The organism is Azospirillum rugosum (assembly GCF_017876155.1).
Lineage (GTDB): Bacteria > Pseudomonadota > Alphaproteobacteria > Azospirillales > Azospirillaceae > Azospirillum > Azospirillum rugosum.
In genome coordinates, this window is sequence record NZ_JAGINP010000011.1 from 112,712 (window position 1) to 168,989 (window position 56,278).

A 56,278-nucleotide genomic window follows, 5' to 3' on the forward strand; every position below is an offset into this window, starting at 1 on the left:
ACCAGGTCGGCAAGCCGGTCGAGAGCGCTCATTCAGGATCCCCGCGGGTTGAAACGAGTGGCGACGGACGACGGAACGCCCGCTGCGAAGATCGCGTGTCGGCCCTTCCCCGTCCAGCCCCGAACATTCGTATTTTCGCATCCGCCGCAAGGGCGCCGCGCGGAACGCCGGGGCACGGTGACAACACGCCGCAACCCGGGATGATCCGGAATGCCGGCGAGGCGCCGACGTAAGCCCCCTCTCCCTGCCCCGCAGGGAGAGGGAGGGGCCCACGAAGTGGGAGGGTGAGGGCTTGGTTTCTCGGGAAAACCTTGCCCTCACCCTCCCGTGCCATTGGCACGGGCCCCTCCCTCTCCCAGCTGGGCTGGGAGAGGGTCCGGCTACTCCGCCGCCGCTTCCTTCGGCGCCTCTCCCGACCCCTGCCCCGCCGGCCCAGCCACTGCCGCCCTTGCCGCTTCCGCCTTCGCTTGGGCCATCTGTTCCAGCCGCGCGCGGTAGGCGGCGACGGCGGAGGCCACCTCGGCCACCATGGAGTCGAGCGGGCGGCTGCGGTCCACGCCCTGCATCAGCTCGCGGGCGAGGCTGCGGGCGCGCTCCAGCTCCTCCGACGCGACGGCGCCCGATTCGGCCTGGGCGCGCAGCCGTTCGGCCAGCAGCTTCAGCGACTTGGCCGCGGACTCGGCGGGCGCGGGCTCGTGGCTGTCGTCCAGGCGGCGCAGCAGGTCGTCGAGGAAGCCGGGCACGCGGGCCAGATGCTCGATCGCCATTTTTTCCGGCGGGCAGGCGGACAGGCCGGGCACGGCGAACTCGATCAGGAAGGACACCTGCACGCTGGCGCGCATCAGCTTCTGCTCGTTGACGAAGCCGTTGGCCTCGGCCATCAGCTGGCGGGCGTTCAGGTGCGCCCAGCGGTTCGTCGCCTTCAGCCGCAGCGTGTTGGGCGCGTCGAGCAGCGGCACCTGCGCGCCGTCGCGGGGCGACTTGCGGCGGTCGGGGCCGGTGTAGTCGGCGGTCACCACGAACTTCTTGCGGTTCTCGATCAGCGTCGCCAGCCGGTCCTGCACCTGCTTGGGCGACACCGGCTTGACCAGCAGGTCGTCGGCGCCCGCGTTGGTGACGCGCGTCAGCAGCAGCGGGGTCGGCTGCCAGGTGGTGGCGACGATGCAGGCGTAGGGGTTGCGGGTGTCCGGCTCGTTGCGCAGGCTGCGGACCAGCCGCAGGGCGTCGGCCTCCTCCCCGTCGGCGTCGAGCAGGATCAGGTCCGGAGTCGCCTCGGCCAGCGCCCGCGCCGCGTCGCGGGCGGAGCTGTAGGTTTCCGCCCGCTTCAGCCCCAGGCGCGACAGCACCTCGCGCAGGACGCGCATGGTGTTGTGCTGGGTGTCGATGATCGCGGCGTCGACCAGGGAGAAGTCGTAGTCGGGCATGGACGGATCCGGAGGGACAGGCGCACCGGGCCCGACCCTAGCACAAGCCGGAAGCGCTGCCGATTGACCAGTGTCAACGTCCGCGCGATTCCACCTGGACGAAGACCAGGGCCGTCCGCCCGTCCACCGGGACGGACCGCCCGGCCAGCTGCATGCGCTCGTCCCCCGCCCCGTCCGGCACCCGGGTGTCGAGCACGCAGCGCCAGCCGCGGGCGTCCGGCACCTCGGGCAGGGTGACGGTGACGGTTTCGGTGTGGGCATTCAGCACGATCAGCAGGACGCCGTCGTCCTGCGGCGCGCCGTCCTCCCCGGTGTAGGTGCCGGCGTGGCCGTTCAGCAGCAGCACGATGCAGCGCGCGTGGGTGTTGCGCCAATGCTCGGCCGCCTTCTCCACGCCGTGCGGGGTGTACCAGACGATGTCCTTCAGCCCGTCGGCCGAGGTCTTCCGCCCGTGCAGGAACACCGGCCGGCGCAGCACCGCGTGCGCCTTGCGCAGCGCGATCAGCCGCTTGACGAAGGCGAGCATGGAATCGCCCGTGCTCCCAGTCCGCCGCGACCAGTCCAGCCAGGAGATCTCGTTGTCCTGGCAATAGGCGTTGTTGTTGCCCTTCTGGGTGTGGCCGATCTCGTCGCCGGCCAGCATCATCGGCGTGCCCTGCGACAGGAACAGCGTCGCCAGCAGGTTGCGCCGCTGCCGCGCCCGCTCCGCCCGGATGGCCGGGTCGTCGGTCTCGCCCTCCACCCCGTGGTTCCAGGAATGGTTGGCGGAATGGCCGTCGCGGTTGTCTTCGCCGTTGGCCCAGTTGTGCTTGTCGTTGTAGGCGACGACGTCGTACAGCGTGAAGCCGTCATGCGCCGTGACGAAGTTCACCGACGCCCAGGGCCGCCGCCCGCGCTTCTCGAACAGGTCGGACGAGCCGGCGACACGCCCGGCCAGCTCCGGCAGCATGCCCTCGTCGCCGCGCCAGTAGCGGCGCACCGTGTCGCGGTAGCGGTCGTTCCACTCCGCCCAGCCCGGCGGGAAGTTGCCGACCTGGTAGCCGCCGGGGCCGACGTCCCAGGGCTCCGCGATCATCTTCACGTCGGCCAGCACCGGGTCCTGCCGCACGGCGTCCAGGAAGCCCGAGCCGGGGTCGAACCCGTAGGGCTCCCGCGCCAGCACGGTGGCGAGGTCGAAGCGGAAGCCGTCGACATGCATCTCGGTCACCCAATAGCGCAAGGAATCCATGACCATCTGGAGGACGCGCGGGTGGCTGAGGTTGAGCGTGTTCCCGGTGCCGGTGTCGTTGATGTAGAAGCGCGGGTTGTCGGGCAGCAGCCGGTAGTAGCTGAGATTGTCGATGCCCTTGAAGGACAGCGTCGGGCCCAGGTGGTTGCCCTCGCCGGTGTGGTTGTAGACCACGTCCAGGATCACCTCGATCCCCGCCTCGTGCAGGCGGGCGACCATGGTCTTGAACTCCGACAAAACGCCGGTGGTCATGTAGCGCGGCTCGGGCGCGAAGAAGCCGACGGTGTTGTAGCCCCAGTAGTTGCGCAAGCCCTTCGACACCAGATGCCGCTCGTCCGCGAAGGCCTGGACCGGCAGGAACTCCACCGAAGTGATGCCCAGCGCCTTCAGGTAATCGATGACAGCGTGGGTGGACATGCCGGCGAAGGTGCCGCGCAGCGGGGTCGGCACCTCCGGGTGGCGCATGGTGAAGCCGCCGACGTGGGTTTCGTACAGGATGGTGTCGGACCAGGGCACCAGCGGGTGGCGGTCGTGCCCCCAGGTGAAGGCGCGGTCGACCACGCGCCCCTTCGGCATGGCGCGGGCGTTGTCGCGCCGGTCGAAGGACAGATCCTCGCGCGTCGAGCCGACGCGGTAGCCGTAATGGGCGTCCGACCACTTGAACGGCCCGAACAGCGCCTTGGCGTAGGGGTCGAGCAGCAGCTTGTTCGGGTTGAACCGGTGCCCCGCCGCCGGGTCGTAGGGCCCATAGACCCGGTAGCCGTACAGCAGCCCCGGCCGCGCGTCCGGCAGATAGCCGTGCCAGACCTCGTCCGTGTATTCCGGCAGGACGACCCGCTCGACCTCGCGCTGTCCGGTCTGGTCGAACAGGCACAGTTCCACCTTCTCCGCGTGGGCGGAGAACAGGGCGAAGTTGACGCCGAACCCGTCCCAGTTCGCCCCCAGCGGATAGGGCTTCCCGGGCCAGACGGCCGTGCGCGTGGCGGTGGTGGCGATGGACATCAGGCGGCGGCCCCGTATTTCAGGACCGTCATGGCCCGTCTCCCTCGATCAGCGTCAGTTCCAGTGCGACGACGGCCCGCAAAGGTGCGAGTTCGTGTTGAATGGTGTGCCACGTCAGAGCGTCGTCCACAGTGTCGTAATCATGCCGATAAATGTTTCCAGCGCCTGCGACGGCTCGCCAGTCGATATGGGCATGGCGCGCCTTGACGACGTCGGGAACGCGGCGGGAGGCTTCCGAAATGATTTCGAGTGCGCGAAGCACCGCGTAGCTGGTCTTCTGATCCGCCAGGAACTCGTCAAAGCTCATTCCTGCAATGAAGCCCACAATGGCATCAATGTTCTGCAGAATGTCTTCCAGCCGCCGGCGCGGCGATCTAGAAGGCATTCACCGCCTCCCCAACCACAGTTGCGCGCAAGACAGGCTTCAGGTTTTTCCGCAACACGACGTCGGTCCGCCGGTCAAAGAGATCACGGATGTCGAGCGTGACGCGCGTGTACTCGAACAACCCCATGGGATGTTGAGGATCGAGGTCAATCAGGATGTCGATGTCGCTATCGTCCCGCGCCTCGCCTCGTGCGACCGAACCGAACACCGCAGCATGAAGGACACCGCGACGGCGCAAGGCATCGCGATGGGTGCGCAGGACGCGCACCACCTCGTCCACAGAAGGGGGTTGGGTCCGTTTCTCCATCATCATCCACCCGGACGTCCAATCATCCGGGATCCAGTGAGCCGAAATCCGTTCCAATAAAGGGGCAGCGCGCGCCGCCCGTCAAGGGCGGCGCGGACGGATGCGACGCCCTACCCCGCCTTGCGCTCCAGCACCACCGTCCCCAGCGGCGGCAGGGTCACGTTGATGGAGTGCGGGCGGCCGTGCCAGGCGGTGTCCTCCGACTCCAGGCCGCCCTCGTTGCCCACACCGCTGCCGCCATACTCCGTCGCGTCGGTGTTCAGCACCTCGGCGTAGTGGCCGGGCAGCGCGACGCCGACGCGGTAGCCGTGGCGCGGGATGGGGGTGAAGTTGCAGACCACGACGACCTGGTGCTCCGGATCGTCGGTCTCCTTGCGCAGGAAGGCCAGGACGGAGTTGTCGCTGTCGTTGGCCTCGATCCACTCGAAGCCGGCCGGGTCGCAGTCGGTCTGGTGGAGCGGCTTCAGGTCGCGGTACATGCGGTTCAGGTCGCGCACCAGCGACTGGAGCCCCTGGTGCAGCGGCTCCTCCAGCAGGTGCCAGTCGAGGCTCCGCGCTTCGCTCCACTCCCGCCACTGGCCGAACTCGCCGCCCATGAACAGCAGCTTCTTGCCGGGGTGGGCGAACATGAAGCCGTAATAGGCGCGCAGGTTGGCGAACTTCTGCCAGTCGTCGCCCGGCATCTTGTTGATCAGCGAGCCCTTGCCGTGCACGACTTCATCGTGGCTGAGCGGCAGGACGAAGTTTTCCGAGAACTGGTAGATCAGGCCAAAGGTCAGCTGGTGGTGATGGTAGCGGCGGTGGATGGGATCCTTCGCCATATACTCCAGCGTGTCGTGCATCCAGCCCATGTTCCACTTGTAGCCGAAGCCCAGCCCGCCGAGATAGACGGGCCGCGACACGGCCGGCCAAGCGGTGGACTCCTCGGCCACCGTCATGATGCCCTGGTGGTGCCCATAGGTCAGCTCGTTCATCCGCTTCAGGAAAGCGATGGACTCCAGGTTCTCCCGCCCGCCGAACTGGTTGGGGATCCACTCCCCGGCCTTGCGGCTGTAGTCGAGGTAGAGCATGGAGGCCACGGCGTCCACGCGCAGCCCGTCCAGCCGGTAGTGGTCCAGCCAGAACAGCGCGTTGCCCAGCAGGAAGTTCTGCACCTCCGTCCGGCCGAAGTTGTAGATCAGCGTGTTCCAGTCCTGGTGGTAGCCCTGGCGCGGATCCGCGTGCTCGTACAGGTGCGTGCCGTCGAACCAGCCGAGACCATGCGGGTCGGTCGGGAAGTGCCCCGGCACCCAGTCCAGCAGCAGGCCGATTCCCGCCGCGTGGCAGGCGTCCACGAAATACTTGAAGTCCTCCGGCGTGCCGTGCCGGCTGGTCGGGGCGTAGAGCCCGATCGGCTGGTATCCCCAGGAGCCGTCGAAAGGATGCTCCGTGATCGGCAGCATCTCGATGTGGGTGAAGCCCAGGTCCTTCACGTAGGGGACCAGCCGGTCGGCCAACTCCCGGTAGGTCAGGAAGCGGTCGCCGTCCTCCGGCACGCGCGCCCAGGATCCCAGATGGACCTCGTAGATGGAGATGGGCGCCGTCCGCTCGGCGCAGTGGGCGCGGGTCTGCTGCCACGTCTGGTCTTGCCAGCCGTATTTGGGCAGCCCGTGCACGACCGACGCGGTCTGCGGCCGCATCTCCGCCTGGAAGGCGTAGGGGTCGGACTTCAGCGGCAGCAGGTCGCCGCCGGCCCCCTTGATCTCGAACTTGTAGCGCTGCCCTGCGGTGGCGCCGGGGACGAAGATCTCCCACACGCCCGCTTCCATGCGCTTGCGCATCGGCAGGCGGCGGCCGTCCCAGTCGCAGAAGTCGCCGACCACGCTGACCCGCCGCGCGTTGGGCGCCCACAGCGCGAAGGCCACGCCCGCCACCCCGTCGATCTCCCGCGGGTGGGCGCCCAGCCGCTCGTAGCTCTTCATGTGCGTGCCCTCGGCCAGCAGATGGATGTCCAGCTCGCCCAGCACGTTGCCGAAGCGGAAGGCATCCTCGAACTCCTGCGTCGCCAGCGGAAACTGCACGCGCAGGCGGTAGCGGAAGCGCTGCGTCCGGTCCGGCATGGTCGCGAGGAAGAAGCCCTCGTCGTGGACCCGGTCGGCCTCGGCGACCGGATCGCCGTTGGCGCTGTCGATCACCCAGACGCGCTCGGCGCCGGGGATGAAGGTCCGCACCTCCACCGGCTGCCCTTCCCCGTCCTGGTGCATGCCCAGGATCGCGAACGGATCGCCGTGGTCGGCGCGTACGATCGCCTCGATGCCGCCGCGCAGCGGCGACGCCTTCTGCGTTTCAGGCCGGATTCCCGTGCGGATGTCGTTCGGCATCGGTTGCCCTTCTTCCCCTGCCTTCGTTCTTGGGGTGTGAACATAACGCCACGCCGTTTGTCACACCATGAGCGGTATGTCCTAGGTCACGCGCCTGAACCTTTCAGTTCGTAGGTTGGGTGGAGGCGCAGCCGCAACCCAACACACCCCACGATGCCAGGGATGTTGGGTTGCGCTGCGCTCCACCCAACCTACGCTCCGGTGGCCTTACGCCGTCCCGTCGAGCAGGCCCAGCACGCCCTTGACCGGGATGCCGATCCAGCTCGGGCGGTGGGCGGCCTCGTAGGCGATCTCGTAGAGCGCCTTTTCCATCAGGAACAGGGCCAGCAGGCGCCGGCTCGCCGACTCGTCCGCGGGCCAGCTCGGGCAGCCGCCGATCGCGGCGCGGTAGGCGTCCAGGAAGGCCTGGGTGCTGCGCCGCTCCCAGTCCTGCGCGGCTTCCAGCGCGGCGCCGGTGCCCTCCAGCGCGGCCGCCTCGTCGATGCGGAACAGCGCCGCCCAGGCCGCGTAGTTGAAGGAGCGCAGCATGCCCGCCACGTCGCGCAAGGGGCTGTGCTTGGCCCGCCGCTCCTCCAGCGTCTTCGCGGGCTCGCCCTCGAAGTCGATGATGTACCAGTCGTTCTGGGCGCGCAGCACCTGCCCCAGGTGATAGTCGCCGTGGATGCGCGTCTTCAGCCCCTGCGGCGGCGTGTCGGCCAGTTCGGCCAGCCGGTCCATCACCTCGGCGCGGCGGGCGAGCAGCCCCTCCGCCTGCTCCCGCACCGCCGGGGCGAGTCGGTCGAGCGCGCCGGGCAGCGCGGCGAAGGCGGCGTCCGCCTGACGGCGGGCGGCGTCGGCCCAACCCTTCAGGTCGGCCGCGGTGATCGGCTCCGGATCGAAGGCCGGGTCGCCGGTGCGCTGCGCCAGCGCGCAATGCAGCTCCGCGGTGCGCTGGCCCAGCGTCGCGGTCATGGCAAGGTGGATGCCGAAGGGTTCGCTGCCCGCCGTCTCCTCGCCGCCATGGACGACGCCCAGGCGGATGTCGTCCAGGTCGCGCACCAGCGAATCGACCGTGCTGCTCCAGCCGTCGCCCTGGTTGCGGACGAAGCCCTGGACGACGACCAGCGCCGTCGGCGTCCCGTCCTCCGCCACATGCTCCACGGCCCCCAGCAGCGGCGGCGTGTTGGGATACTGCGCCACCTCGGTCAGGAAGCGCCCCATCTCCAGCTCCGGGTGCGAGCCGGGCGTCAGGCGGCGGAAGACCTTCAGCACCGCTTGGCTGTCCACCAGGACGGAGCTGTTGCTCTGTTCCACGCCCAGGCGCCGGATCTCCGCGTCCTCGCCCAGCGTCAGCTCGGCCATGCGGGCGGTCGGCGTGAAGCGCAGCGTGCCGGAGGAGGCCGGAAGCTCCCGCCCCTCACGAAGCGCGTCAATCAGGCTGCGCGTGAAGGCGTCGGTCTGCAGGGCGTCGAAGATGGCGCCGGTGCGCGGCCCCCGCCGCGCCTTGGCCAGCGTGTAGGGCAGCAGCGGCCAACCGAAATTCCCGGCGTTCTCCTCCCAGCTCATGGCCAGAGGCAGCAGGTAGGACTGCCGCCCCCCGCCGGCCAGATCCACGTCGGCCCAGGCCAGCATGAATCCGTCGCCCGGCCCGGGCAGGCGGGCAAACATGGGAACCTGCGCGCGCTCGATGCCGCGGTCCTTGGCGGCGAACCAGCGCTGCTGCGGCAGGAAGGCCTGGAGGATGTCGCGCGCCAGCTCCTCCCGCGCCTGCCCGCTGATCAGGCTGTGCCAGCCGTCGCGCACCACCACGGTCAGCAGGTCGGGAATCGGCTCCGGCACCGTCTCGTGCCAGGACGGCAGTTGCGCCTCCGCGGCCAGCGCAAACCAGTAGAATCCATAGGCCGGGATGGTCAGCAGGTACGGCAGGTCGCCGACCGGCGGGAACACCGTGCGCCCCAGCAGCTCCACCGGCACGCGGCCGCGGAACTGCTTCAGGTCAAGCTCCACCGCCTGGGCGGAGCGCGACAGGTTGGCGACGCACAGGACGATCTCCTCCCCCTCCTCCGTGGAGTGGCAGCGCAGGTAGGCCAGCACCTTGCGGTTGCCCGGATAGAGCAGGCGGAAGCTGCCGCGCCCGAAGGCCTTGTGCTGCTGGCGCACGGCGATCAGCCGCTTGATCCAGTTCAGGAAGGACGAGGGGTTGCGCTGCTGCGCCTCGACGTTCACCGCCTGGAAGCCGTAGATCGGGTCCTGGATGGCCGGCAGGAACAGCCGCGCCGGGTCGGCGCGGGAGAAGCCGCCGTTGCGGTCGGGCGACCATTGCATGGGCGTGCGCACGCCGTCGCGGTCGCCGAGATAGATGTTGTCACCCATGCCGATCTCGTCGCCGTAATACAGCACCGGCGTGCCCGGCATCGACATCAGCAGGCTGTTCAGCAGCTCGATCTTGCGGCGGTCGCTTTGCAGCAGCGGGGCGAGGCGCCGGCGGATGCCCAGGTTGATGCGCATGCGCCGGTCGGCGGCGTAGAAGTCCCAGAGATAGTCCCGCTCCTTGTCGGTCACCATCTCCAGCGTCAGCTCGTCGTGGTTGCGCAGGAACACGGCCCACTGGCACAGGTCCGGAATGTCCGGAGTCTGGCGCATGATGTCGGCGATGGGGTGCCGATCCTCCATGGCGACGGCCATGTAGATGCGCGGCATCAGCGGGAAGTGGAAGGCCATGTGGCATTCGTCCCCGCCCTTGTCCGGATCGCCGAAATAGGGCAGCACGTCCTCCGGCCACTGGTTGGCCTCGGCCAGCAGCATGCGGTCGCTGTATCCTTTGTCGATCTCCGCGCGGATCTGCTTCAGCACCTCGTGGGTCTCGGGCAGGTTCTCGTTGTTGGTGCCCTCGCGCTCCTTCAGGTAGGGCACGGCGTCGAGCCGCAGCCCGTCCACCCCCATGTCCAGCCAGAAGCGCATCACGTTCAGCACTTCCTGCAAAACCTTCGGGTTGTCGAAGTTCAGGTCCGGCTGGTGCGAATAGAAACGGTGCCAGAAATAGGCCTGCGCCTCCGGATCCCAGGTCCAGTTGGACTTCTCCGTGTCGCAGAAGATGATGCGTGTGCCCTGGTACTTCTGGTCGGTGTCCGACCAGACGTAGAAATTGCGGTGGTTCGATCCGGGCTTGGCCTGCCGGGCGCGCTGGAACCACGGGTGCTGGTCGGAGGTGTGGTTGATGACCAGCTCGGTGATCACGCGCAGGCCGCGGTCGTGGCATTCGCGCAGGAACCGCTTGAAGTCCTGCAAATTGCCGTAGGACGGGTTGACCGCCTTGTAGTCGGCGATGTCGTACCCGTCGTCGCGCAGCGGCGAGGGGTAGAAGGGCAGCAGCCAGAGCGTCGTGACGCCCAGGTCCTGGATGTAATCCAGCTTCTGCGTCAGTCCGGCGAAATCGCCGATGCCGTCGTTGTCGGCGTCGAAATACGCCTTCACGTGCAGCTGGTAGATGATCGCGTCCTTGTACCAGAGCGAATCCGAGCGATCGATCCGTCCGTTGTCCAAGCTCTTCATGCCGCTGCCGCCACTCCGGAATGGGAACCGGGAAAGGGGGAAACGCCCCCGTGCACCGACATAAACCCTTCAGGCCAAGGACCGTTCCGCGGCGAAGGCGATGTGCGTTGTTAAACCTCCGATTGGCGCGCCCGGCGGGGCTTCCTAGCCCTTCGCCTTCCGGCCCGGCCTGGGCAGGGTGCGGTAGGCGTTCTGGTCCTCTTCGATGAAGTGGGCGATCAGCCGGTGCTCGACCCAGTTCGACAGCTCGTTGGGCGTGCAGAAGACGACACCGAATTCGCCCTCCTGCCGCAGGTCGGCCAGTTCCGCCGCGATGGTCCGGTGCACGGCGCGGTGCTGTTCGGCCGATTTGCTCTTCGCCGATCCCCAGAAGCGCTCCTCCGCCTGGAAATGCTCCTGCGTGTATTTGACGAGCGCCGCGTAGGCGTTCTGGATGATGCGGTAGCCCTGCCCCGCGTTCACCGCGACGTGCAGGAGGTCCGACAACTCCAGAAGCGTGCGGTGCTGGGAATCGATGAACTCGTTCCCGACCGTGTATTCATCCTTCCACGGGAATCGAGTGGGCGTGTGCATGCTGGCCTTGCTGTCGGGTGGGCTGACGGGCTGACCACGAATGGGTCCCGGACGTTAGCACCCGCCAACCGTGAGACGGCATGGACAATTTGCCGCAAACACCGACAAAAGCCGGCAACTTCCGCGACTTTCGACACGTCCATTCCGGGAAGCCGCCGCTCACCCCGGCCCAACCCGCGCCCGCCGCACGGCGCGGACCTTCGGCCCGTACTGCCCCCGGCGCTGGGCGGCCAGCGTCAGCGCCTCGTGCGCGATCATGCGACGGAAGTCGCGGTCCACGCGGGCGAACATGCCGAAGGCCGTCTTCACCGCGTCGGGGGTCGGGTTGGCGGTCGCTTCCCGCAAGGCGTTGCGCAGCATGCGCAGTTCCAGCACGCCCTTGACGCAGATGCGCTCCACCGCTTCCGCGAGTATTCCGATCGAGCACAGCGACGCCTCGTCGTCGAGCCGAACCTGCACCATGCACCTGAGCGACTGAGCAAAAGGATAGGTCGACTCTTTTAACGTCGATTTGAGACAAATCGCATGTTTTTGCGCAACGCCTCCGCTTTTTCAAAACAGGGTTGCACGGGTGCATCACCGCCACCACTCAGCACCGTAGGTTGGGTGGAGCGCAGCGCAACCCAACAGCGTCGCCGTGCGCACCGTGTTGGGTTCCGCTGCGCGCCACCCAACCTACGGCCCTTGCCCCACCCCGCCGCATTAGGCTATAATTCCCACATCAACGGCCCATCTGCGCCTATGGCCCGCGCCAATGAAACATCATCGAAAAAACGTCGCACGATGTTTCATTCGTCGGGATCCAGGCCCTTCGCCATCAGGATCAGGTCGAGGGCCTGCTCGACCGGCTCGCCGTCCGGGGTCGTGAAGCGGACGGTTTCCCGGAACGGGCGTTCGGCCCGCCAGCCGCGCCGCTCGTAGAAGAGGCGGGCCGCGTCGTTGCCGCGCTCGACGCCCAGCTCGGCGCGCCGGTAGCCGCGCTCGCGCAGCAGGCGTTCGGCGGCGGCCATCAGGTGACCGCCGATGCCGGTGCCGTGCAGCGGGTGGAAGCTGCGCACCGCCCACAGGACGGCGGTCCGCTCCGCGCGCTTGGTGGCGAGGTCGACCCAGACCTGCCCGACCGGGAAGCCGCCGGACACCCCCAGCAGCATCAGCCCGTCGCCCCGCTGCTGGGCCGCGAAGGCCTCCTGGATCACGGCGCGGTGCGGGCTGTAGAGGCCCATCCATTCGAGCGCGGGCAGGTCCGCCCCGGTGCAGAGGCGGATGGTCATGGGAACGCTCAAGGTCACCCGGCCAAACACCGGGCCGATTTCCGCGGGCTCATCCATCGGGCAAGGCGGGCTCCATCAGGCCGACGCGGCGGTACAGCTCCGGCCGGTGCCGCGTCCAGTTCTCGATCACGCACTCGGTCGCCGGGCGGTCGTAGTAGGTCCAGGGCAGCGCGCGCGCGTTCAACCCCACGAAATGCGCGCCGACCCGCCCGAGTTCCGGCGTCTTCGGCCAGAAGGGCGAACAGATCGACACGTCCGCCGTGGACACCACATGGGCCGGTCGGCCGAGGTCGAGCGCCACGACCTGGAGCCCCTGCTCGTCCAGCTCCGACGCGAGGGGGACGGGATGCCGCTCCAGCACCGCTTGCAGCGCCGCACCCAGGTCGTAGCCCGGCGGCAGGCCGCGGATGCCGGCGTTGCGCGGCTCCTCCCGCGTGAAGGTGGTGAAGGCGCCGTGGGCGAGCGTCACGTCGCCGGCGATCAGGCAGCGCGGCTCCGCCTCCTCCAGCCAGGCGCGCATGGCCGCGGGCAGGTCCCAGAGGATGCAGTCGTTGTCGAGCGACAGCTCGTAGCGGTCGGGGAACAGGCGCAACGGGGCGAACTTCCAGGCCACCCCCTCCGCCATGGCACCGTCCAGGTGGTGGCTGAGGAAGTCCGGCAGCCCGCCCGCCGCCCGCCACGCCACGGCGTCCGGCACGGGCCCGGTGCGCTCCCGCGCCACCTCCGGGGTCATGCTGTTGACGACGACCGCGTAGCGCGCCTCCGGCCCGAACAGCCTCCAGGCGCCCCAGATCGACAGGCGCAGCGCCTCGAACCCGCGCGGGCTGACGTCGCCGATGGTCCAACGGACACCCAGCGGCCGGGTCATGCGCCGCCTCCGGCGGTGAAGCGGCGGGTCAGGCTCGGCTGGTCCACAGCGCCCCATTTGTACTTGTAGGCCTCGCGCCCGCGCAGGAAGTGGAACTCGGCGGCCCCCTCCGCCAGCGCCTCCGCGATGGCGTGCCCCACCGCGAGGACGCCGGGACCCTGCGCGGCAAGCTCCGGGTCGAAGCCGCCCAGGTAGTAGTAGGCGCGCCGCCCGTCGCCGAGACCGTAATGCACCGCGGCCAGACGCCCGCCGATGTGCAGCCGGTGCATGCGCAGCAGGCCGGCCTCGGCCAGCGCGGGCACGGCCGCGCGGTGGAAGGCCTGCACGGCCGGGTCGGCCAGCACGCCGGGCTCCCCCCGGCCGGCCCAGCGCGCGGCGTGCAGGCGGAACAGGTCCTCCAGCATGCCGCCGGCGGTGTGCGGGGTGGCGTTCTCCACGGCGACTCCGCCGGCCCGCTCCGCCCGGCGCCCGGTGTGCCGGAGGTTGCGCGCCTGCGCGGCGGGAAGCACCGCGGCCAAGTCGCGCTCCCCCGCTGTGCCCAGGGGCAGGAACGGGCAGACGTCCGTCGCCCCGCAGGTTTCACGCCAGCCCGGCGGGGGGCCGAAGCGGAGCAGCCGCGACCAGGGCGGCAGCGCGGGGAATTCCAGCACGCCGCAGCCGGTCAGGTCCGGGACGGCGCCGAGGACCTCGGCCAGCGGCACCTCCGGTTCCACCAGCGCGTCGAGCAGGTCGGTGATCCCGGCGCCGAGCGGCATCAGCCGGTCGCCCTCCCGGTAGAGCGGCAGCACGCCGACCAGCCGGACGCGGCGGTACAGGGCCAGCACCCACAGCTCGCCATGGGCGAAGGCTCGCCACCAGGGGATCAGCCACGCCGGATGCTGGAAGGGCGTGGCGTTCGGAACCCGGCGCCACAGCGCGGCCCAGGGAGCGGCCAGCGCTTCCAGCGCCGCGTCGCTGCGCGCGGCGACGATCCGGACACCGGACGCACCGCTGGCTTCGCCGCTTGCATCCGACCCGGGAATGGTCGCTGGGGTGTGGCGGAAGCTCAAACCAGAAGGCATCAGGCCGCTCCCGCGTTCGCCGTCCGGCGGGACAGCCGGGCGTAAAGGTCGAAATAGTCGTTGCTCATCCGCTCCGCCGAGAAGCGCGCCCGCGCGGCGGCGCGGCAGGCCTCCGGATCGAGGCGGCCGGCCGCGGCGATCGCGTCGGCCATGGCGGCCGCGTCCTCGACGATGAAGCCGGTGACGCCGGGCTCGACGATCTCCGGCAGGGCGCCGTTGCCGAAGGCGACCACCGGCGTTCCACTCGCCATCGCCTCCATGGCGACCAGCGAGCTGGTTTCCGGCGCCTCGCTCGGCACCAGCAGGCAGCGCGCCGCCGCGAGCAGGCGCCGCTTGCGCGCGCCGCCAACCGGGCCGAGGAAGCGGCTGCCGCCGGTCAGGCGCGGCTTCACCTCCTCCGCGAAGTAGCGCTCGTGCGCCTCGTAGGGGAACACCTGCCCGCCGACCAGAAGCGGCAGGCCGGCGCGGGCCGTCGTGTCCAGGGCGGTGTGAATGCCCTTCTCCGGGCAAATCCGGCTGAGCGCCAGGGCGAAGCGGCGCTTGGTCAGGCGCGTGGCGAAACGGTCCAGCGGGATGCCGTTGGGAATCGGCGGCAGAAGCCGCGCGCTCCGCGGGCAAGCCCGGTGCTGCGAGGCGGAGACGCAGACCAGATGCGTGTCGGGACGGTTGGGGGCGAAGACGTCGGGCGGGTACCAGCCCGGCGGCAGGTGCAGGGTCGCCAGCGCCGGCACGCCGGGCGGCGGCAGGCAGTCGGCGAAGTCGATGCCGTGCAAGTGCACGAGGTCGACGGGGTATCGCGCCAGCACCGCGCGGACGATCCGGCGCACCTGGGCATGGACGCCGGCCCGGATCGAGTCGTCGATGCGCCCGCCGACCGCATGGACCGGCAACAACGTGCCCGCCACCGTGGAGCCCTCGCAAGCCACGACCAGCGAGCGGTGGCCGGCGGCGGCCAGCGCGCGGTCCAACGTGGACAGCACCTGCTCCGCCCCGCCCACCGCGTCGGGGCCGACGGGCGCGAAGGGATAGGCGACGCTCAGGACGGTCAACGGCATCCGCCGCCCTCCCCGCCGGAGGCGGCCAAGCCGAGCGTCCGCAGGGCGTCGGCCGCCAGGGCGCGCCAGTGCTCCCCGCTGATGCCCCAGGAGAAGCGGTCGTAGTTCAGCGGTCCCTCGTGCGGCGGCCGCGTGAAGTCGTAGGCCGGCGCGGGGCGGAACCGCTCCACGTCGTCGCGGAAGGGGGCGAGCGTGCGGGCCTGACTGGCGTGCGCGTCGAGCATCCGGCGCTTCAGCGCGCGGTCTTCCGGGCCGAGCCGCACCGTGCAGACGGGCATGCCGGGCCGTGGAAGGAAGTCCTGGAAGACGATGCCTCCCCCACCGCCGTGATAGCCCGCCATCTCCACGATTCGGGGCGCGTCGCCGTCGAGCAGGGCGCAGGCGGCGTGCACGGCGAAGGCGGTGGCATCGTGGTCGGGGTGGCCGCCTTCATAGGCGTGGGTCAGCACCACGTCGGGCCGCTCGTCCTCGATCCGGTGCATCACCAGCCGGGTCAGCGCCGCCAAATGGTAGGAGGCGCCCTGGTCGGCGAAGCCCAGCCCGTCGAGCCGGTCCGGCGCGATGCCGGCCAGGTCCAGGGCCCGCTCCAGCTCCGCGCGGCGCAGCGCCGCGTAGGCCGCGGCCGTGGCGCAGCCGGCGGCCTCCGCATCGGGGCCCGTGCGGGGGGCGCCATCGGTCGTGTGCAGGATGCGGAGGCGATTGATGCGGCCGAGCTGGGCGCCGGCTCCTATGGTTTCGTCGTCGGGATGGGCCACGACCACCAGCGCCCGCTGGCTGTGGTCGAAGGGCAGTTGCTGGCGTGACGCGGGCGGCGCCCCATCGATGCAGGCGTCGATGCAGGGGAATGGCATTTCGGCTGTTCGCAGTTTCGGATGTGCGAATGCCAAACAGGGGCACCGGGGCCGGGTTCCGGAACTCTGGAGCGCTACACGAACGGTCAGACGCGACGCTTGCCCTTGGGGATATACCGATTGATCTCGCCGTTGCAGGATCGGCTGACCCGCTCGTATTCGGCCAGCGTGTCCACCTGGGCCTGGCGCCGCTCCCGCTCCTGGCCGAACTCCTGCAGCATGTGGCGGAGCAGGCTGTTGACCGGCTGGAGCAGAGCCCGCATCGCCTGGTCCTTGGACCGGGCGCGGACCGGCTTCATCCGGGCCGCCGCGGCTTCCAGCCGGCGGTTCAGCGTCGGCGCGTATTCGCGCAGCAGCTGCTCATCCACGGAGATGTGCTTCATCTCGTGGCTCAGCACCTCGCCGAAGATGCAGCTGTTCTGCGGCAGCTCGCGGGCCACGTAGATGGTCCGCTCCTCATAGCCGAACCCGGCGGTCAGGAGCTTCGGCGTGACGCAGAAGGTCCCGTCGCCCATGGGCTGGATCAGCGCCTCCAGGTTCGACCGCTCGCCGTGCTTGACCAACGCCAGGCCGAGGATGTGCCCGTTCGACGCCCCCGCCGGCCCCGGCGCCCGGCCGGGCATGCGGGCCAGCTGGTCGATGGAGCGGCCATAGTCCCGGCGCAGGGGCGACGTCAGGACGTCGACCTTGAGCTGCGGCGGACCGTACTGCGGGCACGCGCCCCCCTGCTGCGCCGCCGCCGGGGCGGCCGACAGGAGGCCTGCCCCGCCGAGGAGGACGAGGAAGGCCGGCAGCAGCAGCCGACGACGGAGGATGCCCGGGATCATTCCCGGAATGTCGGATCCGCCCCTGCGCACCGCAAGCCCCGCGGCAAGGGGTACCGCGAGCCCGTGCAGCCTCAGGCTCAGCAGCCGCCCGGCTTGCCCGGATAGAGGAAGCGCGCCTTCAGCGTGCCCTCGATCGCGCGCAACTCGCTCGCCACCTCGTTCTCGTCCACGTCGCCGTCCACGTCCACGACCACGTAGCCCAGCTCCGGGTCGGTCTGCAGGTACTGGGCGGCGATGTTCAGGTTGCGGCCGGAGAAGACCTCGTTGATCTTGCGCAGCACGCCCGGACGGTTCTCGTGCACGTGCAGGAAGCGGGTGCAGCCGGCGTGGACAGGCAGAGCCACCTGCGGGAAGTTCACCGCCCCCATGGTCGAGCCGTTGTCGGAATACTCGATCAGCTTCTGCGCCACCTCGGTGCCGATGTTGGCCTGCGCCTCCATGGTCGAGCCGCCGATGTGCGGGGTCAGGATCACGTTGTCCAGGCCGCGCAGCGCGCTCTCGAACACCTCGGCGTCGCTGCCCGGCTCCTTCGGGAACACGTCGATGGCGGCGCCGATCAGGTGACGCTCCTTCAGCGCGCCGGCCAGCGCCTCGATGTCGACCACTTGGCCGCGGGCGGCGTTGATCAGGTGGCTGCCCTTCTTCATGGCGCGCAGCTGCGCCGGGCCGATCATGTTGCGGGTCTGCGGGGTGTCGGGGACGTGCAGGGTCACCACGTCGGACACGGCCAGCAGCTCCTCCAGCGAGTGGCAGGGCTGCGCGTTGCCGAGCGCCAGCTTGTTCACCACGTCGAAGTAGCGGACCTTCATGCCCATCGACTCGGCCATGATCGACACCTGCGTGCCGATGTGGCCGTAGCCGACGATGCCCAGCGTCTTGCCGCGGATCTCGTAGGAGTCCTTGGCCGACTTCATCCAGCCGCCGGCGTGGACGAGGTTCGACTTCGGGAAGATGCCGCGCATCAGCATGATGATCTCGCCGATCACCAGCTCCGCCACCGAACGGGTGTTGGAGTACGGCGCGTTGAAGACGGGAATGCCGAGTCGGCGGGCGGCCTTCAGGTCCACCTGGTTGGTGCCGATGCAGAAGCAGCCGACGCAGATCAGCTTCGACGCGGCCTCCAGCACCTTGGCGGTCAGGTGGGTGCGCGACCGGATGCCCAGGATGTGCACGGACCCGATGCGCTCCAGCAGCTCCGCCTCGTCCAGGGCGCGCGGCAGGCGCTCGACGGACACATAGCCGCCGTGCTCAAGCTCGCTGATGGCGTTGTCGTGGACGCCTTCCAGCAGCAGGATGTTGATCTTGTCCTTGGAGAGCGAAAGCTTGGTCACGGCAGGCATCCGTCCATCTGGAGGCCCGCCCCGGCGGGCCGTCATAAGAGCGAGGGCGCAAATTAATACCAAGAGCCGACCTTGTCACGCAGGCGATGTTGCGCCGCGGGGCCTCCTTTCGCATGGCGGAACGGCGCGACGCGCGGGGCGCGTTCGCGGCGTGCGGAGGAATGAAACGCTGTGAAACGCTATGAAACATGAGTGATGACGATGTTTCATGGCTGTTCCCTCCCGGCGATCCAAGGACATTAATCCTACAGGATTCGGAGCCATGAGGCAACCGGGCGGGGTTGGGCGAGCGCTGCCGCGAAGCGATTGCCCTGGGGTGCGCCCGCATGTGGCTTGGCGCGGAACGCGGGGCGCGGTATCTCTCGACGCAGCGAGAATGAGGCCCGCGACCCGAAGAAAGGCCCCGGCATGACCGACGTCACCATCTACCACAACCCGCGCTGCACCAAGTCGCGCCAGACGCTGGAGCTTCTGCGCTCCAAGGGCATCGAGCCCACGGTCGTGGAGTATCTGAAGACCCCGCCGTCGGCCGCGGAGCTGACGGCCATCCTGGGCAAGCTGGGCAAGGGCCCGCGCGACATCCTGCGCGCCAAGGAAGCGGCCGAGGCCGGCATCGCCAAGGACCTGGACGGCGAAGCACTGGTCGCCGCCATGGTCGCCAACCCCAGCGCCATCGAGCGCCCCATCGTCGTCAAGGGCGATCAGGCCCGCGTCGGCCGCCCGCCGGAAAGCGTTCTGGAGATCCTGTAAGTGACCAAAAACTCCCTGGGCCTCACCGCCGCGGACGCCGCCGCCGAGCTGCGCACGATCCGCGACCTCATCCGCTACGGCGTCAGCCGCTTCAACGAGGCGGACATCGACTACGGCCACGGCACCAGCAACGCCTTCGACGAGGCGGTCTTCATGGTGCTGGAAGGGCTGAACCTGCCGATCGACCAGCTGGAGCCCTATCTGGACGCCCGACTGACCACGGCGGAGCGGCAGAAGGTCGCCGGGCTGCTGCACGCCCGCGTGGAGACGCGCAAGCCGGCCTCCTACCTGCTGAACAAGGCCTACATCCAGGGCATTCCCTTCTATGTGGACGAGCGGGTGATCGTGCCGCGCTCCTACATCGGGGAGATCCTGTTCTCCGGCCTGATCGGCGGCGACGATGGCGGCGATGACGACGTCGACGACTTCACGCTGGTGGAGGACCCGACGGCGGTGGAGCGGGTGCTGGACCTGTGCACCGGGTCCGGCTGTCTCGCCATCCTCGCCGCGCGCATCTTCCCGGAGGCGCAGGTGGACGCGGTGGACCTGTCCGCCGACGCGCTGGAGGTGGCCAAGCGCAACGTCGCCGACAGCGGCTACGAGGACCGCATCACCCTGCACCAGGGCGACCTGTTCGCGCCGCTGAAGAACCGCAAGTACGACGTCATCATCACCAACCCGCCCTATGTGGACGCGGACGCGATGGCCAACCTGCCGCCGGAGTTCCGGCACGAGCCGGCGATGGCGCTCGCGTCGGGCGAGGACGGGCTGGACATCGTCCGCCGCATCCTGAAGGAGGCGCCCAAGCACCTGACGCCGGAAGGCGGCCTGCTGTGCGAGTTCGGCACCGGCCGCGAGATCCTGGAGGCCGAATATCCCAACCTGGACTTCTTCTGGGTGGAAACGGCCAACAGCTTCGGCGAGGTCTTCTGGCTGACCCGCGACCAGCTGAAGGCCGGCGGGAAGTAACCGGGAAGGCCGGCGGCACACCGGCGGGACATCCCCCGCAGTGCCGCCGGCGCGCCCCAAGCGCCCCTTGGGCTAGAACGCCGGCCGGACGAAGGCCCGGCAGCAGGTCTTGGTCCCGTCGCGGCACGGCCAGAGCTGGGGGATGTGCTCCCAGATGGGGCCGAGCCGGTCCTGCATTTCGCTGATGGTGCCGGTGGCCCCCAGGCGGCCGGCGATGCAGGCCGTGTGGGCCAGCGTGGTGGCCAGCTGCGCCGCCTCGCCCGGGTTGGCCTTGAACAGGGACGGGCGGAAGGCGACGGCGGCGCGGGACACGATGCCGAACACCTGTTCCTTGCTGCTGGCCGCGGCGAGGTTCTGCCCGCCCGTTTCGGCCATCCGCCACGACACGTTCAGCAGGGACGCCAAAAGCTTTTCGATCTCGGCGGTGGCGCCGGTCTCCAGCGGCGTCCGGTCGGCGAAGGTCACGTCGAGGATGGCGAAGCTGCGCGGCAGCAGGACGCCGGCGACCGCCATGCCGACGGCCAGGCGCGCCTTTTCGATGCGCTTCACGAAGACGTTGTCCTTGCGCATCCTCACCACCCGGTTCAGATGCTGAATCTGCCGCTCGACCCCCTGGATGGTGGACAGGATGGTTGCGGTCAGGGCCACGAAGTCCGCGTCGTCCGTCGCCATCTTGCGCCAGCGGGCGACGTCTGCGACGAAATCGCGCGTCCCCTTCTCGATGCTCGACACGAGGAAGTCCATCACCGCGCCGAAGGGCGGCCGTCCCAGCTTCTCTGTCATTTCGTGCCGGATGACGGGCGGAGCGATCGTCAGGATGATCGCGCGGTCCTTCAGGTCCACGGACAGCTGGATCAGGAGGAAATGGGCGTAGTCCTTCGTGTCCTCCGACAAGGTGGTGAGGACGCGGTGCAGCGCGTCGATCTGCTGCTCGTCGATCTCCCAGGTCGGCTTTTCCCGGGCGGACTGAAAGAAGATCAGGTCGGTTTCGTCATCGCTCCGGTAGAAGACCGCCCGCTGCGCGTGGAAATACCAGCGCGCCATCGCAAAGCAGCCGGCCAGCGCGTCCAGGCCGGCGGCGACCTGGTCCAGGGATTGGCCGCTGGCCTTGGCCAGGGCCGGCTCCCAGTCCGGCCGCTTCGGCGAGCGGAGCAGACGGCTGACCGCTTCGGCGGCGTCGATGGTGATGAGGATGCGGCTTTCCGGCGTGGTGGCCTGCGCGTAGTCCTCCTTGAAGCGGTTCCACTGCGGCAGCTGCGCTTCGACGAGTCCTTCGGCGGCACGGATCAGCGGCCGCGCGATGTGCCAATGCGCGCCGGGGAAATGTTGGATTTTGTCGACGAAGAAATGCTCCGCATGGCGGCACAGCCGCCGCCACAGGGTGGGCGTCCGGGGAGCCTGTTCGCGGCGCAGCGCCGGCCGCAGCGTGGCGAGGAGCTGCTGCCGGTCCAGCCCTTCGCACAGGGCGTCCAGTTCCCCCCGCTCGACACTCCGCGCCAGCGTTACGACCGATCGGCCGTCCATTTCGCCGAAGAGCTTGTCGAGCTTGTCGAGATGGTCGCGGGTGAAGGCGAAGGTCCGCTCCCGCGCGGACGATGGTCCGTCCGACGCCAACGCACTGCTCTTGCCGCGACCGTGCGGAAGCCGAAGGATTTTCAGGAGCGTTTTCTTCATCAATAAAAACCATGACAAAAGGCGATTTCGATTGTCCCCGTCCGCCTATATTCTTTATTCCCGATTGCTGAGGTTATTTCTTTGTTGCTGCTGAACACCACAACTCCGAGAAGAATCAAAAACACGTCCAGGAAACCTTAAGATTAAATATCTTTAATGCCCTTTTCCGATCGCGAAACCGCGCCCCTTGTGAAAGTAAATTTTCGATTAACCATTTTGATGAACCAAAAAACCTTCGCGATGACCAGCTGTTGCTCCACGGTAATTTCCGAAAGCCGGGACGTCAACAATCCACAAAGACTGTTCATTCGCAATACGCTTGATCGATTGCAGAAAATTGTTCGATTACGAACATGATAATCTTTGACCATCCGGATCGCAAAAGTCGCGAACCAGAGAAAGTTCAAGGAGATTTGCCGAAAATTGAACGATCCGGGCGAACCGGCCCCGTGGCGTTCGACAACGCGCGGTCCTGGACCGTGCGGCTATTGGCCTCAGTCGACCGTCTCGTCCGGCCAAGCCTGACGAATGACGCGTCAGGCCTGGCCGGGACCGCTCACACGCGCCGCCGAAGCAGCACGCTTCCACCCCGGTGCGGCAAGCGCTCGTGCCAGGGAACGTCGGCGCGGGCGACCTCTTCGAAGCCTTCCCCGGCGTAGAGCCGCTGCGCGTCCGCGTTGTCCGCCCAGACATGCAGGGTCACGCGATCGAACCCGCCGGTCCGCGCCCGTTGGTAGACCCAGGCGAGCAAGCTTCGGGCGATCCCGCGGCGGCGCCAGTCCGGATCGACCGCCAGCGCCGACAGGAAATAGCTGCCCCAGTCCTGGGTCCGGCTGAAATCGGCCATATGGGCGAGCCGGTCCGGCGGCAGGCCGGTGTAGTCCTGCGCCCTCATCCAGTCCACCGGGTAGGCATGGGCAACCCCGACGATCCGCCCACCCTCCTCCGCCACGCCGGAATGGCGGTGCGAGAAGGAACCGGACGTTCCGGCCAGCCCCGGCACCAGCATCTCCGCGGCCGTCAGGCCGGGCACGAGGCCGCCCAGCAGGAATTCGTAGACACCGCCGCCGGCCATGTCGATCAGCCGCGCCATCTCCGGCGCGTCATCGGCCATGGCCGGGCGGATGATCCGATCCGAGTGATCCATCGCGTCTGTTCCGTCCCCGTCCCGTTGGTCATCGCCGCGTTGCGAACGTCGGGCGTGGCGGAGGCGTTGACCGACCGCCCGTTGCGCCCTATGCTCCCCGGCATGTCTCGACGTCACCTTACCCTGGGTCTGCGAATTAGCAGCCCGGTTCTCGCCTGAGAGCCGGGGTTTCTGCTCGTCCGCCTTTTCCGACCCAATCCACAGGTAAGCGTGAACCATGTCGACTGTCGTGCTCGCGGCTCCCGCCGCTGAATCCCGTCCGACCGATCCCAACCGCTGCGTCGCTTTCACCGTGGAGGCCGATGCCGATCCCGGCACCCTGCCGCGCGTGCTGGAACTGTTCGCCAAGCGCGGCCTCGTCCCGCTCTCGCTGACGAGCCAATTGCTCGGCGACCGCCTGACCGTGGGGGTCGAGGTCGTGGGCATGGTCCAGGCCGAATCGAACCACGTCGGCAACTGCCTGCGCCAGATCCCGATGGTGTCGCAGGTGTCGGTCACGGACCGCACCCTTCCCAATGATCTGCCGGCCGCCGCGGACTGAGCGGCGACCGGCAGCCGGACCCAGTCAATCAGTCGTCGTCTTCGCCTCGGGCGAGGACGCGGCCGGGCCGGGGCGGATCGCGTCGGACTCCGCTCCCTCGGCGCCAGTCTCTGACGCGGGCGGTTCCTCGACCGTCTGCATCATCTGCGCGGCGCGCTGCAGCTTGCGGAACTGGGCGATCGAAAAGGGCAGGCTCGCCAGATAGACCAGCCCGACGAAGGCCAGCGTCCACCAGGGCTGGCTGACCAGCGAGGCGGCGAGCAGCCCGACCCCGACCAGCGCCGGCACCACATAGTGCGTCGGCACCCGCATGCCCTTGCCGGAGAAGGTGGGCAGCGTGCTGACCATCAGGCCGCCGACCAGAAGGGTCCAGGGCACGACGATGGCCGGGTGGCCGGCGACCGCCGGACCGGCCTCGAACCCGATGACCATGGGCAGCACGGCCAGCCCGGCGCCCGCCGGGGCGGGAATGCCGGTGAAGTAGTTGAAGGCCCAGGGCGGCAGGTCCACGTCGCCCAGCCGCGAGTTGAAGCGCGCCAGCCGCAGCGCCGCGCACACGGCGTAGGCCATGGCCGCGATCCAGCCCAGGCTGCCCGCCCCGTTCAGCGCCCACAGATACATCATGAAGGCCGGGGCGACGCCGAAGCTGATGACGTCGGACAGGCTGTCCAGCTCCGCCCCGAACTTGCTCTGCCCGTTCAGCAGGCGGGCGATGCGGCCGTCCAGCGCGTCGAAGACCGCGGCGATGACGATGCACATCACCGCCTGCTCCCACCGCTCGTGCATGGCGAAGCGGATGGCGGTCAGGCCGGAGCACAGCGCCAGCACCGTCAGGACGTTCGGCAGCAGGTGGTTGATCGACAACCCCTTCAGCCGCGGGTGGGGCCGCCGGGCGCGGCGCTTGCGGAAAACGCCCGGCTTGAAGACCGGCTGCTTGAAGACGGGCGGCCGTTTCATCGGCGCACATCCCCCTGTCGTTGCGGTTCGTCGGAGGTCAGGTCGGCCAGGATCGTCTCGCCGCCGATGGCCGTCTGCCCGACGCAGACCAGCGGCATCACGCCGTCCGGCAGGTAGACGTCGGTGCGGCTGCCGAAGCGGATCAGGCCGAACCGCTCGCCCGCCTTCACCTCCTGCCCCGCCTTCACCCAATAGAGGATGCGGCGGGCGACCAGGCCGGCGATCTGCACGTAGGCGATCTCCCGCCCGTCCGGCAGGCGGTGGCGGAAGGCGGCGCGCTCGTTCTCCTCGCTGGCCTTGTCCAGGGCGGCGTTGACGAAGGTACCCTTGTGGTACTCCGCCGCCACCACCGTGCCGTCGGCCGGCACGCGGTTGACGTGGACGTTGAAGACGTTGAGGAAGATGCTGATGCGGGTGCGCGGCTGGTCGCCCATGCCGAGTTCCGGCGGCGGGACGGCCGGCACGATCATCGTGACGCGGCCGTCGGCCGGGCTGACGAGCAGGCCGGGGCGCGTCGGCGTCACGCGGTCGGGGTCGCGGAAGAAATACGCGCACCACAGGGTCAGAACGAGCCCCAGCCAGCCGAGCGGCTCTGCCACCGCAAGCCCGAGGATCAGGGAAACCACGGCGAAAGCGGCGATGAAGGGCCAGCCGGCGCGGTGGATGGGGACGACTACGGTATCGATGGCGGACATCGCCGGAACTTTACCCTCGGATCGTTTGGAGCGGCGCATTCTAGACGCCATCCCCCGCCCTTTACAGAATTTTAGCAGGCGAGGCGGAGACTCAGAACGTCAACCACAGGAATGAGCGAGCCCCCGTGTCCGTTCCCGCCGCCCGCCTTCAGGCCATGCCGTCGCTCGCGGAGGTCGCTGAGACCGCCCTGCCCTTCAGCCCCGGCTCGATCAGCATGACGCCGGAAGGCGTGCTGGGGATCGCCAAGCCGCCGCGCCCGGCCCGCCTGCATTTCGTGGCGGAGGGGCTGCCCTTCAGCATCGCCGTCAGCTTCGACGGGGAGAAGTCCTGCTCGCAGGTCTGGGCGGAGGTGGGGCACATCCCCTACACCGCGCAGTCCCCCGAACGCCGGCGCCAGCTGCTGGCCGTCCTGCGCGCCATCGAAAACCTGAAGCATGTGGCGTTCGTGGTCCAGGAAGGGCAGAAGATCCTGCTGTTCTCGGAAAAGACCTTCGACGGTCAGGCGTCGCCGGAGGATCTGATCCACCAGACCGTGCTCGCCGTGCAGGAAGCCCGCCCGTTCCTGAGGTTGCTGGCGCCTTATCTCTGAGCCCCGTAGGTTGGGTGCAGCGCCAGCGGAACCCAACAGCGTCGGCGTGGCGGGGTGTGTTGGGTTGCGCTGGCGCTCCACCCAACCTACGAGTCGTCAGTTCGACACGGGCAGCGCGAAGATCTGGCCAGGGTAGATCAGGTCGGGATCGCGGATCTGGTCGCGGTTGGCCTCGTAGATCAGCGTGAACTGGACGCCATGCCCGTAGGTGGCGCGGGCGATGCGCCACAGGCTGTTGCCGGGCTGGACCACCATCGACCGCCCCTCCGGCAGGTTGGCGGGAACCTCCGACACCTGCACGGGAAGCTCGACTCGGGCGGTGACCTTGCCCGAGTCGGTCACCTGGTCGGCGCGCAGGGTGTAGACGCCGGGGTTCACCGGCCGGTCGGGGCTGAGGCGCCAATGCCCGTCCGGGTCGGTGGCGGCACGGCCGACCAGAAGGTTGTCGAGGTAGAGCTGCACGGCGCTGCCCGGCTGCGCCCGGCCGCCCATGGCGACGTGCCCCGCGGCGTCGTAGTCCATGCTCTCGACCGACACGCCGCCGGGCGGGGCCGGCGGAGCCCCCGACAGGCCGCGCGTCGCCGGAGCGTCCGACTTCGGCACCTGGAGGACGGTGCTCGGCCCCATGCCGTCTCGCGGCACGGCGACGGCCAGCGGCCCGATCGGCTGGTCGGACGAGGCGCCGCCCTGTGCCGGCGGCGGCTCCGGAACCATGACGACCACCACCTTGTCCGCCGGGGTCGGGTCGGCCCTGCCGGGCGCCTTCTCCGCCAGGCTCAGCTCGCGTGAGCCGGGCGACAGCGGCTGGTCCGGCAGCAGCACCCATTCCCCCCGCCCGTCCGCGGTGACCGACCCGAGCGGCTTGTCGCCGTCGCGCACGACCACCGAGGAGCCCGGCGTCGCCCGGCCGGCGATGACCGTCGCGCCGTCCGGCGCCACGCGCACGATGTCGAAGCGCGGTCCGGCCGGTGCCGCCGCCTTCTGGTCCGCGGGCTTGACCTCCTTGGCGGGAGCCGGAACGGTGCCCAGGGCCACCGTCGTTCCGCTGTTCCCGGCGGTTGGTGACGCGGGAGGGGTCAACGACACGTAGGCGGCGGCCCCGACGGCCAGCACCGTCGCGACACCGCCGATCAAGAGGGCCTGGTTCACCGGATCACCGCTGCGTCATCGCCGGCCTGATCGCCGACGAATCATACGATAGCAGAACAATTCACACAAAAAGAACACCGCCGATGGATCCGGACCGTATCCGCAAGGTCGATTTGCACCGCCTTCGCGCCTTCTTGAGCACCGATCAGGGAGGCGGACCGATCGGCGGCAGCGATTGCAGGTAGGCAGCGACGGCCGCGCGGTCGTCCGCCGTCAGCTTGGAGGTGGAGTTCCGCACCACCTCCGCCATCGCGTTGCCGACAACATCGCCCTCCGGCGTCAGCCCCGTCTCAAGCAGCAGGGTGATGTCGCCGGGGGTCCAGCCGCCGATGCCGAACCGCGGCTGCGGCGTGATGTTGGGCACCTTGTCGCCGTTCGGCCCCTTGGGGTTGCCGGCGAGGTAGCGGTCGGCCTCCATCCCGCCGAAGGTGGTCCGCGGCGTGTGGCATTCCCCGCAGTGGCCGAGCGCGTCGACGACGTAGCGCCCGCGGTTCCACTCCGGCGGCTTCGCCGGATCGTCGGGGCGCGGCCCGCGGGTGTCGAAGTACAGCCACTGCCAGCCGGCCAGCAGGAACCGCCAGGAGAAGGGCATCGACAGGTCGTGCGGCCGGTTCGCGGCGGCGACCGGCTCCCGCGAGAACAGGTAGGCCTTGAGGTCCAGCAGGTCGCGGTCGGTCATCCGCGTGTAGCTGGGGTACGGAAAGGCCGGGTACAGGTAGGAACCGTCCGGCGCCCGCCCCTCGCGGAAGGCGCGGATGAAGTCGGCGTCCGACCAGCGGCCGATCCCGTGCTCCGGGTCCGGCGTGATGTTCGGCGGATAGAAGGTGCCGAAGGGAGTGGCGAGCGCCCTCCCGCCGGCCAGCGGCTTGCCGCCGCCCTTCTCGTCGGTGTGGCAGCCGAGGCAGCCCGCGGCGTTGAACAGGTATTCGCCGCGCCTTACCGCGTCCGCATCGGCCGCCCGTGCGCCCGCGCCGGCCAAGCCTGTCGCGGCGGCCAGCGCCACCGCGGCGACCATGATGACGGTTTTTACGGCGGCCCGTGATGCCATCACTGCTTCTTCTGGCGGAAATCTTCGTGGCAGTTGGCGCAGGCCTTGGAAACGCCCTGCAAGGCCTGGGCGATCTGCGCGCGGTCGCCGGCGTTGGCGGCCTCGGTCAGCTTTGCGGTGGCCGGCTTCAGCCCGTTCCAGTACTCCACCGCCTTCGGCCAGTTCTGCCACAGCTCCGGCTTGGCGTCGCTGTCGGCGGTGCCGATCGCGGTGCCCTGGGGGAAGACCACGGCGGGGTCCTTGGACGACGCCTCCGTGATGGCGGCCACCGCCGCCTGGACGTCCGCGGCGGAACCGGCCTCGCCCTTCACGAACTTGGCAATGGTCTGCAAACCGCCGCCCATGCTCTTCATGGTCTGCTCGCGCTGCTTGACCAGGGCCGCCGGATCGCCGTCGGTCGCGGCCGCGCCCAGCCCGCCGAAACCAAGATACAGGAACGCGGCAACCGAACCGGCCGCCAGAGCGTTGACGACGCGCGAGTCCATATGGTCTCTCCCGATGGATGATGCCTCACGCCCCGATAGACGCCGAGGGCAGTGATGTTATTCCCTTGTCACAGCAGTGCCCGGACAACAAAGTATTCGCCAGCCGCGGAAACGAGAGCTCAACCAAAGCGGAAGCCACCCCTCACAAAGGGGCCCACACAAAGGGGTATGCGATGAAGACCCTGACGTCCGTTTGCGTCTACTGCGGCTCCTCCAGCCGGGTCGCCGATGTGTACAAGGACGCTGCCCACACGCTGGGCGAGGGGCTGGCCCGCCACGGCATCCAGCTGGTCTATGGCGGCGGGCGGGTCGGGCTGATGGGCATCGCCGCCGACGCCGCCCTGGCGGCCGGCGGCTCCGTCGTCGGCATCATCCCGGAGCACATCCAGTCCGCGGAGGTCGAGCACACCGGCCTGACGGAGCTGATCGTCGTGGACAGCATGCACACGCGCAAGCGCATGATGGTCGACCGGTCGGACGCCTTCGTGGTGTTGCCGGGCGGCTTCGGCACGCTGGACGAGACCTTCGAGATCCTGACCTGGAAGCAGCTGCGGCTGCACGACAAGCCCGTGATCATCGTGGACGTGGACGGCTACTGGCGCCCGCTGCTCGGGATGGTCGACCACATGATCGCGCAGGGTTTCGCGCACAGCGGCCACAGGGCCCTGTTCACCGTGGTGGATGAGGTGGACGACGTTTTCAACGCATTGGCGCATGAACCGGAACCGTCCCTGAAGATCCGCTCACAAAAACTCTGAAAACGGGCAAGTGGTAAGACCAGATCCGGGGGCCTGTGTCACTTTCCCTGCGACATAGGGTGATTTCGTCGCCTCCAGTCCTTTCTTTCGGCGGTGGCCCGGTGCTATATAACCGCGATCCGTTTCCGCCCGGGGAGTCGGGATCCCGCCCCTGGCGGTAACCCGACCAACGCGCACCGGTTCGCGCGTCCGGCGTCCAAGGACAAGACAACCCCTACCCGTTCGGGGAGAACTCGCACCCATGACGAAGATTAAGGTAGCCAATCCGGTCGTCGAACTCGACGGCGACGAGATGACGCGCATCATCTGGCAGTTCATCAAAGACAAGCTGATCCTGCCGTACCTGGACATCGACCTGAAGTACTACGACCTGGGCATCGAGAACCGCGACAAGACGGACGACAAGGTCACGGTCGAATCCGCCAACGCGATTAAGCAGTACGGTGTCGGCGTCAAGTGCGCGACCATCACCCCGGACGAGGCGCGGGTGAAGGAGTTCAACCTCAAGAAGATGTGGAAGTCGCCGAACGGCACGATCCGCAACATTCTTGGCGGCACCGTCTTCCGCGAGCCCATCGTCTGCTCGAACGTTCCGCGCTACGTTCCGGGCTGGACCAAGCCGATCATCATCGGCCGCCACGCCTTCGGCGACCAGTACAAGGCCACCGACTTCGTCGTTCCGGGCAAGGGCAAGCTCACCATCAAGTGGGTGCCGGAAGGCGGCGGCGAGGCGATCGAGCACGAGGTCTTCGACTTCCCGGGCGGCGGCGTCGCCATGGGCATGTACAACCTGGATGAGTCGATCGAGGGCTTCGCCCACTCCAGCTTCATGTACGGCCTGGAGCGCGGCTACCCGGTCTACCTGTCGACGAAGAACACGATCCTTAAGGCCTACGACGGCCGCTTCAAGGACATCTTCCAGAAGGTCTTCGACGAGCACTACGCCGCCCAGTTTAAGGCGAAGGGCCTCGTCTACGAGCACCGCCTGATCGACGACATGGTCGCGTCGGCCCTGAAGTGGGAAGGCGGCTTCGTGTGGGCCTGCAAGAACTACGACGGCGACGTGGAGTCGGACGTCGTGGCGCAGGGCTTCGGCTCGCTGGGCCTGATGACCTCGGTGCTGGTCACGCCGGACGGCAAGACCGTGGAGGCCGAGGCCGCCCACGGCACGGTGACCCGTCACTACCGCGAGCACCAGAAGGGCAAGGAGACGTCGACCAACCCGATCGCGTCGATCTACGCCTGGACCCAGGGCCTGTCCTACCGCGGCAAGTTCGACAACACCCCGGACGTCGTGAAGTTCGCCGAGACGCTGGAAAGCGTCTGCGTCGAGACGGTCGAGGCCGGCTTCATGACCAAGGACCTCGCCATCCTCATCGGTCCGGAGCAGCCCTGGCTGACGACCAAGCAGTTCCTCGACAAGCTGGACGAGAACCTGCAGAAGAAGATGGCCGCCTGGGCGTAACAATTCGTCCGGTGCGACTCCTCGTCCCGGTCAAACGGGACGTCGTGTCGATGTAAGATTGCGGCGGGGGGCTTCGGCTCCCCGCCTTTTTCTTGCGCGAAGCGCACTCGCATCGAACAGGAGTCGGGACGACCCGATGGCCAAGGACATTTTCCGCATCGCCGTGATCGGCGCCGGCGAGACCGGAACGCCGCTGCTGGACAAGCTGCTCGACGCCCCCTTCGTGGAGCTGCTGGGCGTCGCCGACCTGGACACCGAGGCGCCGGGCATGCGCCTCGCCCGCTCCCGGGGCGTCGCCACCACGACCGACTTCATGGACTTCGCCCGGCTTGGCGAGGCGGTGGACGTGCTGATCGACGTCACCGGCGTCGCGGCGGTGCGCGAGGCGCTGCGCCAGCACATGCAGGACAGCGGCAACCACCACACGCTGATCGTGCATGAGACGGTCGTCCAGCTGATGCTGTCGTTGCTGGGCGGCCGGCTGGTCCAACTGAAGCACAGCGTCGAGGATTACTGACGGGCAGGATTACGCCCCCCTTTCCCGGCGGGCACCGTCGCACCACATCCTCGGCCTGGACACGGATCGAGGATGGGGAATGGAGTCGAAGGATTCTGGCACGGCCGATCGGGGCCCCGGGGAACGGACGACAGCGTCCGCGCTGCTGAAGCGTCTTCGGGGAAAAATCAGCGGGGACAAGCCGACCGTGGGCGAGGTGTTCGGGCATCTCGGCGACCGCGCGCCGGGCTTCCTGCTGCTGGCGCTGGCGATCCCGGCGATCGTGCCCACGCCGGGACTGCCGGCGGGATTCCTGTTCGGAACCGTGCTGGCCGCCGTCGCGCTTCAGATGATCGCCGGACGGGACCGGCTGCGCGTGCCCGGCTGGATCGGGCGGCGCCGGGTGTCGCGCGGAACCCTCGACAAGCTGGTCGACAAGGGGACGCCGGTGATCGAGCGGGTGGAGCGCACCCTGCGGGCGCGTCATCCGTCGTTGACGCGGGCGGGCGTCCTGCGGCCGCTTGGCGCCTTCGTTCTGCTGATGGGGTTTCTGATCGCCCTGCCGATCCCCTTCGGAAACACCCTTCCGGGGTTGGCGGTCCTCATCACGGCCCTGGGGCTGATCGCGCGGGATGGGCTGGCCGTGTTGGCCGGGATCGGGCTTGGCGCCGTGGCGACGGGCGTTTCGGTCGCGCTGGTCGCCGGGACCTGGTGGGCCGTCTCGGCGGCGCCGGTCTGATCGGACCGGCTTCTGTCCGGCGGCCGGCCGGGCGCGTCCATGGTCGGAGCGCCCGGCTACCGGAATGGGCTGCCGGATTGGGCTGCCGGATTGGTTCTTCAGGCCGCGCCGATGCTGCGGTCCTCGTCGCGCTTCTTGCCCGAGGAGGCCGGCTGGTAGGCGACCGCGGCGTGTTCCGCGCAGTAAGGCAGGCCCGGCAGCGAGGGCTTGCCGCAGAAGTGGAAGTCCTGGTGCTTCGGATCGCCGACCGGCCACTTGCACATGCGCTCGGTCAGGGCGAGGATCGTCGCACCACGGGTGGGCTTCTTCTTGATCGGCGACGGCCGCCCCGACAGGCCGAGACGATGCGCCTTTCCAATGACGGCGTTGCGGGTGATGTCGCCCAGGATGTCCGCGATTTCACTCGCGCTCAGGCCCTGGCCCCAGAGGTCCTTCAGCTGCTGAACTCGTTCGTCCGTCCAACTCATCCCCTGTCTCCCGTGGTCCGAAAACCGGTGCCCTGATGAAACATTATGCCTTTCGACCAGACGGCCGTTTTCCATAAGGCGCAATATTTTGTGCCAACTGGAAGCCAACCTACCAGATGGCCACATTGAGGGATAGGGGGCTCGCGCAACATTCCTGTGCATAAGTCTGTGGGTCTTATGAGTTCAACGCTCCGTACACTTCCTCGGCTATGTTCGAAAGTGTGACGCGATCGAGGTCACCCGTGACGGCCCAGGCCAACCCATTGTCCCGCCAGTAAAAAGCTTGGACGTTGCCGTCCTGGGCAAACCGGAATGACGTGTCCGATCCATTGGTGGACGGCCGAACGTAGAGCGTGATGCGGCGACCCGCCGCATCCTGGTACATGAGCTGGGCGGCCGGTCCCTGCGCATCGGACAGCAGACGCCCGCCGACGAGATCATAGCCCCGGGAGGCCAGGCGTGGCGCCCGCAGCGGCTTGCCCAGGCGTTTCGACAACCAGCCCACCAGATGCGCCTCCTGGTCGGCGCCGACCTCCACGGGATGGCGGACCTCCACCACGAAGACGCGGTGCGCGGCAACGGCGTCGGCGACGAAGGCCGAACTTCCGGCGCCATTGCCCGTCCAGCCGTGCGCCAGCCAGCCCGCGGCCCCACCGGCCAGGAACACCAGCAGCGAGGCGGCGAGCGCCAACGCCCAGACCGCCATGCGGCGCTTCGGCCGGAGCACCGTCACAGTCGCCGGCGCGAAGGGCCGCAGGAGGGCATCCGGCACCGGGCGGTCGAGCAAGGCGCCGAAGGACTTGCCCAGCACGGCACGCTGGGCTCGGTAGCGGTCGAACCGGCGGGCGTCGTCCGGGTTGTCGGCGAGGTGGCGCTCGACGTCGTCGCGACGGTCCTCGGGCAGTTCGCCGTCCAGCCAGGCGTGCAGGTCGGCCTCGGTCACGGGGGCGCCCCGACCAGCGCCGTTTCCCGCTCCATTTCCGACGATCATCACTTGATCCTCCTCACCACCGTCTCCTCGCCGCCGTCCAGAAGGACGCGCAGGCGCTCGCGCGCGCGGGCGAGCCGGGACATCACCGTGCCGACCGGCACCTCCAGCACCTCCGCGGCCTCGCGGTAGGACAGCCCCTCCATGCCGGTCAGCAGCAGGATGCTCCGGTGCTCCTCCGACAGTTGGCCGAAGGCGCGGACGAAGTCCCGCACCTCCCCACGGTCGGCCGGCGCGGCGCTGAGCGCCAGGTCGTCGGCGAGGTCCTCCACCGGCACCTCGGCGCCGCGCCGCTTCCGCCAGCGCAGGCCGGAGACGTGCAGGTTGTGCAGGATCGACAGCAGCCAGCCGCCGAGCCGGGACCCGTCGCGCAGCGCGTGCCGGTTGGCCAGCGCCTTCTCCACGCAGTCCTGGACGAGGTCGTCGGCGTCGGGCAGGTTGCCGACCAGCGCGGCGGCGTAGCGCCGCAGGCGCGGCACCTGCGCGGCGATGGCGCCGGCGTCGACGGCTGTGGGAGAAGGGTCTGGCGGGGGCATGGCGCGGCGGCGCTCCCTGGGAAGGTCGTCCTTCCATCCAGGACGCCCATGAGGCGCCGATTATTCCACGCCTTCGCCGTTCACGTCGCCGAAAAGCCGGACTTGCCGTCGAAGTTGCACAGATTCTCGGTCTGGGTGAAATCCAGCCCGTTGCGGGCGAGCCGGCCCAGCAGCTCCACGATGTCGCCGTGGGTGACGGTGGCGCCGTCGCGGGCGGAGAAGCGGCAGCGCCAGTGGTCGGTGTAGAAGACGTCGGCGTTGCCGTCCGGCCAGACCTTCTGGGACCGGTTGGAGATGCTGGCCAGCGCCAGCTCCGGCGTGGTCAGCGGCTGCACCAGCCCGGCCAACTCCTCCGGGCCGCCGCCCGACCAGTGCAGGAAGACGTCGACCCCGACCAGCTCCTTGAACGCGATGCGGCGGGGCGACAGGCGCACGCCGGATTCATAGGCCGGCCGGGCGGTGACCGCGTAGCCGACGCTGGGCAGCGTCACCGGCATCTGGCCCAGCCGTTCCACCACCGCCTGGGCGAAGGCCTGGGTGCCGACGCGGCGGCGGCTGACCCCGCGGGTGAAGATGTCCACCGTGTGGACCCCGTCCTCGATGGTCTTGAGCCAGGCGTTGTGGATGCGCGCGGCGACGTCGCCCTGGCCGATGTGGACCAGCATCATCACGGCGGCCATCAGCAGGCCGGAGGGGTTGGCGATTCCCTGCCCCGCGATCATCGGGGCCGAGCCGTGGATCGCCTCGAACATGGCGCAGGCGTCGCCGACGTTGGCCGAGCCCGCCAGCCCGACCGAGCCGGTGATCTGGGCGGCGATGTCGGACACGATGTCGCCGTAGAGGTTCAGGGTCACGATGACGTCGAAGCGCTCGGGCTGGTCGGCGAGGCGAGCGGCGCCGATGTCGACGATCATGTGGTCGGCCTTGATCTCCGGATACTCGGCGGCGATCTCGTGGAAGATCTTCAGGAACAGGCCATCCGTCATCTTCATGACGTTGTCCTTGACGAAGGCCGTCACCTTGCGTCGGTGGTTGGCGCGGGCGTAGTCGAAGGCGTAGCGCACGATGCGCTCCGACCCCGGCCGGGAGATCAGCTTCACCGACTGGATCACGTCGTCGGTCTGCCGATGCTCGATGCCGGCGTAGAGATCCTCCTCGTTCTCGCGGATGATGACCACGTCCATGCGGGAGTGGCGGGAGCGGACGTAGGGGTGGTAGGCCACGCAGGGCCGCACGTTGGCGAACAGCCCCAGCGTGGTGCGCGCGGTGACGTTCAGCGACTTGTTGCCATAGCCCTGGGGGGTGGTGATCGGCCCCTTCAGGAAGACGCGGGTGCGGCGGATCGACCCCCAGCCCGCGGCGTCGAGCCCGCCCGCGTGGCCGCGGCGGTAGACCGCCTCCCCCGCCGGCACCTCCTCCACCTTCAGGCGGGCGCCGGCCGCGTCCATCACGAAGAGCACGGCGTCCGTGATCTCGGGGCCGATGCCGTCGCCGCGGGCGACCGTGATGGGGGTGATTTCGCGCATCCACACACTCCAGAGGGAACGCGCGACCCTAGTCGAAAGCGCCCCCGGAGTTCAATGGCCGGCGGTCGGCCACCCAGGGCGGCGGGGTGACGCGCCCCGCCGCCCATCGGGTTTCACGCGGCGCGGATGCCGGCCGGGAAACGCTCCACCTCGCCCCCATCCGACCTCCCGTCAAGTTCGTGTACGAACAGGTTTTGAGGACGGCGCCATCCTGATCTGACCACCGACGCAACCGGCGCGATGGTTGCGAGCGAAAACCATCAGCGTAAAACACTTTTACGGATCGCGGCGGCGAATTTGCTCAAAGCCTCATAATGCGCGATGCAGAGACACAACCGGGAAGCGGACCACCCCCTTTTTGCAAGAATAGCATACATAATTTATTAACCCGGACAGGGCGATGCTGATCTCACGACACAGAGTGGACGAGGGAGCGCCACGCTCCTCCGCCGATGTTCCGTTCAAGGTACGGAAGAACAGAGAGATCCGGGCGATGGACACGATGATGACTGTGAACGAAGGCATGGCCTCCCGTCAGGCCGCTCCGCAAGACACGCTTTCGCTGCTCCGCCGCGTCGAGGCGCATCTCGCGCGCCACATCGACGTGGTCGGCGGCGCCGCGGCCGCCCCGACGACGGCCGAGCTGCTCGGCGACGTCCGGGCGATCCTGGACTGAGCGATTCAGCGTCGGTCTGCTGAAACGCAGAAAAGGCCCGGCCCTTCCCAAAGGACCGGGCCTTTTCGCGTGCTCTGCCATCGGTATCAGAGGGCCGACAACCTCCGCTCCACGGACCCGGCCCGCCGTTCCCATTCCACCGGCACGGACAGCACGAACACGGCCCCTCCCCCGTCGCGCGGGTGGTGGGTGACCGTGCCGCCGTGCAGGTCGGCGATGGTCCGGACGAGGGTCAGGCCGATGCCGGTGCCGGGAACGCCGGCGCTGTGGGTGCCGCGGTAGTATTTTTCGAACACGCGCTCCGCTTCCTCCTCCGGGATGCCGGGACCGCGGTCGGCGACGGAGAGGACCAGCGCGGCCCCCTCCTGACGGGCGGTCAGGGCGATGGCGGCGCCGGGGGAAGAGGAGGCGGGGCCGTAGCGGCGGGCGTTGTCGAGCAGCACGTCCAGCGCGATGCCCAGGAGATCCGGGTCGGCCGTGCAGGTGTCCGGCAGGCCGGCGATGTCCGCGACGATGGCCGAGCCCAGGCTGCGCTGGCGGTCGACCACGCGCTGGACCATCGTCGCCGGGGCGAAGGCGGCGATCTTCACCGGCAGTTCCTCGTCGACGCGGTCGCCGGCGAGGCAGGTTTCGATCAGGTCGATCACGCGCCGCACCGAGCGGCGGATCAGGGCCAGCCGGCTGCCCACCCCTTCGCGCTCCGTCGGCACCAGCCGCTCCAGCATCTGCACCGAACTGTCGATCACCGCCAGCGGCGTCTTGAACTCGTGCGTCGCCATGTCGAGAAAGGTGCGCAGGCGCTGGCGGGCCATCTGCTCCCCGGCCAGCGCGCGTTCGATGTCGCGGGTGCGCAGGGCGACACGCTCCTCCAGGCGGCTGTTGGCCTCGCTCAGGGCGTGGGCGTGGCGCCCGCGCTGCACGAACAGGACGAAGACGAGGCCGAGGAGGATCGCCAGCACGGCGATGAAGACGAGGCCGATCATCGCTTCGGCGAAATGGGCTTCCAGGATGGACGGCTGGCGGAAGCGGACCTCCGTGCCGGGCGGCAGCGTGCGCTCGTCGATTCCCCAGCGGCGCAGCTGCCGCCAGTCGACGACCGGCTGCGAGGAATAGCGCTCCTCCGCCGGCTCCGCCCGATCCGGCGCGCCGTCGGTGAGAAGCTGGAGCGCGGCGCGGGTGGCGACGCGCCCGGCGATGCCGGAATCGTTGACGTAGCCGCCGACGGCACCGGTGCCCACGCCGGTGCCGATGTCGCTGTCGAACAGCACGTAGACCGGTGCGGTCGACACCTGGGCCAGCCGCGCCGCCACCGCGTCGGGGCGATACTGGCGGCCGGTGCGGTCCACCGTGACGTGGGTGTAGAGGACGACGCTGCCCGGCGCCAGGGCGGCAACGCGGTCCTCCAGTTCCCCCACGGTCAGGTCATGCAGGTGTCCGACCTCCAACGGGCGGCCGGGATTGCGGGCCAGCGCCGTCCGGACGATCCGCGCGAGGTGGTGCGACGGCGCGGTGTCGTCGGACACGATGACCAGCCGGGTGGCGGCCGGGTTCTGGGCCAGCGCCATCTCCACCGTCTGGTCCACGTGCGGGCCGGTCGTCACGCGCACCGCAACCGCCGTGCCGGCGTCGCCCAGATTGTCGAAATTCGGGAAGATGCCGACGACCGGCGCGTCCCCGAACAGCGACCGGCCATGCGCGGCCACGAATTGGATGGCCGGCGCCCCGTCGGCGATGATCGCGCGCGGGCGGACGTCGCGGTATTTGACGCGCAGGAACTCCGCCCAGGCCTTGTCGTCCGGCCGGTCGGGAAAGCGGACGCGGTCGAGCAGCTCGACATACAGGTTCACCGGGTCGCCCCGCGCGGCCAGCTCCTCCCGCGCGGCGTCGAGCATCGCCTCGGTCCAGCTAACGGTCAGGCTGAAGGAGGAGATGAACAGGACGCCGTTTCCGTTCTCGGCCCCGGCCTCCGCACGCGCAGCGGTCGGGGCGCCGATGCCCAGCAGCACGAGAAGGAGCAGCGGCACCGCCAGGGCGGCCCGCAGACGCGCGGGCAAGCCGCGCCCGCGGCGGCGGCAGCCCGATATGATGTGAGGATTCATGAGGCTGACGGCTGGAAACATCCGCGCGACCGGCGCATACCCCCGCACACTATGGGAAGGCCGGCGCGCATTCCAAAAGAAAAGCGCGGCCGTTCGTGCACGTGCCAATGTGTCGCGTCAGCGCAGCAGTTCCCGCATCGCCGCGTCCAGCCCTTCCAGCGTCAGCGGGTACATCCGGTTGTCCATCAGGCGCTGCAGGATGCGCGTGCTTTCCGTGTAGCCCCAATATTGCTGCGGCGTCGGGTTCAGCCAGACGGCCCGGCTGTAGACCGACAGAAGGCGCTGCATCCAGGCCTGTCCCGGTTCCTCGTTCCAATGCTCGACGCTGCCGCCGGCGTAGACGATCTCGTAGGGGCTCATGGCCGCGTCGCCGACGAAGACCAGCTTGTAGTCGGCCGGATAGGTGTGCAGCACGTCCCAGGTCGGGGTGCGCTCGTCATGGCGGCGGCGGTTGTCGCGCCAGACGCTCTCGTACACGCAATTGTGGAAGTAGAAGTGCTCCAGGTGCTTGAACTCCGTCCGCGCGGCGGAGAACAGCTCCTCGACCAGCCGGATGTGGTCGTCCATCGACCCGCCGATGTCCAGGAACAGCAGAACCTTCACGGCGTTGTGCCGCTCCGGCACCATCTTCAGGTCCAGCCAGCCGGCGTTGCTGGCCGTGGCGCGGATGGTGCCGGGCAGGTCAAGCTCGCTGGCCGCCCCCGTGCGGGCGAACTTGCGCAGGCGGCGCAGCGCCACCTTGATGTTGCGGGTGCCGATCTCGACCTGGTCGTCGAGGTTCTTGAACTCCCGCTTGTCCCACACCTTCACGGCGCGGCGGTTGCGGGATTCGTGCTGGCCGATGCGCACCCCTTCCGGGTTGTAGCCGTAGGCACCGAAGGGCGAGGTGCCGGCCGTGCCGATCCATTTGGAGCCGCCCTGGTGCCGGCCCTTCTGCTCCGCCAGCCGCTGGGCCAGCGTCTCCATCAGCTTCTGCCAGCCGCCGAGCGCCTGGATCTGCGCCTTCTCCTCGTCGGTGAGGAAGCGTTCGGCCAGCTTGCGCAGCCATTCCTCCGGCAGATCGACGACGGGGATTTCGTCGCCGCCGGCACCGTCCTCCCCGGCGAGGCCCTGGAAGGTCCGGCCGAAGACGCGGTCGAAGCGATCGAGGTTGCGCTCGTCCTTCACCAGGCAGGCCCGGCTGAGGTAATAGAAGTCATCGACGCGGAAGGCGGCGACGCCGCGCTTCATGGCCTCCATGAGCGTCAGGTACTCGTTCAGCGAGACCGGCACGCCCGCCTTGCGCAGTTCGAAGAAGAAATTCGTGAACATGCCGCCTTCCCTCCCGGGGGATCACTCCCCCGCCCGTCCCATTCATCGTAGCGCCGACCCGGCAGGAACGCCATGACCGCACTCCTCGACTTCGCCCGCGCGCTGGAATTCGCCGCGCACAAGCACATCGACCAGCGCCGCAAGGGCGTGCGCGCCGAACCCTACCTCAACCATCTGTCGGAGGTGGCGTTTCTGGTCGCCGAGGCGACCGAGGGCAAGGACCCGGTCGTCGTCATCGCCGCATTGCTGCACGACACGCTGGAGGACACCGACGCCTCTTACGAGGAGATCGAGCGGCATTTCGGCGCGGAGGTCGCCAGCGTGGTGGCCGAGACGACCGACGACAAGCGCCTGCGCAAGGCCGAGCGCAAGCAGCGGCAGATCGACACCGCCCCCACCGCCTCGTCCCGCGCGAAGTTGGTGAAGCTGGCCGACAAGGTGTCGAACCTGCGCTCCATGGCCTACAGCCCGCCCGCCGACTGGCCCCTGACCCGCAAGGTCGAGTATTTCGAGTGGGCCCACGCGGTCGTCACCGGCCTGCGCGGGATCAACCCCCGGCTGGAGGCCCTGTTCGACCGCGCCTACGAGGACGGTCTGGCGGAACTGCGTGGCGACGGGGTGTGACGCGCGGTTCCGCCCGCGCGCATAGACAGACTCGCATATTGCTGGTAACGCCTATTATTATCGGCACCTTATGGGATATCCTCCTTCCCGTTTCTCTCCAATGGCGAGCATAGCGCCATTAACGGCCAGGAAGGAGGATTGGACATGCGATTGTGTTCAACGAAAGCGGGCGCGCTTGGGCTCTCCGCGCTGGCTGTTGCCGGATGCTCGACCGACCTGACGGTCGCTCCGGTGACCCCGGCGTCGGTGGCTCCGCCCGGCATCGTCTACCAGCTGCCGCAGAACCAACTCGAGCTGGTCATCACACGGGAGATCATCCGGTGCGAGACCGTCGGCAACACATATGACGTCGCCTTCTCGCTCAAGGTGGACGCCACCCAACAGTTCGTCCCCGACCCGTCGGCCACCTACTCCATCGATTACAAGGACCTTGGCGGCATGTCCAAGGCCACGGACATCGTCGTCGAGCTGTATCCGAACGGCACCCTGAAGAGCGTGAACTCGACGCTCGACGACCAGTCCGCGCAAATCCTCAGCAAGACGCTGTCGGGTGTCATCAACATCGCAAAAATGACCTTGGTGCCCGGGGGCGTGCTGGGACCCGGCGTTCTGCAAGTTCCGCGGGGAGTTCGCACCCTCGAGCTGAAAAAGAACGTCGATCCGAAAACCAAAGGCGTCGACAAGCTTCCCCCGCTTTGTCCAAACAGCGTTCGCACCGCGACGCTGCAGAAGCCGAAGCTTGTCGCCTCTCTCGAAAAGCAGAAGTCAAACGTCGTCCAGATCGAGGCGGAGTTGGCCCAGCGCAGGGCCGCGGTGGAGAGCGCCAAGGGTGGGACGCCCAACGAAGCCGATACGATCCAGCGCTTGATGAAGCGCCGCGACGCCGCCCGCAAGGATGTGGAGGAAACGGAGAACGCCTTGGCGGCGGTCAACGCCATCGTCGTCGTCGCGGAAGACAAAGAGCTGCCCCGGATCACGCGGAACAACCCGACCGTCGAATTGCTTCCGCCATCCTCCCTGCTGGCCCGTTGGTTCAACCAGGAGATGTTGCCAGCCGGCGATGGCGGCTCGACTACGAAGAGGATGCTTGACGACGATCGCGAGCACGTGGTGCCGACGGGCCTGATCCTGAAGGCGTCGCTCACGACCGTTCCGCTGGAGGGCAAGGCCCAGACGCCAGCCGATCCGCCTTTGACGACCAAAGGCCTAGTCTACCGCATGCCCGCCCGGGGACGGCTTACCGTGTGCCGGTCGGACCTGTGCGGCAACGGCAAGGGCGGTGTCCTTCTGGACGCGATGTACGATGCGCCGCAGCTCGGCGTCTACGGCATCCTGCCGCTGCACAACGGCATGTTCGCGACGAACACGCTGACCGCCGATTTCACCTCGGCCGGAGCGCCGATCAAGGTGTCCTACAAGACCAACGCCACCGGCGACGGCGCCGCCTCCGCCTTCAACGACGCCACCAAGCAGGCGCTGGACTTCCGCAAGGAGCGGGCAAGCGCCCCGGTCGACCAGACCAAGGCGCAGGTCGACCTGATCGAGCAGCAGGTCAAGCTTCTGGACGCCCAGAAGAAGCTCCGCGAGGCGCAGAACGCGCTCGACAGCCTGCAATGACCCGAGCGGCCGCGGGCGGCGCCCCCCGTCCGCGGCATCTTGTCCGGAAAAGAACCGCGACCGTTTGACATCGCGCAATGTGACTACATCACCGAAAGCTTAAAAAGGGGGGGTTAGGTTGGCAGCCGCGTCAGCGCGAGGTCGCAAACCATGTCCCTCATGCCCCACAATCCCGCCGCAACCGCCGCCGAAGAGCCGGGACAGCGGTGGTTCGTCCAGCGCCCGAAGGTCTACCCCGCCGATGTCCACGGCCGGTTCCGCCGGCTGAAGTGGCTGGCCCTGGTGATCCTGCTGGGCATCTACTACGTCACGCCGTGGATCCGTTGGGACCGCGGGCCGGGCATTCCGGACCAAGCGGTGCTGGTCGACATGGTCGGCCGCCGCGCCTACTTCTTCTGGATCGAGATCTGGCCGCAGGAGGTCTATTACCTGACCGGCCTGCTGATCATCGGCGCCTTCGGCATCTTCTTCGCCACCACCCTGTTCGGCCGCGTCTGGTGCGGCTACGCCTGCCCGCAGACGGTCTGGACCGACCTGTTCCTGTGGGTGGAGCGCAAGCTGGAAGGCCCGCGGACCGAACGCATCCGCCTGGACAAGGCGCCGATGTCCGCGCACAAGCTGGCCCGGAAGGCGTCCAAGCACGCGGTGTGGGTGCTGATCAGCCTGGTCACCGGCGGCGCCTGGATCTTCTACTTCAACGACGCGCCGACCCTGCTGCGGGAGATCGTGACGGGCGAGGTGTCGCGGAGCGTGGTGGCCTTCGCCGGCCTGTTCACCGCCACGACCTACTTCTTCGCCGGCTGGGCGCGGGAGCAGATCTGCATCTACGTCTGCCCCTGGCGCAGCTTCCAGGCGGCCATGGTGGACGAGGACACCCACATCGTCACCTACCAGGACTGGCGCGGCGAGGGCCGCGCGCCGCTGCGCAAGTCGCAGAGCTGGGAGGAGCGGACGGCGGAGGGCCACGGCGATTGCATCGACTGCAAGCTGTGCGTCCACGTCTGCCCGACGGGCACCGACATCCGCCGGGGGCAGCAGATCTCCTGCATCGGCTGCGGCCTGTGCGTCGACGCCTGCAACGAGGTGATGGCGCAGATCGGCCGGCCGGGCGACCTGGTGCTGTTCGACACCCGCTCCAACCAGGTCGCCAAGGCCGAGGGGCAGTCGGCGCCCGTCCGGCTGATCCGCCCGCGAACGGTGATCTACGCCCTGATCATGCTGGTGGTGGCGGGCATGATGGTGGTGTCGCTGGCGCTGCGCCCGAACCTGGACGTCAGCGTGCTGCGCGACCGCGCGCCGCTCTACGTCGCCCTGTCGAACGGCGACGTGCAGAACGCCTACACCATCAAGATCCTCAACAAGACGCACGGCGCGCGCTCCTACCGCCTGTCGGTGGACGGGCTGAAGAACGCGGAGCTGTCGGTCGCCAGCGTGGACGGCCAGTCCGGCCCGGCCCTGTCGCTGCGGGCGGAGCCGGACTCGGTGGCGACCTACCGCATCTTCGTCCGCGTGCCGCGCGGGACGGTGGCCTCGGGCTCGACCGACGTGACCGTCGTGGCGACGGACGAGGCCTCCGGCGAGGTCGGCCGGCACCAGAGCGTGTTCATCGCGCCGTAGGGCGAGCGAATGGGGGCCGGCGTTCCGGCCCCCCTTGGCGTCACCGTCCGTCGCGCTTCGCCAGGAAGGCCAGCCGTTCCAGCAGATGCACGTCCTGCTCATTCTTCAGCAGGGCGCCGCAGAGCGGCGGGATCAGGGTGCGGGCGTCCTTGGCGCGCAGCGTTTCCGGGTCCACGTCCTCGACCATCAGCAGCTTGAACCAGTCCAGAAGCTCGGACGTGGAGGGCTTCTTCTTCAGGCCCGGCACGTCGCGGAGCGCGTAGAAGAGCGACATCGCCTCGCGCAGCAGGTCGCGCTTCAGGTTCGGGTAATGGACCTCGACGATCCGCTCCATCGTCTCGCGGTCGGGGAAGCGGATGTAGTGGAAGAAGCAGCGGCGCAGGAAAGCGTCCGGCAGCTCCTTCTCGTTGTTGGAGGTGATGATGACGATCGGGCGCTGCGCCGCCTTGACGGTCTGCCGCGTCTCGTAGACGTGGAACTCCATGCGGTCGAGTTCGAGCAGAAGGTCGTTGGGGAACTCGATGTCGGCCTTGTCGATCTCGTCGATCAGCAGGACGGGCGCGTCCGGGGCCTCGAACGCCTCCCACAGCTTGCCGCGCACGATGTAGTTGCCGATGTCGTGCACCCGCTCCTCGCCCAGCTGGCTGTCGCGCAGGCGGCTGACCGCGTCGTATTCGTACAGCCCCTGCTGCGCCTTGGTCGTGGACTTGATGTGCCAGGCGAGCAGCGGCTTGTTCAGCGACCGGGCGATCTCCTGCGCCAGCACGGTCTTGCCGGTGCCGGGCTCCCCCTTAACCAGCAGCGGGCGCTGCAGCGTGATGGCGGCGTTGACCGCGACCATCAGATCCTCGGTGGCGACGTAGGACTCGGTGCCGGTGAAGCGCATGCCAGTCGGTTCCGCTGGGTTGGTTGGAGGGTGCCCGCATCCTTCCAGCAGTGGGTGCGTCGCGCAAGACGGAACCGCCGGACCGGGCACGGCGTTCCGTAGCCCAAGGGAGGCGTCGCATGAGTGATCGCAATTTCTGGCCGGAGTATCTGGAGCAGCACCGGCACCCGGTGAACCGCGCGCTGCACGTCACCGGCACGGCGGCGGCCACCGCCCTGCTGGCGGCCGGGCTGCTGCGGCGCGACCCGCGCGCGCTGCTCGCCGCCCCGCTGGTGGGCTATGGCGCGGCGTGGCTGGGGCATTTCCTGGTGGAGCGCAACCGGCCGAAGACGCTGGAGGCGCCGGTCGCCTCCCTGCTGGCCGACTACCGCCTGCTGGGACTCGCGCTGACCGGGCGGCTGGCGCGCGAATACCGGCGCTACGGCATCCCCGACCAGCCGGGCGTTACGATCCGGAACTCGGCGCTCCGTCCTGCCGTCACGCCGTCTTCGCCAGAGCGCTCGGCCCGACGATATGAGGAACCATCTTCATATCCGCCATGAGGATGTGCTGGACGAGCCATTCCGCGGCGAACTTGTAGATGCGCTCGGCGACCATCTTCGCCGGCTCCTCCATGAACTCTTCGCAGATGTCCTGCAACGCACGACGGGCGGTGTCGTGTTGCAGCTTGTGGACGGCATAGTCCGGGTATTCGACGGCGAGCATCAACTTCTCCTCGCGGTCGAAATGGGACTTCGTGTATTCGCACAGGCGCAGCAGGGTTTGGGCGGTCAACCGGGGATCGTAGGTCGCCTGGTTGATCGCTTGGTCCAGGTCGTTCACGCAGCGGATCATTTGTTTGTGATCTTCGTCGATCCGCTCGATCCCGACGCTCATCCTGCTCCGCCAGATGATGTACGGCATCGCGCACCCCCTGGCCGGGCATTTCCTCCGCATATGAAGGTAAATGTCCCGGCCCGGGAGGCCAAGCGGTTGCAACCGAAACCGGTTGCGACACGACGTAGCAGGTGATTACCCTTACGACGCAACTTTCGACGCGACGGCCTTTTCGATCGCTTCGACCGCGGCGGGCGCCAGCGACGCGTCCGGGCCGCCGGCCTGGGCCATGTCCGGCCGGCCGCCGCCGCCCTTGCCGCCCAGGGCCTCCGCACCGACGCGGACGAGGTCCACGGCGCTGAGCTTCGCCGTCAGGTCGTCGGTGACGCCGACGACGATGGAGGCCTTGCCCTCGTTGGAGGCGATCAGGACGACGACGCCGGAGCCGACCTGCTTCTTCAGCTCGTCGGCCATCGGCTTCAGGTCCTTGGCCGGCAGGCCGTCCACGACGCGCGCGGCGTATTTCACGCCGGCGATGTCCTTGGCCTCGCCGCCGCCGTCGGCCTTCGCACCGCCGCCCATAGCGACCTGACGGCGGAGTTCGGCCAGCTCCCGCTCCATCTTCTTGCGCTCGTCCACCAGGGCGGCGAGGCGGGTCGGCACCTCCTCCGGACGGACCTTGAGGACGGAGGCCGCCTCGGTCAGCAGGTGATCGCGATCCGAGAGCCAGGCCTTGGCGCCGGTGCCGGTCAGCGCCTCGATGCGGCGCACGCCGGCGGCGACCGCGCCCTCGGCGACGATCTTCAGCAGGCCGATGTCGCCGGTGCGGCGGACGTGGGTGCCGCCGCACAGTTCGATGGAGTAGTCGCGGTCAAGCTCGCCGTGCGGGCCGCCCATGGAGACGACGCGCACCTCGTCGCCGTACTTCTCGCCGAACAGGGCCATGGCGCCCATCTGGCGCGCCTCGTCCGGGGACATCAGGCGGGTGACCACCTCGCTGTTGGCGAGGATGCGGCGGTTGACCTCGTCCTCCACCGCGGCGATGTCGTCCTGGGTCAGGCCGACCGGCTGGCTGATGTCGAAGCGCAGGCGTTCCGACGAGACCAGCGAGCCCTTCTGCGTGACGTGCTCGCCCAGGCGGTGGCGCAGCGCCTCGTGCAGCAGGTGGGTGGCGGAGTGGTTGGCGCGGATGGCCGAGCGGCGCTCCGTGTCCACGCGCAGTTCCACCACGTCGCCGACCTTCAGCGTGCCCTTGGTGACGGTACCGATGTGCGCCCAGACCGCACCCAGCTTTTTCTGCGTGTCGGAGACGGCGAATTCGGTGCCTTCGGCGGAGAAGATCACGCCGGAGTCGCCGACCTGACCGCCCGACTCGCCGTAGAAGGGGGTCTGGTTGACGATGACCATGACCTCCTCGCCGAGCGCCGCCTGCTCCACGCGGGCGCCACCCTTCACGATGGCGGTCACCTTGCCCTCGGCGACCTCGGTGTCGTAGCCGAAGAACTCCGTGGCGCCCAGTTCGTCCTTCAGCTCGTACCACAGCGTCTCGGTCGCGGCCTCGCCCGAGCCCGCCCAGGACTCGCGCGCCTTGCGGCGCTGCTCGTCCATGGCGGCCTTGAAGCCGTCCTCGTCCACCGGGCGGCCCTGGGTGCGCAGCACGTCCTGGGTCAGGTCCAGCGGGAAACCGTAGGTGTCGTAGAGCTTGAAGGCGATGTCGCCGGGCAGCGGCTGCCCCTCGCCCAGGCGACCGACCTCGTCCTCCAGCAGGCGCAGGCCGCGCTCCAGCGTCTGCTTGAAGCGGGTCTCCTCCAGCTTCAGCGTCTCGACGATCAGCGCGCGGGCGCGGTTCAGCTCCGGGTACGCATCGCCCATCTGCTGGATCAGCGCCGGGACGAGGCGGTGCATCAGCGGCTCGCGCGCGCCGATCATGTGGGCGTGGCGCATGGCGCGGCGCATGATGCGGCGCAGCACGTAGCCGCGGCCCTCGTTCGACGGCAGCACGCCGTCGGCGATCAGGAAGGAGCAGGAGCGCAGGTGGTCGGCGATGACCCGGTGCGACACGGCGTGCGCGCCGTCCGGCGAGGTGCCGGTGCCCTCGGCCGACGCCATGATCAGCGCGCGCATCAGGTCGATGTCGTAGTTGTCGTGCTTGCCCTGCAGCACGGCCGCCAGACGCTCCAGCCCCATGCCGGTGTCGATGGACGGCTTGGGCAGCGCGATCAGGTCGTTCGGCCCGCGCTGCTCATACTGCATGAACACGAGGTTCCAGATCTCAATGAAGCGGTCGCCGTCCTGGTCGGGCGAGCCCGGAGGACCACCGGCGATGTGCGGGCCGTGGTCGTAGAAAATCTCCGAGCAGGGACCGCAGGGGCCGGTGTCGCCCATGCGCCAGAAATTGTCATCGGTCGGGATGCGGATGATCTTGTCGTCCGACAGGCCGGCGACCTTGCGCCAGATGCCCGCGGCCTCCTCGTCGGAGGTGTGGACGGTGACCATCAGCTTGTCGGCCGGAAGCCCGAACTCCTTGGTGACGAGGTTCCAGGCGAACGCGATGGCGTCGTCCTTGAAGTAGTCGCCGAAGGAGAAGTTGCCGAGCATCTCGAAGAAGGTGTGGTGGCGCGCCGTGTAGCCGACGTTGTCCAGGTCGTTGTGCTTGCCGCCCGCCCGCACGCACTTCTGCGAGGTGGTCGCACGCTTGTACGGCCGCTGCTCCGCGCCGGTGAAGACGTTCTTGAACTGCACCATGCCGGCGTTCGTGAACATCAGCGTCGGGTCGTTGCGCGGAACCAGCGGCGACGACTCCACGATCTGGTGGCCGTTCTTCGCGAAATAGTCCAGGAACGTGCGGCGGATGTCGTTGGCGGTCTTCATAGGCGTGTCCAGGCTCCGGCTACGGTCGTCGGCGATGGTCGGCGGCGCGGCCTTTTCGCGGCCGAAACGTGCTTTTAGCGTGACTTGGTGTGGCTGTCCACAGACTGCCAGCGATGCGGGCATTGCGGCGCGCCGCCGCGGGGCGGCCATCGCAATGCGTCGACGCGGCGTCTGGCCGCGTGGACAGGGCGCATTCTTCTTGCTTCATCGGCGGTGCGGACGGGCGGTGGAATGGGCCACCGCCCCGCCGCTCACTAGGAGGCTCGTAGGATGAAAAGGATCCTCGAACTCCTGATCCTGCTGTTGACGGCGATCAAGCTGGCGCTTGATCTCCTGAACCGCTAGGACCGGGCCGGCGGGCGGGTGCTGGAACACCCGTCCGCCAAGCCTGAATGTAGGGTTTTTCGCGCTTTCGGACAAGATGGCCCGGTCGGCGTGCGGCGAGGAAGCGCAACGAAAAACCCCTCCCCGGCGGACCGGGAAGGGGCTTCGTTCGTCAGCGCTTAACCGCCGTGGATCACTCCGGGGTGGCGGCGTCGCCGTCGGTTTCCGGGGTGCCCATCATGGCGTCGGCGACGAGGCCGGCGTTGCCGCGGATCTTGGCCTCGATGGCGTCGGCCGTGGCCGGGTTGTTGCGCAGGTAGGTCTTGGCGTTCTCGCGGCCCTGGCCGATGCGGGTGCCATCGTAGCTGAACCAGGCGCCCGACTTCTCCACCACGCCGGCCTGGATGCCGAGGTCGAGCAGCTCGCCCACCTTGGAGACGCCCTCGCCGTACATGATGTCGAACTCGACCACGCGGAACGGCGGGGCCATCTTGTTCTTCACCACCTTCACGCGGGTCTGGTTGCCCACCACCGTCTCACGGTCCTTGATGGAGCCGATGCGGCGGATGTCCAGGCGAACGGAGGCGTAGAACTTCAGCGCGTTGCCGCCCGTGGTCGTCTCCGGGTTGCCGAACATCACGCCGATCTTCAGGCGGATTTGGTTGATGAAGATCACCAGGCAGTTCGACTTGGCGATGGAGCCGGTCAGCTTGCGCAGCGCCTGGCTCATCAGGCGGGCGTGCAGGCCGACGTGGCTGTCGCCCATCTCGCCTTCCAGCTCGGCGCGCGGCACGAGCGCGGCGACCGAGTCGACCACCAGCACGTCGATGGCGCCGGAGCGCACCAGCGTGTCGGCGATCTCCAGCGCCTGCTCGCCGGCGTCGGGCTGGGAGATCAGCAGCTCGTCCACGTTCACGCCCAGCTTGCGGGCGTAGGACGGGTCGAGCGCGTGCTCCGCGTCCACGAAGGCGCAGGTGCCGCCGCCCTTCTGGGCCTGGGCGATGGCGTGCAGGGCCAGCGTCGTCTTGCCCGAGCTTTCCGGCCCGTAGATCTCGATGATGCGGCCGCGCGGCAGGCCGCCGATGCCCAGCGCGATGTCGAGGCCGAGCGAGCCGGTGGAAACGACCTCCGTCTCGACCGTGTTCTCGCGGGCGCCGAGCTTCATGATCGAGCCCTTGCCAAAGGCGCGCTCGATCTGCGCCAGCGCGGCGTCCAGGGCCTTTTGCTTATCCATGGAATCCTTCTCGACCAAACGAAGCTGTGCGGACGACATGCCCGTCTCCCCTTGTTAGATCACATCTTCGGCCCTGGGCCAACGGTCTTGCTATGACGTGCATTGTACCAGTTCCGTTCTCATCGGCAAAGGCAAAAGTTCATCAAACGTTCTCTCTGCCGAAGGTGCTAAGCGGCTGGTGCGGCGACGGTGCGCGCACCATGTCCGGCCCCTTCGCGCCTCTCCACGGGAAAGGCCGCGGAACAGGGCTCGGAGGGAGTGGGATGAAGGTTGAACGGTCCACCCTCGACCGCATGATCGACCGGCTGACGGCCCAGCGCACGGCGCTGGGGTGGGCGGCGGGATGCGTCGACGGGACCCATGGTATGGTGATGGAGATCGGACTCGGCAAGGGCCGGACCTACGATCATTTGCGCCACCTGTTCCCGCCCCGGAACATCCTGGTGTTCGACATGTGGGCGCGGGTTCCGGCCGACCTCCGGCCCGACGCGGACCGGCTGTTCCTGGGCGACTTCCGCGAAACCCTGCCCGCGGCGGCGGAGCGGTACCGGGGTGCCGTGCGGTTCGCGCACGCCGACATCGGCAGCGCCAAGGAGGAGGACGAGGACGGCATCCGCGCCTGGATCGGCGGGCTGGTCGAGCCGTTCCTGGCGCCGGGGGCCCTGGTGCTGTCCGACCGGGAAATCGGCGCGGGCCGCGCCGGCTGGGAGCCGGTCGCGGTGCCCGGGACGGAGGTTTGGCCGTATCACGCGTGGCGGGTGTCGCCGGGCGCGTAGCCCAGTAGGTCGGGTGGAGCGAAGCGCAACCCAACACCGGTCTCCACGCCGCGTGTGTTGGGTTCCGCTGGCGCTGCACCCAACCTACGGGGCTGCGGGGACGCGGGCGGTCACTTCCCCTCCCGCATGACCTCCTTCACCTTGGAGGCCAGCTGCTTCAGGGAGAAGGGTTTGGGCAGGAAGTGGGCGACCTCGACGCCGTCGATGTCGCCCAGGCGGTCCTCGGCGTAGCCGGAGATGAAGATCACGCGCATGTCCGCGCGCTTCTGCCGCACGTGGCGGGCCAGCGTCGGGCCGTCCATCTGCGGCATCACCACGTCGGTGATCAGCAGGTCGATGCCGGTGCCGTCCGCCCCGATCTGCTGAAGCGCCGCCTCGCCGTTCTTGGCCTCCAGCACCTGATAGCCCTTGTTGCGCAGCGCGCGGGCGGAGAAGACGCGCACCGCGTCCTCGTCCTCCACCAGCAGGATGGTGCCGGAGCCGGTCAGGTCGCTGCCGCGGCGCTCCCGCGGTTCGCCCTGGTCGGGGCGCTTGGCCTCGCCCTGGTGGCGCGGCAGCAGGATGGTGAAGGTCGTCCCCTCGCCCACCACCGACTCCACCAGCACGAAGCCGCCGGTCTGCCGCACGATGCCGTAGACGGTGGACAGCCCCAGCCCGGTGCCCGACCCGACCTCCTTGGTCGAGAAGAAGGGCTCGAAAATGCGCTGGAGGTTCTCCTTGGGGATGCCGCAGCCGGTGTCGATGACCTCGATGGAGACGTAGTCGCCGGCCGGGATCGTCTCGTGCTCCCGGCGCAGCGGTTGGTCGACCGTGTGGTTGGAGGTGACGATGGTCAGCCGCCCGCCGCCGGCCATGGCGTCGCGCGCGTTGACCACGAGGTTGATGATCACCTGCTCCAGCTGGTTCTGGTCCACCTTCACGAAGCCGATGTCGCGGCCGTGCAGCATCTTCAGCTCGATGTTCTCGCCGATCAGGCGGCGCATCAGGTTCGCCAGTTCCGCCAGCACGTCGGTGACGCTGAGGATGCGCGGCTGGAGCGTCTGCTGGCGCGAGAAGGCCAGCAGCTGCCGCACAAGGTTGGCGGCGCGGTTGGCGTTCTGCTTGATCTGCATGATGTCGCTGAAGGACTGGTCGCCCGGCTTGTGCCGCAGCAGAAGCAGGTCGCAGAAGCCGATCATCGCGGTCAGCAGGTTGTTGAAGTCGTGCGCCACGCCGCCGGCCAGCTGGCCCACCGCCTGCATCTTCTGCGACTGGGCGAACTGCGCCTCCAGCCCCTTGCGCTCCGTCATGTCGATGAAGTGGAGCATGAGGTCGGCGCCGCCGTCACCGCCCACACCGCCGGCCAGGCTGTCGAGCCGCCGCGCGTAGAGCTGGGCCACGAGGTCGCGCCCGCCGGACAGGCGCACCTCCAGCGGGGTCGCCGGGTCGGCGCCGCCCTGCACGGCCGACAGCCGCTCCGCCACCGGCGCGCGCTCCGCCGGCACGAACAGGTCGGTGATGGGCCGGCCGATGACGCTGCCGGCGTCGGTGCCGATCAGCGCCAGGAAGGCCTGGTTGCACTCCGCCAGACGCCCGCCGTCGTCGACGCGGGCGATGCCGATGGGCGCGTCCTCGAAGAAGCGCTGGAAGCGCTGTTCGGACAGGCGCAGGGCCTCCTGCCACTCGCGCTCCGGCGTCAGGTCGCGCACGACGGAGCGGGTGTGCACCGTGCGCCCGTCGTCCCCCACCACCACCGTCTGCGCGACCGAGGCCTGGAAGCGCCGCCCGTTCAGCCCGCGCATGGCGACGTCGCCGCGCTGCTCCAGCCCGCCGCCCTCCAACAGGTCGAAGGGGGCGGAGTTGGCGGGCGGGTTCGCCAGCACCTCGTGCAGTCGGCGCGCGCCCCCGACACCGCCATCGACGAGATCGCCCGGCGTGCAGCCCAGCCACTTCGCCAGGGTCGCGTTGACGAACAGGAAATGGCCGTCCTGGTCCACCGAGAAGAAGCCGATCGGCGCGTTGTCCATGAAGTCGGCGAGCTTCGTCTGCTCGCGCTGCATCACCTGCTCCAGCTCGCGCCGAGCGGTGATGTCCTCCACGCGCCAGAGGATGGCGCCGGGATGGCCGTCGATCGGCTGCGCCTGGACGCGCCGCCACTCCACCCCCTGCCCCTCCGTCGGGACTGGAAGCTCCACCGTTCCGGCCGCCCCGCCGCGCACGCGGTCGAGCAGGCGCCGGAACTCCCCCGCGCTGTCCGCGTCGGCGGCGAACTGGCGCGCCAGCGCGTGGATCGGCGATTCGTCCTCGGTCCAGCCGGTCAGGCGGCGGAAGGCGGCGTTCACGAAGACCGCGCGCCCGTTGCCGTCGCAGACGAACTGGCCGGCCGGCACGCCTTCCAGCGCGCCGCCCAGGAGGGAGCCGACGTGGGACAGCCGCTGCCGCGCGCGGCCGAGCCGCAGGACGAGCCCGGCGATGCCCAGCACCGCGAGCACCACGCCCACCCAGCCGACCGGATCCTGGTCGAGCACCAGCCCGGCGCCCATGGCGGCGAGGCCGGCAAGGATGAGAACCGCCAGCGCGGCCGTCGCAAGCACCCCGCCGGACCGTTCCGGCGTATGGCCCGCCCATTCGGCGGGGCTTTCGACGCGGGTGCCGTCGAGGAAGGAAGAGGATGCGTCGTCCACCAAAGCTCCGGGTCTGCCGTTCGCCACAGACGGGGAAAGCGCGGCCGGATCGATCCGGTGCGGTCCCCCGCCGTTTTGAAAGGCCGCCGGCCGCCGTCAGTTCCGGACCGAACGCCCTTTCAGCTTGAAAACATAGGTAATGACTTCCGCCACGGCGCGATAGTGCTCGGACGGAACCTCCTCGTCGATATCGCATGCGGCATAGAGCGCACGGGCGAGCGGGGGGTTCTCCATCACCGGAACGTCATTCTCCTTGGCGATTTCGCGGATCCGGAAGGCGACGGCGTCGGCGCCCTTGGCCACGACCATCGGCGCGGACATGGACGAGGAGTCGTATTTCAGCGCGACGGCGAAGTGGGTCGGGTTGGTGACCACCACGTCCGCGGTGGGGACCGCGGCCATCATGCGCTTGCGGGCGCGCTCCATGCGGATCTGGCGGATGCGGCCCTTGACCTGGGGGTCGCCTTCGGCGTTCTTGTGCTCGTCCTTCACCTCCTGCTTGGTCATGCGCATCTTCTTGTTGTAGCTGAAGCGCTGCCAGAAGACGTCGGCGGCGGCGAGCACGGTCAGGACCGACAGCACGCCCACGATCAGGCGGAAGGCGAGGCTGTCCATCTCGCGCAGAAGCAGCATCATGTCGATGCCGATGAAATGCTCGATGCTGCTCATCATCGGCTGGAGGGCCATGTAGGCCACGCCGCCGACCACCGCGAGCTTCGCCATGCTCTTCAGAAGCTCGACGCCCTTCTGGGCGCTGAACATGTTCATCAGGCCGGGCAGCGGGTTCAGCTTGCTGAACTTGGGCGAGACCAGGCCCCAGGAGACGTGGAAGCCCTTCTGGGCGATGGTGGCGGCGATGCCGGCGATGCCCAGTAGCAGGATGGGCAGCCACAGCGCCCACAGCGCGTCCTTCAGGACGCGGAGCAGCAGAAGCCCCACGGAGGCTTGGTCCATGGGGAACTGGTCGACGTTCTCGAAATAGTAGGACAGGCGCGGCACCATCCCCTTCAGCGTCTTCGGCAGGAACGACGTCAGCAGGACGAGCATGGTGGCGACCAGCAGCCAGTTCGCGACCTCCGGCGACATCGGCCACTGGCCTTCCTCGTGGGCCTTGTCGAGCTTCTTCTGTGTCGGGTCTTCCGTTTTGGAAGCGTCATCCGCGTCTTCGGACACCGGCGTTTCCCCGCGGTCAGGTCGGTCTCAGGAAATCGACGAAGGTCGATTCGAAGTGGGTCAGCCAGAACATCATCATCGCCGCCAGCGTCAGGGCGAACATGAACAGGCCGATCGCCACCTGGACGGAGGTGAACAGGAAGAAGACCTGGATCTGCGGCGCCAGCTTGTTCAGCAGGCCGAGCGCCAACGCGAACAGCATGCCGGTGATGAGAAAGGGCGCCGACATCTGCACGCCGAGCAGGAAGCTCTTCGACACCAGCTGCCCGACGACGTTGGCCATGTCGTCGATGGGGATGGCCCCGCCCGGCTGGAAGGTGGCGTAGCTGTCAACCACCGCCATGATCAGCAGGTGGTGAAGGTCGGTGATGAACAGCAGCAGCAGGCCCAGCCAGCCCATCAGCGCGCCCGGCAGCGAGCCCTGGGTGGCCATGGCCGGGTTGAACATCTGCGCGTTGGACAGGCCGGTCTGCAAGGCGATGATGGTGCCCGCCACCTCCAGCGCGCCCATCAGAAGCCGCGCCACGGTCCCGAGGAAGATGCCCACCGCCATCTCCCCCACCATCAGCACCAGCAGGCGGAAGACGTCCCCCGGCATCCCCGGCATGCGGTCGCGCAGCACCGGGGCGACCAGCGCGCTGACGGCCAGCGAGAAGAGGAGGCGCGTGCGGGTGGAGACGAAGGCGTCGCCGATGGTCGGCATCACGCTGAAGGCCGTTCCGACGCGCGCGAACACCAGCAGCCAGACGAACAGCTGCGCCCCCAGGAACTGTTGGAGCAGGCTCATCCGCCGCCGCTGCCGGATAGGCCGCCGCCGGGCAGGTTGCCCGCGTTGGGCACCCCGGTGCCGCCCGTGCCGATCGCGACAATGCGGTCGGCGATCTCATGCTCGAAGAAGGCGCGCAGCTCGCCCATCATGAAGGGCGCCAGCAGGATCGATAGGCCGAAGACCAGCAGCACCTTCGGCACCATGGCCAGCGTCTGCTCGTTGATCTGCGTCACCGCCTGGAAGACCGAGATGACCGTGCCCACCCCCATCATGATGACGAGGATCGGCCCCGCCACGATCACCAGCGTGACGATGGAGGTGCGGCACAGCTCGATGACATCGGTCTCGTTCATGGCGGCGCAGCGGTGTGGTTCCAAAAAGCCCTTCTCCCCCCGTGGGAGAAGGGTTGGGATGAGGGGGCGGCCGAAGGCCGGAAACGTAAGCGAAGTCGGCGTTTACCCCTCACCCCAACCCCTCTCCCACAAGGGGAGAGGGGCTTTTGGGGAGAGAAAAGGCAACGCATCAAGCCGTCAGATCGGCATGCGCAGGATTTCCTGGTAGGCGTTCAGCACCTTGTCGCGCACGGTGGTGACGGTCTGCAGCGTGATCTCGGCGTTGGTCACGGCCTGGACCACGTCGGTCAGGTCGGCCTGCCCGACGGCCGCCATGGCGGACATCTTCTCGCTGTTCTTCATGGTGCCGATGGCGTCCTTGGCCGTCTGCTCCAGCACGTCGCCGAAGCTGGCGCCGTCGCGCGGGGCGAGGCCCGGACCGTTGGTCCGTGCGGCCGTGTTGGCGTAGGCCGCCGCGGCGTTGATGGGGTTGACCATGGGACGGGCTTCCTTCCTCTAAACCAGAACCGGCGGCGTCAGCCGCGGAGAATATCAATGGTGCGCGACAGCATCTGGCGGGCGCTGTCGATGGCGCTCAGGTTCGCCTCATAGGTGCGCTGCGCCTCGCGCATGTCCATCGCCTCGATGACGGTGTTCACGTTCGGCATCAGGACGTAGCCGTCGGCGTCGGCCGAGGGGTGCGAGGGGTCGTAGCGCCGCTCGAAGTCCTTCTTGTCCACGTCGATCTTCGCCACGCGGACCGTGTCCACGCCCATCTGGCGGTCGAGCGCGTTCTGGAAAGTGACGACCTTGCGCCGGTACGGCAGGTCGCCCGGCGTTTCTGCCGTGGTGTTGGCGTTGGCCAGGTTCTCCGCGATGACCTTCAGGCGCGTCCCCTGGGCCTTCATGCCGGCCGCGGACACCGCCATCGATTTGTAGAGGTCCATGCCCCGCCTCCCTCAGCCCGAACCGTCCCGTTGCGCCGTCAGCCGCCGCCGCGGATCGCCGATTTGATCATGTTGACCTGCTTCTTGTAGAGGTTCGTGATGGTCTGGTAGTCCATGCCGGTCTGCCCGACCTTCATCATCTGCTCTTCAAGAACGACGTTGTTGCCGTCCGGCTTCGTCTCGTACGGGTTGCGGACCCGCTGCTCCTTGTTCAGGCCGCCGGGACCGCGGGTGCCCGCCAGGTGCATGGGGTTGGTCGCCGTCGTCTCCAGCCGGCGGCCGTCGGACAGCGCGTCCCGGAAGGTGAAGGGCTTCAGGTCCATGCCCTTGTAGTCCGGCGTGTCCGCGTTCGCGATGTTCTGGGACAGCACCTGCTGGCGCTGGGTCAGCCAGTCCATCTTGCGCGACATCAGCTTGAAGAGGCCGAGATTGCCGAGGTCCATGGCCCTGTTCCGGATTGCAGGCCCCGCGCGGTTGCGA

At 68.6% G+C, this 56,278-nt stretch carries 54 protein-coding genes (1 of these 54 only partly in view); 14 read left to right on the forward strand and 40 right to left on the reverse strand.

Annotated features, from left to right (window positions below; genetic code table 11):
- From malQ to serA, 16 genes are all read right to left on the reverse strand, one after another.
- Positions 1–32: the 5' portion of a 4-alpha-glucanotransferase gene (gene malQ, locus J2851_RS16300; RefSeq protein ID WP_209767437.1), read on the reverse strand. The gene continues 2,164 nt to the left of window position 1, outside the view; only the first 32 of its 2,196 coding nucleotides appear in the window; the start codon lies at positions 30–32; the stop codon falls past the left edge of the window.
- Between the two features lie 348 nt (positions 33–380).
- On the reverse strand, positions 381–1,424 hold the full coding sequence (locus J2851_RS16305) for a response regulator (protein ID WP_209767438.1): 1,044 nt from the start codon (positions 1,422–1,424) through the stop codon (positions 381–383).
- A gap of 73 nt (positions 1,425–1,497) precedes the next feature.
- Complete coding sequence (glgX, locus tag J2851_RS16310; RefSeq protein WP_209767439.1) at positions 1,498–3,654, reverse strand: glycogen debranching protein GlgX; 2,157 nt, start codon at positions 3,652–3,654, stop codon at positions 1,498–1,500.
- 28 nt (positions 3,655–3,682) lie between these two features.
- The gene (locus J2851_RS16315) at positions 3,683–4,039 is read right to left on the reverse strand and encodes a HepT-like ribonuclease domain-containing protein (protein WP_209767440.1); all 357 of its coding nucleotides are present in this window, start codon (positions 4,037–4,039) and stop codon (positions 3,683–3,685) included.
- A complete protein-coding gene (locus J2851_RS16320) occupies positions 4,029–4,352 on the reverse strand; it encodes a nucleotidyltransferase family protein (protein WP_246500707.1) in 324 nt (107 codons plus the stop codon). The genes J2851_RS16315 and J2851_RS16320 overlap by 11 nt, the downstream gene beginning before the upstream one ends.
- 104 nt (positions 4,353–4,456) lie before the next feature.
- Positions 4,457–6,706 (reverse strand): 1,4-alpha-glucan branching protein GlgB, encoded by a 2,250-nt coding sequence (gene glgB / locus J2851_RS16325; protein ID WP_209767441.1) that lies wholly within the window; start codon positions 6,704–6,706, stop codon positions 4,457–4,459.
- Between the two features lie 207 nt (positions 6,707–6,913).
- Positions 6,914–10,237 (reverse strand): maltose alpha-D-glucosyltransferase, encoded by a 3,324-nt coding sequence (gene treS, locus J2851_RS16330; RefSeq protein WP_209767442.1) that lies wholly within the window; start codon positions 10,235–10,237, stop codon positions 6,914–6,916.
- Positions 10,238–10,381: 144 nt separating this feature from the next.
- Entirely contained in the window at positions 10,382–10,810 is a 429-nt protein-coding gene (locus J2851_RS16335) for a bacteriohemerythrin (RefSeq protein WP_209767443.1), read from the reverse strand.
- Between the two features lie 159 nt (positions 10,811–10,969).
- Positions 10,970–11,272: a hypothetical protein gene (locus tag J2851_RS16340; RefSeq protein ID WP_209767444.1), complete on the reverse strand. Its 303-nt coding sequence runs from the start codon at positions 11,270–11,272 to the stop codon at positions 10,970–10,972.
- Positions 11,273–11,598: 326 nt separating this feature from the next.
- The gene (locus tag J2851_RS16345) at positions 11,599–12,081 is read right to left on the reverse strand and encodes a GNAT family N-acetyltransferase (RefSeq protein ID WP_209767445.1); all 483 of its coding nucleotides are present in this window, start codon (positions 12,079–12,081) and stop codon (positions 11,599–11,601) included.
- A 49-nt stretch (positions 12,082–12,130) separates the two neighbouring features.
- The gene (locus J2851_RS16350; protein ID WP_209767446.1) at positions 12,131–12,949 is read right to left on the reverse strand and encodes a hypothetical protein; all 819 of its coding nucleotides are present in this window, start codon (positions 12,947–12,949) and stop codon (positions 12,131–12,133) included.
- Complete coding sequence (locus tag J2851_RS16355; RefSeq protein WP_209767447.1) at positions 12,946–14,010, reverse strand: GNAT family N-acetyltransferase; 1,065 nt, start codon at positions 14,008–14,010, stop codon at positions 12,946–12,948. The genes J2851_RS16350 and J2851_RS16355 overlap by 4 nt, the downstream gene beginning before the upstream one ends.
- Positions 14,010–15,065 (reverse strand): glycosyltransferase, encoded by a 1,056-nt coding sequence (locus tag J2851_RS16360; protein WP_209767448.1) that lies wholly within the window; start codon positions 15,063–15,065, stop codon positions 14,010–14,012. Before J2851_RS16360 ends, J2851_RS16355 begins: the two co-directional genes overlap by 1 nt.
- Complete coding sequence (locus J2851_RS16365; RefSeq protein WP_209767449.1) at positions 15,056–15,916, reverse strand: PIG-L deacetylase family protein; 861 nt, start codon at positions 15,914–15,916, stop codon at positions 15,056–15,058. Before J2851_RS16365 ends, J2851_RS16360 begins: the two co-directional genes overlap by 10 nt.
- An 86-nt stretch (positions 15,917–16,002) precedes the next feature.
- Positions 16,003–16,743, reverse strand: a complete 741-nt coding sequence (locus tag J2851_RS16370) for a hypothetical protein (RefSeq protein ID WP_246500708.1) — start codon at positions 16,741–16,743, stop codon at positions 16,003–16,005.
- 77 nt (positions 16,744–16,820) lie between these two features.
- Positions 16,821–18,074 (reverse strand): phosphoglycerate dehydrogenase, encoded by a 1,254-nt coding sequence (serA, locus tag J2851_RS16375; RefSeq protein ID WP_417281603.1) that lies wholly within the window; start codon positions 18,072–18,074, stop codon positions 16,821–16,823.
- 417 nt (positions 18,075–18,491) lie between these two features.
- Here serA and arsC point away from each other — a divergent pair, with 417 nt between their 5' ends.
- Both arsC and prmB read left to right on the forward strand, forming a co-directional pair.
- Positions 18,492–18,833: an arsenate reductase (glutaredoxin) gene (gene arsC, locus J2851_RS16380; protein WP_209767451.1), complete on the forward strand. Its 342-nt coding sequence runs from the start codon at positions 18,492–18,494 to the stop codon at positions 18,831–18,833.
- Positions 18,834–19,802: a 50S ribosomal protein L3 N(5)-glutamine methyltransferase gene (prmB, locus tag J2851_RS16385; protein WP_209767452.1), complete on the forward strand. Its 969-nt coding sequence runs from the start codon at positions 18,834–18,836 to the stop codon at positions 19,800–19,802.
- 72 nt (positions 19,803–19,874) lie between these two features.
- Here prmB and J2851_RS16390 read toward each other — a convergent pair whose 3' ends face one another.
- Together J2851_RS16390 and J2851_RS16395 are read right to left on the reverse strand one after the other, a co-directional pair.
- Positions 19,875–21,476 carry a hypothetical protein gene (locus J2851_RS16390; RefSeq protein WP_209767453.1) on the reverse strand — a complete coding sequence of 534 codons (1,602 nt, stop codon included), beginning with the start codon at positions 21,474–21,476 and terminating at the stop codon, positions 19,875–19,877.
- 556 nt (positions 21,477–22,032) lie between these two features.
- Positions 22,033–22,623, reverse strand: a complete 591-nt coding sequence (locus tag J2851_RS16395; protein ID WP_209767454.1) for a GNAT family N-acetyltransferase — start codon at positions 22,621–22,623, stop codon at positions 22,033–22,035.
- Positions 22,624–22,840: 217 nt separating this feature from the next.
- Here J2851_RS16395 and J2851_RS16400 point away from each other — a divergent pair, with 217 nt between their 5' ends.
- Positions 22,841–23,164, forward strand: coding sequence for a hypothetical protein (locus J2851_RS16400; protein ID WP_209767455.1), 324 nt, complete (start codon positions 22,841–22,843; stop codon positions 23,162–23,164).
- Between the two features lie 24 nt (positions 23,165–23,188).
- On the opposite strand, the gene pssA is transcribed toward J2851_RS16400, so the two are convergent.
- Complete coding sequence (pssA, locus tag J2851_RS16405; RefSeq protein WP_209767456.1) at positions 23,189–24,121, reverse strand: CDP-diacylglycerol--serine O-phosphatidyltransferase; 933 nt, start codon at positions 24,119–24,121, stop codon at positions 23,189–23,191.
- Positions 24,118–24,816: a phosphatidylserine decarboxylase gene (locus J2851_RS16410; RefSeq protein WP_246500709.1), complete on the reverse strand. Its 699-nt coding sequence runs from the start codon at positions 24,814–24,816 to the stop codon at positions 24,118–24,120. Before J2851_RS16410 ends, pssA begins: the two co-directional genes overlap by 4 nt.
- Positions 24,817–24,941: 125 nt before the next feature.
- Here J2851_RS16410 and J2851_RS16415 point away from each other — a divergent pair, with 125 nt between their 5' ends.
- Complete coding sequence (locus tag J2851_RS16415; RefSeq protein WP_209767458.1) at positions 24,942–25,406, forward strand: hypothetical protein; 465 nt, start codon at positions 24,942–24,944, stop codon at positions 25,404–25,406.
- 96 nt (positions 25,407–25,502) lie between these two features.
- Here J2851_RS16415 and J2851_RS16420 read toward each other — a convergent pair whose 3' ends face one another.
- From J2851_RS16420 to J2851_RS16430, 3 genes are all read right to left on the reverse strand, one after another.
- Entirely contained in the window at positions 25,503–26,555 is a 1,053-nt protein-coding gene (locus J2851_RS16420; protein ID WP_209767459.1) for a LysM peptidoglycan-binding domain-containing protein, read from the reverse strand.
- A gap of 145 nt (positions 26,556–26,700) precedes the next feature.
- Complete coding sequence (locus J2851_RS16425; RefSeq protein WP_209767460.1) at positions 26,701–27,603, reverse strand: c-type cytochrome; 903 nt, start codon at positions 27,601–27,603, stop codon at positions 26,701–26,703.
- Positions 27,603–28,088, reverse strand: a complete 486-nt coding sequence (locus tag J2851_RS16430; protein ID WP_209767461.1) for a c-type cytochrome — start codon at positions 28,086–28,088, stop codon at positions 27,603–27,605. Before J2851_RS16430 ends, J2851_RS16425 begins: the two co-directional genes overlap by 1 nt.
- Before the next feature lie 173 nt (positions 28,089–28,261).
- Between J2851_RS16430 and J2851_RS16435 the strand changes: the two genes are divergently transcribed.
- From J2851_RS16435 to J2851_RS16450, 4 genes are all read left to right on the forward strand, one after another.
- Positions 28,262–28,846, forward strand: a complete 585-nt coding sequence (locus J2851_RS16435; protein ID WP_209767462.1) for an LOG family protein — start codon at positions 28,262–28,264, stop codon at positions 28,844–28,846.
- Positions 28,847–29,087: 241 nt separating this feature from the next.
- Positions 29,088–30,311 carry an NADP-dependent isocitrate dehydrogenase gene (locus J2851_RS16440; RefSeq protein ID WP_209767463.1) on the forward strand — a complete coding sequence of 408 codons (1,224 nt, stop codon included), beginning with the start codon at positions 29,088–29,090 and terminating at the stop codon, positions 30,309–30,311.
- Between the two features lie 136 nt (positions 30,312–30,447).
- Positions 30,448–30,828: an oxidoreductase gene (locus J2851_RS16445; protein WP_209767464.1), complete on the forward strand. Its 381-nt coding sequence runs from the start codon at positions 30,448–30,450 to the stop codon at positions 30,826–30,828.
- Between the two features lie 79 nt (positions 30,829–30,907).
- Complete coding sequence (locus J2851_RS16450; protein ID WP_209767465.1) at positions 30,908–31,546, forward strand: exopolysaccharide biosynthesis protein; 639 nt, start codon at positions 30,908–30,910, stop codon at positions 31,544–31,546.
- Between the two features lie 98 nt (positions 31,547–31,644).
- On the opposite strand, the gene J2851_RS16455 is transcribed toward J2851_RS16450, so the two are convergent.
- From J2851_RS16455 to J2851_RS16470, 4 genes are all read right to left on the reverse strand, one after another.
- A complete protein-coding gene (locus tag J2851_RS16455; protein ID WP_209767466.1) occupies positions 31,645–32,013 on the reverse strand; it encodes a GcrA family cell cycle regulator in 369 nt (122 codons plus the stop codon).
- Positions 32,014–32,188: 175 nt separating this feature from the next.
- Positions 32,189–32,956: an anti-sigma factor family protein gene (locus J2851_RS16460; RefSeq protein ID WP_307420446.1), complete on the reverse strand. Its 768-nt coding sequence runs from the start codon at positions 32,954–32,956 to the stop codon at positions 32,189–32,191.
- Between the two features lie 47 nt (positions 32,957–33,003).
- Positions 33,004–33,537, reverse strand: coding sequence for a sigma-70 family RNA polymerase sigma factor (locus J2851_RS16465; protein WP_209767468.1), 534 nt, complete (start codon positions 33,535–33,537; stop codon positions 33,004–33,006).
- Positions 33,538–33,617: 80 nt separating this feature from the next.
- Positions 33,618–35,063: an NADP-dependent isocitrate dehydrogenase gene (locus J2851_RS16470; RefSeq protein ID WP_209767469.1), complete on the reverse strand. Its 1,446-nt coding sequence runs from the start codon at positions 35,061–35,063 to the stop codon at positions 33,618–33,620.
- A 502-nt stretch (positions 35,064–35,565) separates the two neighbouring features.
- Between J2851_RS16470 and J2851_RS16475 the strand changes: the two genes are divergently transcribed.
- The gene (locus J2851_RS16475) at positions 35,566–35,739 is read left to right on the forward strand and encodes a hypothetical protein (protein ID WP_209767470.1); all 174 of its coding nucleotides are present in this window, start codon (positions 35,566–35,568) and stop codon (positions 35,737–35,739) included.
- Positions 35,740–35,825: 86 nt separating this feature from the next.
- Here J2851_RS16475 and J2851_RS16480 read toward each other — a convergent pair whose 3' ends face one another.
- Both J2851_RS16480 and J2851_RS16485 read right to left on the reverse strand, forming a co-directional pair.
- Positions 35,826–37,793 (reverse strand): sensor histidine kinase, encoded by a 1,968-nt coding sequence (locus J2851_RS16480; RefSeq protein ID WP_209767471.1) that lies wholly within the window; start codon positions 37,791–37,793, stop codon positions 35,826–35,828.
- A gap of 162 nt (positions 37,794–37,955) precedes the next feature.
- On the reverse strand, positions 37,956–39,149 hold the full coding sequence (locus tag J2851_RS16485; RefSeq protein ID WP_209767472.1) for a vWA domain-containing protein: 1,194 nt from the start codon (positions 39,147–39,149) through the stop codon (positions 37,956–37,958).
- A gap of 72 nt (positions 39,150–39,221) precedes the next feature.
- Here J2851_RS16485 and J2851_RS16490 point away from each other — a divergent pair, with 72 nt between their 5' ends.
- The 3 genes from J2851_RS16490 to ccoG all read left to right on the forward strand — a co-directional run bounded on the left by J2851_RS16490 (position 39,222) and on the right by ccoG (position 43,007).
- On the forward strand, positions 39,222–39,773 hold the full coding sequence (locus tag J2851_RS16490; RefSeq protein ID WP_209767473.1) for an HD domain-containing protein: 552 nt from the start codon (positions 39,222–39,224) through the stop codon (positions 39,771–39,773).
- A 138-nt stretch (positions 39,774–39,911) separates the two neighbouring features.
- Positions 39,912–41,390, forward strand: coding sequence for a hypothetical protein (locus J2851_RS16495; RefSeq protein WP_209767474.1), 1,479 nt, complete (start codon positions 39,912–39,914; stop codon positions 41,388–41,390).
- A gap of 150 nt (positions 41,391–41,540) precedes the next feature.
- Positions 41,541–43,007: a cytochrome c oxidase accessory protein CcoG gene (ccoG, locus tag J2851_RS16500; protein WP_246500710.1), complete on the forward strand. Its 1,467-nt coding sequence runs from the start codon at positions 41,541–41,543 to the stop codon at positions 43,005–43,007.
- 40 nt (positions 43,008–43,047) lie between these two features.
- Here the strand turns inward: ccoG and J2851_RS16505 are convergent, their stop codons facing one another.
- The gene (locus tag J2851_RS16505; protein ID WP_209767475.1) at positions 43,048–43,893 is read right to left on the reverse strand and encodes an AAA family ATPase; all 846 of its coding nucleotides are present in this window, start codon (positions 43,891–43,893) and stop codon (positions 43,048–43,050) included.
- Between the two features lie 119 nt (positions 43,894–44,012).
- Here J2851_RS16505 and J2851_RS16510 point away from each other — a divergent pair, with 119 nt between their 5' ends.
- Positions 44,013–44,435 (forward strand): Mpo1-like protein, encoded by a 423-nt coding sequence (locus J2851_RS16510; RefSeq protein WP_209767476.1) that lies wholly within the window; start codon positions 44,013–44,015, stop codon positions 44,433–44,435.
- On the opposite strand, the gene J2851_RS16515 is transcribed toward J2851_RS16510, so the two are convergent.
- The 3 genes from J2851_RS16515 to recA all read right to left on the reverse strand — a co-directional run bounded on the left by J2851_RS16515 (position 44,371) and on the right by recA (position 49,177).
- Entirely contained in the window at positions 44,371–44,796 is a 426-nt protein-coding gene (locus tag J2851_RS16515; RefSeq protein WP_209767477.1) for a bacteriohemerythrin, read from the reverse strand. The two genes, J2851_RS16510 and J2851_RS16515, sit on opposite strands and share 65 nt — an antisense overlap.
- Before the next feature lie 114 nt (positions 44,797–44,910).
- Complete coding sequence (gene alaS, locus J2851_RS16520) at positions 44,911–47,580, reverse strand: alanine--tRNA ligase (protein ID WP_209767478.1); 2,670 nt, start codon at positions 47,578–47,580, stop codon at positions 44,911–44,913.
- Positions 47,581–48,097: 517 nt separating this feature from the next.
- Positions 48,098–49,177 (reverse strand): recombinase RecA, encoded by a 1,080-nt coding sequence (recA, locus tag J2851_RS16525; protein WP_209767479.1) that lies wholly within the window; start codon positions 49,175–49,177, stop codon positions 48,098–48,100.
- Positions 49,178–49,401: 224 nt separating this feature from the next.
- Here recA and J2851_RS16530 point away from each other — a divergent pair, with 224 nt between their 5' ends.
- Entirely contained in the window at positions 49,402–49,914 is a 513-nt protein-coding gene (locus J2851_RS16530; protein WP_209767480.1) for a class I SAM-dependent methyltransferase, read from the forward strand.
- Between the two features lie 110 nt (positions 49,915–50,024).
- On the opposite strand, the gene J2851_RS16535 is transcribed toward J2851_RS16530, so the two are convergent.
- The 7 genes from J2851_RS16535 to flgB all read right to left on the reverse strand — a co-directional run bounded on the left by J2851_RS16535 (position 50,025) and on the right by flgB (position 56,241).
- Entirely contained in the window at positions 50,025–52,577 is a 2,553-nt protein-coding gene (locus J2851_RS16535) for a PAS domain S-box protein (RefSeq protein WP_307420449.1), read from the reverse strand.
- Positions 52,578–52,673: 96 nt separating this feature from the next.
- Positions 52,674–53,750, reverse strand: a complete 1,077-nt coding sequence (gene flhB / locus J2851_RS16540) for a flagellar biosynthesis protein FlhB (protein ID WP_209767481.1) — start codon at positions 53,748–53,750, stop codon at positions 52,674–52,676.
- A gap of 16 nt (positions 53,751–53,766) precedes the next feature.
- Complete coding sequence (gene fliR, locus J2851_RS16545) at positions 53,767–54,537, reverse strand: flagellar biosynthetic protein FliR (RefSeq protein WP_209767482.1); 771 nt, start codon at positions 54,535–54,537, stop codon at positions 53,767–53,769.
- Positions 54,534–54,872, reverse strand: a complete 339-nt coding sequence (locus J2851_RS16550; RefSeq protein WP_209767483.1) for a flagellar biosynthetic protein FliQ — start codon at positions 54,870–54,872, stop codon at positions 54,534–54,536. Before J2851_RS16550 ends, fliR begins: the two co-directional genes overlap by 4 nt.
- Positions 54,873–55,049: 177 nt before the next feature.
- Entirely contained in the window at positions 55,050–55,349 is a 300-nt protein-coding gene (gene fliE / locus J2851_RS16555; protein WP_209767484.1) for a flagellar hook-basal body complex protein FliE, read from the reverse strand.
- 38 nt (positions 55,350–55,387) lie between these two features.
- Positions 55,388–55,798: a flagellar basal body rod protein FlgC gene (flgC, locus tag J2851_RS16560; RefSeq protein ID WP_209767485.1), complete on the reverse strand. Its 411-nt coding sequence runs from the start codon at positions 55,796–55,798 to the stop codon at positions 55,388–55,390.
- A gap of 38 nt (positions 55,799–55,836) precedes the next feature.
- Entirely contained in the window at positions 55,837–56,241 is a 405-nt protein-coding gene (gene flgB, locus J2851_RS16565; protein WP_209767486.1) for a flagellar basal body rod protein FlgB, read from the reverse strand.
- Positions 56,242–56,278: the final 37 nt, after the last annotated feature.

Coding starts and splice junctions, on each gene's coding strand:
- J2851_RS16305 (WP_209767438.1), bottom strand. CDS start 1,424: ATGCCCGACTACGACTTCTCCCTGGTCGACGCCGCGATCATCGACACC.
- glgX (WP_209767439.1), bottom strand. CDS start 3,654: ATGTCCATCGCCACCACCGCCACGCGCACGGCCGTCTGGCCCGGGAAG.
- J2851_RS16315 (WP_209767440.1), bottom strand. CDS start 4,039: ATGCCTTCTAGATCGCCGCGCCGGCGGCTGGAAGACATTCTGCAGAAC.
- J2851_RS16320 (WP_246500707.1), bottom strand. CDS start 4,352: ATGATGATGGAGAAACGGACCCAACCCCCTTCTGTGGACGAGGTGGTG.
- glgB (WP_209767441.1), bottom strand. CDS start 6,706: ATGCCGAACGACATCCGCACGGGAATCCGGCCTGAAACGCAGAAGGCG.
- treS (WP_209767442.1), bottom strand. CDS start 10,237: ATGAAGAGCTTGGACAACGGACGGATCGATCGCTCGGATTCGCTCTGG.
- J2851_RS16335 (WP_209767443.1), bottom strand. CDS start 10,810: ATGCACACGCCCACTCGATTCCCGTGGAAGGATGAATACACGGTCGGG.
- J2851_RS16340 (WP_209767444.1), bottom strand. CDS start 11,272: ATGGTGCAGGTTCGGCTCGACGACGAGGCGTCGCTGTGCTCGATCGGA.
- J2851_RS16345 (WP_209767445.1), bottom strand. CDS start 12,081: ATGACCATCCGCCTCTGCACCGGGGCGGACCTGCCCGCGCTCGAATGG.
- J2851_RS16350 (WP_209767446.1), bottom strand. CDS start 12,949: ATGACCCGGCCGCTGGGTGTCCGTTGGACCATCGGCGACGTCAGCCCG.
- J2851_RS16355 (WP_209767447.1), bottom strand. CDS start 14,010: ATGCCTTCTGGTTTGAGCTTCCGCCACACCCCAGCGACCATTCCCGGG.
- J2851_RS16360 (WP_209767448.1), bottom strand. CDS start 15,065: ATGCCGTTGACCGTCCTGAGCGTCGCCTATCCCTTCGCGCCCGTCGGC.
- J2851_RS16365 (WP_209767449.1), bottom strand. CDS start 15,916: ATGCCATTCCCCTGCATCGACGCCTGCATCGATGGGGCGCCGCCCGCG.
- J2851_RS16370 (WP_246500708.1), bottom strand. CDS start 16,743: ATGATCCCGGGCATCCTCCGTCGTCGGCTGCTGCTGCCGGCCTTCCTC.
- arsC (WP_209767451.1), top strand. CDS start 18,492: ATGACCGACGTCACCATCTACCACAACCCGCGCTGCACCAAGTCGCGC.
- J2851_RS16390 (WP_209767453.1), bottom strand. CDS start 21,476: ATGAAGAAAACGCTCCTGAAAATCCTTCGGCTTCCGCACGGTCGCGGC.
- J2851_RS16395 (WP_209767454.1), bottom strand. CDS start 22,623: ATGGATCACTCGGATCGGATCATCCGCCCGGCCATGGCCGATGACGCG.
- J2851_RS16400 (WP_209767455.1), top strand. CDS start 22,841: ATGTCGACTGTCGTGCTCGCGGCTCCCGCCGCTGAATCCCGTCCGACC.
- pssA (WP_209767456.1), bottom strand. CDS start 24,121: ATGAAACGGCCGCCCGTCTTCAAGCAGCCGGTCTTCAAGCCGGGCGTT.
- J2851_RS16410 (WP_246500709.1), bottom strand. CDS start 24,816: ATGTCCGCCATCGATACCGTAGTCGTCCCCATCCACCGCGCCGGCTGG.
- J2851_RS16425 (WP_209767460.1), bottom strand. CDS start 27,603: ATGGCATCACGGGCCGCCGTAAAAACCGTCATCATGGTCGCCGCGGTG.
- J2851_RS16430 (WP_209767461.1), bottom strand. CDS start 28,088: ATGGACTCGCGCGTCGTCAACGCTCTGGCGGCCGGTTCGGTTGCCGCG.
- J2851_RS16435 (WP_209767462.1), top strand. CDS start 28,262: ATGAAGACCCTGACGTCCGTTTGCGTCTACTGCGGCTCCTCCAGCCGG.
- J2851_RS16440 (WP_209767463.1), top strand. CDS start 29,088: ATGACGAAGATTAAGGTAGCCAATCCGGTCGTCGAACTCGACGGCGAC.
- J2851_RS16445 (WP_209767464.1), top strand. CDS start 30,448: ATGGCCAAGGACATTTTCCGCATCGCCGTGATCGGCGCCGGCGAGACC.
- J2851_RS16450 (WP_209767465.1), top strand. CDS start 30,908: ATGGAGTCGAAGGATTCTGGCACGGCCGATCGGGGCCCCGGGGAACGG.
- J2851_RS16455 (WP_209767466.1), bottom strand. CDS start 32,013: ATGAGTTGGACGGACGAACGAGTTCAGCAGCTGAAGGACCTCTGGGGC.
- J2851_RS16465 (WP_209767468.1), bottom strand. CDS start 33,537: ATGCCCCCGCCAGACCCTTCTCCCACAGCCGTCGACGCCGGCGCCATC.
- J2851_RS16470 (WP_209767469.1), bottom strand. CDS start 35,063: ATGCGCGAAATCACCCCCATCACGGTCGCCCGCGGCGACGGCATCGGC.
- J2851_RS16475 (WP_209767470.1), top strand. CDS start 35,566: ATGATGACTGTGAACGAAGGCATGGCCTCCCGTCAGGCCGCTCCGCAA.
- J2851_RS16485 (WP_209767472.1), bottom strand. CDS start 39,149: ATGTTCACGAATTTCTTCTTCGAACTGCGCAAGGCGGGCGTGCCGGTC.
- J2851_RS16490 (WP_209767473.1), top strand. CDS start 39,222: ATGACCGCACTCCTCGACTTCGCCCGCGCGCTGGAATTCGCCGCGCAC.
- ccoG (WP_246500710.1), top strand. CDS start 41,541: ATGTCCCTCATGCCCCACAATCCCGCCGCAACCGCCGCCGAAGAGCCG.
- J2851_RS16505 (WP_209767475.1), bottom strand. CDS start 43,893: ATGCGCTTCACCGGCACCGAGTCCTACGTCGCCACCGAGGATCTGATG.
- J2851_RS16510 (WP_209767476.1), top strand. CDS start 44,013: ATGAGTGATCGCAATTTCTGGCCGGAGTATCTGGAGCAGCACCGGCAC.
- J2851_RS16515 (WP_209767477.1), bottom strand. CDS start 44,796: ATGCCGTACATCATCTGGCGGAGCAGGATGAGCGTCGGGATCGAGCGG.
- alaS (WP_209767478.1), bottom strand. CDS start 47,580: ATGAAGACCGCCAACGACATCCGCCGCACGTTCCTGGACTATTTCGCG.
- recA (WP_209767479.1), bottom strand. CDS start 49,177: ATGTCGTCCGCACAGCTTCGTTTGGTCGAGAAGGATTCCATGGATAAG.
- J2851_RS16530 (WP_209767480.1), top strand. CDS start 49,402: ATGAAGGTTGAACGGTCCACCCTCGACCGCATGATCGACCGGCTGACG.
- fliR (WP_209767482.1), bottom strand. CDS start 54,537: ATGAGCCTGCTCCAACAGTTCCTGGGGGCGCAGCTGTTCGTCTGGCTG.
- J2851_RS16550 (WP_209767483.1), bottom strand. CDS start 54,872: ATGAACGAGACCGATGTCATCGAGCTGTGCCGCACCTCCATCGTCACG.
- fliE (WP_209767484.1), bottom strand. CDS start 55,349: ATGGTCAACCCCATCAACGCCGCGGCGGCCTACGCCAACACGGCCGCA.
- flgC (WP_209767485.1), bottom strand. CDS start 55,798: ATGGACCTCTACAAATCGATGGCGGTGTCCGCGGCCGGCATGAAGGCC.
- flgB (WP_209767486.1), bottom strand. CDS start 56,241: ATGGACCTCGGCAATCTCGGCCTCTTCAAGCTGATGTCGCGCAAGATG.